We start from the raw sequence: 57,671 nt of genomic DNA on the forward strand, positions 1-57,671 counted from the left end.
TCAAGATTACGCTGCCCATGCTGTCGCCGACCACCTTTTTCTTACTGATCACCGGAATTGTAGGTACTTTCAAGGCGTTTGACCTGATTATGATTTTGACCTATGGCGGACCTGCGCGTGCTAGCTCTGTGATCGTTTTTTACTTGTATGAAACCGCATTCGTCAATTTAAAGTCCGGCTACGCTTCAGCTATAGGCATTGTACTTCTTTTCTTCGTTTTGTTGATTACCTTGATCCAATGGGTTGGACAGAAGAAATGGGTAAATTACTAAGGAGTGATTGTATGAATTCGATTCGCCTTGACCGCACATTAATAACCGTAGCCATGGCATTTGGCGGTATCGTGTTTATTTTGCCGTTCCTGTGGATGTTGTCCGCATCGTTCAAGCCTGAGCTTGAAGTAATGGCTTATCCCATTCATTGGATTCCAAAGACATGGAATGCATTGGAAAATTACCGAGAAGTATGGTTTGGGTCCTTCCCCTTTGCACTCTATTATATAAACAGCTTGAAGGTGACGATCCTGACTACACTGTACTCTCTGGTCATCTCTAGTATGGCCGCCTATGGTTTTTCCAAGGTGACGTTCAAGGGCCGCGATGTTCTCTTTCTTGTTGTTCTTACGACCTATATGATTCCGTCCCAGGCGATACTTGTACCTCAATTTATCATGTACCGCTGGTTTGGTTTATTTGATAGTCATCTGGGTTTGATTTTATTGGGCAGCTTTAGCGTGTTGGGAACGTTTCTCTTGCGCCAGTTTTTCCTGGGTATTCATAATGAGATTATTGAATCGGCGCGAATGGACGGAGCGAACCACTGGACCATCTTTTCCAGGATTACACTTCCGCTGGTAATGCCAGCTCTTGCCACATACATGATTCTGCGTTTTATATGGACTTGGAACGATTATCAGAATCCATTGATTTTCATCCGGTCCGATGCCTTGTTTACGCTGCAGCTCGGAATACGAAAGTTTGCCGACATGAACGGAGAATTTTATTCGCTCATGATGGCCGGTGCCGTATCCGCTATCTTACCACTGCTGATCATCTTTATCATCGGCCAAAAGTATGTTATAGAAGGCGTGGCAACGGGAAGTGTGAAAGGTTAGAACGGCAAAAGCGATACTACGATCCGGCCATCGCAGCTTAGGTCAGCAACTTAGATTTGCCGGTTTCGATAGATGTCCAGACAAGAACTACAGTCTTGTTTGGCGAGCTAATATAATGAATAAGGGGGATTGTGAATGATTAAAAAGGCATGGAAACAAACGGTTGTTGGAATCACAACTGCGGCATTGCTCTTGGCGGGATGCAGTAATTTGAAGGGGACGGAAGGCGTGCAACCGTCGGGTAACAGCGACAAACCTGTCACGATCACATTGCATAATTGGTATCTTATGAAGAAAGATAATTGGGACGTGGTAATTGCCGAGTTTGAGAAATCACATCCGAACATCAAGGTGAAATTTGTTTCCGCTGAAGATAACAATAGTCTCGAGTTTTTAAAAAGATTGGATTTGGCCGTCGCTGGAGGCGATGATTTGGATGTCATTATAAATAGTCTCCCCAGCAACTTTGTGCCCAGGGCTGCCCAGGGGATGTTCGAGCCACTTGATGAATATTTGAAAAAAGACGGAGTCAATGTCAGCGAAGAATATAATGCCGATCCCAAATACATGGGGAAATATTACGGGCTTCCTGGAAAATACGTCACTTATCTGGTCGCGATGAACGAGAATCATTTAAAGGAAGCTGGCCTTCCCATTCCTAAAGATTGGACTTGGGATGAATATATGGAATATGCGAAAAAAATGACGAAGACAGACGGTGCGAAGAAACGGTATGGTGCGTATTTTCATTCATGGATATATTTTTCATATGCCGCACAGGACAACCAGAAGCAAAACAGCGGTCTGATGAAGGATGATTTGAAGACGGCCAATGTCATGAACCCGTTAGTGCGTAAATCTCTGGAATTGCGGCTGCAAGGGGAAAAGGAAGGATCGGTGACGCCTTACTCCGAGGTTCTCAGCCAGAAGCTTGCATATCGTCCCCAATACTTTAATCAGGACGCAAGTATGATTCTGACTGGTTCCTTTCTGGCCCAGGAATCCGGTGGAACGGATCAAACGCCCGCGAATTTCAAAACCGTATTCGCACCTTACCCTAAGGTTAACAAAGATGATCCGATGTATACCAAGGCATTTAGCGATATATTATCCGTATATAGCAAGTCCAAGCACAAACAGGAGGCTTACACATTCATTCGCTGGTATACGACGGAAGGCATAGTCAAGCAAAAAACGTATATCCCCGCTTGGAAGAAGGCGAACATGGAACAAGTCGTTGATGCGCTGCGTGCAAGCTCGAAAAACCCGGAGATGATAGATAAGGAATCACTTTTGAACGTTCTGAAAAACTCCATCCCGCAGGATCTCAACATTCCGGTTACGTATCAAGCGGAAGTAGAGAAAATCTGGCAGGAGGAATTCGATAAGCTGATGCTGCAAGGCCAGAATATCGATACAACGATGAAGAACGGACAAGAGAAAATTCAAAAACTGATCGATTCGAAAAAGTAAGAAGTTCTTGCTTCAATCAGTGTCAGCTTGATGAGCCGCAAGCTTGATCAGGCTGATGCAAGGTTGGGGTGGGGAGTGCGACGTGAGTGGAATTGATTATCGTCTATCCCAAATTTTTGAAATTTACAACTCTTGATTGGAGGAGATACCTGGATGATTGGCTTAAATCTAAAGATAAACGTTCGAAAAAAAGCAATTGGCCAATTAGCTGCCGACAAAGCTCTAGAGCTTCCCATACTATCAAGTGGGTTCTGGTTTCACAGCGATGTGCGTGATAATTTTTATTATGCTATTCATTTGTTTGCTTATTGTGTGGATAAGGAATTAGGTTGCGATTGGAGCGAAGAAAAACGTAAGGATGCAAAGAATCTCGCCCTGGATATGATTGGAAAAGTATTGTCGCTCCAGATGAAGAATTCTTATGATCCTATGTATGGGCACTGGCCGTTAAATTTGGGCAATGATCCCTATACGGCAAAGCCCAATGAGCTTCCGGTCGAATTGATGGGTTGTCTGCTTATTTTATTTTGCGATAAATATCAGGAGATGCTTCCGCTTGAAGTGTATAACGATTGTCGCCTTGCTATTTCACATATTTATAAAAGTAATCTATATCGCCAACCAATAATCGAAATGTATCATCATGATGCCAAGCATACTTCTCTTAAACTGCTGCTTGGACAGCTATTCAACGATAGTGCATTGATGGAGCAGGGACTGGCATTCGCTAAACTGCAGCTTCGGCATATTAAGCAATTCGGATTTAAGGAGTATGGCATTCTCCCTTGGCATTGGCATTGGATCCAATCTTTCACGTGTGTGTGGGAGGTTGTGAAGGATACAGCAGTACACGAAACAATGAGCGACCTGCTTGATTATTTATGGCGGCTGCGGGTGGATTATTACTTAAAGGGTACGTGGGTAGGTGCCCATTCGCGCCAGTGGCCTCATGATGCGACCAAGGACAACAATACACTGCTAGATTATATCCAATTTGGCGATTTTCCTTTACCAAGCGAAATTACGAGATTGGAAGGCGCCGCCTTATATACGTACCAAGTTGCTGACGATCTTATACGGCTTGCGGTGGATAGAACCGGACCGATGGAAATCAAACGCAAAATCCAATTCGCAAAAGCTGACGGCATTGTGACCGAAGAAGTGCATACGTACGTATTTATAACGCCTGAATACGCGGTCGGTGGTATTTGGGAGCGGCGTAATGAGTTCGACAATGAACAGCAGAGGTGGGATATTACCCTGCCGTTAACGTCTACCCATGTACATGATAGTGTAAATCAAGCTTTTTTCTTCCATCCAGGTGCTAAATATGATCCTGGTGATGACCGTCATGCGAGTCCCTATGGTGAAGTGTTGTACCACAAGGATACTGTTATGCAAATGTGGAATGTTCCTTCGGAGGAAAAAGATGTTTACCCGAATCTTATAGGCTGTCTTCCGAAGGGAGAGTGGAATTTTGAGAACTCAAGTGGATATGGTAGGGTTGAGGACATTTATTTAACCTTTCAACTTATGAATGAATTCAAATATGAAGAAAAAACAGACCGGATGTCGATCACGAGCCCACTTGCTTCAGGTTGGAATGGAGTCATCATGGAGGCTGTTTCGTGCAAGGACGCAGCTGGTCAGGGTATTCATGATTTAGAGTCATTTACCGCAGCTCTGAAAGGAAAAAATAAATCATTGTTTACTATTGTCGGTATCAGTCCCGCATCTGTGGAGAAAGTGGCTATTTCCTATACAACCTGGCGAAACGATAAGTTGCAGTTCACCATGGACAGCTTGAACGAATGTGATCGGCTGCTTAATGACCGGCCGCTTTCTTATAGCAATTATCTGATGGAATAACGGAACGAATAACGGAACGAATAACGGAACGAATATTGAGGAGGATACGAAATTATGAAAATCACGGATATTATTACTCATGTATTATCAGCACCGCTCGATGAACCATTTGCATCATGGGGAGGAAAGACTACGAAAAGAAGTACGCTGCTTATTGAGGTTGTTACAGATGAAGGCATCACGGGTTGGGGGGAGTCGGTTTGCCATGGACCACAGCCTGCACAAATCGCAGCTTCTTTTGTGGAGTTCGCTTTTAAAACTCTGCTTGTGGGAAGAGATCCATTTGATGTCGAAGTGATTTGGGAAGAAATGTACAACTTGACACGTCCTTTCGGAGGCGGGGCAGCTGTTAATGCGATAAGTGGGGTAGATATTGCCCTGTGGGATGTGATCGGCCGTGCGCTGAAGCAGCCGATACACAAGCTGATCGGCGGAGCTTTCCGGACGGAGCTGGTTCCGTATGCTACGGGATTTTATCGAGTCGATGGTAAATCATATCCCGAGGAAGCAATTGCTGAGGCAAAACGTCATTTAGCCAAAGGTTTTAAAGCGTTTAAGCTGAAAACGGGCTTTGGTGTGAAGGCGGATCTTGAATATATATATGCAATACGCGAGGCGGTAGGGCCGGATGTGCGTATTGCGATGGATGCAAATTGTGCTTACGATGCAGCGACGGCTCGACGAATATTATTGGAAAGTCAAGATGCAAAGATTCATTTCTTTGAAGAGCCATTAATCGCGGAAGATATCGAGGGTTACAAGATGTTAAGGAACTTGACGAGTACATATATCGCTTCGGGTGAAAATACGTTCGGTAAAATAGGTTACCGCCACTGGATTGCAGGTGGTGCGCTAGATATTCTACAGCCGGACTTGTGTTCAGCCGGGGGATTTACGGAATGTAAAAAAATAGCTGCGATGGCACAAGCATATAATACTATGCTGATTCCACATGTATGGGGTACGGGGATCGGCATGGCAGCCGCTCTGCAGTTTATCGCGTCTATTCCTGCTGCACCACTTTCGTTCAATTCCGCAGAAGAGCCCATGCTGGAATATGATCAATCGGCACATCCGTTCCGTGATAATCTGATCAATCATGCGATTGTTATGTCTAACGGCAAGTTACGTGTTCCGACTGAACCTGGCCTTGGCGTCAATGTGAACCGCGATGTAATCGAGCAATATAAGCAACGGGTATTTGTTTAAGTATGTAAAATAAAGCAAATTAATAGGGAGGTACCATCTCATGAAATTTTCTGTATTTACTGTAAGCACACCGGACCTAACGCCTGTCGAATTGGTGGATACACTTAAGGAATGTGGTTATAATGGCGTCGAATGGAGGGTTGCCAAAGTCCCCCAAGATGCGAAGAATGAAGCACCCACCTCTTGGAAAAATAATTTGTGCACGATTGATCCGGATATTACGGATAAAGAACTAGACTCTCTACGTGAACTTACCCAGATCAAATCGCTAGAGGTAAGTGCTATTCTTCCTTATTTGATCGTAGGTGACCTTAAAGGCACAGAAAATATCATGCGAATTGCCAAAAAGCTAGGCGCGGGAAAGATCCGGTTAGGACAGGCTTGGTATGATCGTTCTGTTAATTATAATGATTTGTTTGATAAAGCTATTAAATACCTTCACGCTGTGCAAGAGATGTCACAATCATACGGAATCAAGGGACTGGTAGAGACTCATCATTTAACAATCAACCCAAGTGCTAGTATGGCGCACAGACTTGTAAGTGGTTTTAACCCTGATCATATAGGCATCATGTATGATCCTGGAAATTTAGTATACGAGGGTTATGAGAACTATCGGAAAGGATTGGAGTTAATCTCACCTTATTTATCTCATGTTCATGTAAAAAACGTAAATTGGATAAAGATGGAGCAGCCGGAGGATGGAACAGCTTGGGCAAGCCTTCCCGACGGGGCAGTTGATTGGAAACAGGTATTAATTGATTTGAAATCTGTAGGTTACGATGGATACCTGGGGTTCGAGGATTTTAGTCAATCCAAACCAACACGGGAGCTCTTACAATTCAACATTAATTATATTCGTTCCTTGTTAGCCAAGATTTAAGCTCAGCAAATGTATGATCCAGAAGGAAGGAGAAAGCATGTCGAATAATAACAGTATAAACTATTCGCCGCAGGAAAAGCCGCAACAGGTAGTCAGCAAAGGTGAATTTATTATTGCGGCCATGTCGCTGAATCACAATCATATTTACGAAATGTGCAGAGGGCTTCTGGAAGCAGGGGCAACCTTAAAATGGGTATACGATCCAGATCCTGCAAAAGTAAAGAAGTTTTGCGAAACGTATCCATCTGTAAATGTGGCAGCCTCGCGGGAAGTTATATTACAGGACCCTGAGGTTCAATTAGTAGCAGCTGCAGCCATTCCTTGTGATAGAGGAGCATTGGGTGTGGAAGTCATGAATCACGGAAAAGATTATTTTACTGATAAAACCCCGTTTACTACACTGGAGCAGCTATCTCAGGCTAAAGAGGCTGTAATGCGTACAGGGAAAAAGTATGCCATTTCATACAGCGAACGCGTGCATGTGGAAAGTGCAGTGTTTGCGGGACAGCTTGTGCAAGCCGGGGCCATAGGACGTGTTGTTCAGGTTCATGGTCTTGGTCCGCATAGGCTTAGTACCCATCCTCGACCTGATTGGTTTTTTAAGAAAAAACAATACGGCGGAATCCTGTGCGATATAGGAATCCACCAAATTGAATCGTTTCTCTATTATGCAGATTGTAAAGATGCTAAAGTTCTGCACAGTAAAATAGCGAATTATAACAATGAGCACCATCCCGAATTTGAGGATTTTGGTGACGCGACGTTGTGTGGAGACAACGGAGCAACCAATTATTTTCGAGTCGATTGGTTATCACCGAGCGGTCTTTCTACTTGGGGAGACGGTCGGATGTTTATTCTCGGGACGGAAGGTTACATCGAGATGCGTAAATACGTCGATATTGCCCGTGATTTAGACGGTGACCATCTATACATCGTGAATAACGATGGGGAACGCCGATTAGAACTAAAAGGCAAAGTGGGATTTCCTTATTTCGGAAATTTAATTATGGATTGCTTGAATCGAACGGAAATGGCCATGACGCAAGAGCATGCATTCAAAGCGGCTGAGCTTTGCTTGCTTGCACAGCTGCAGGCTATTCGTGTCGGGTAGAAATTTTTTTTACGATTTACTTACTCCAACTACGCAGCTTGAAATTGACAGATAAGCCGTGCAGGTAGCAATCACCGGATCATTCAACTACTCCATGCGACATGACTAAAACCCTCTTTCCTTAGATTGAGGGTTTTTCCTTTTACCCGTTTTCACTGCTTAAATAACTGTATTAAGGAGGTGCGAAAGACCAGAATACCGGCTTGTCAACCACCAGCCTTCGTTGAGGTCTTGATGCATATCCAAAAAATATAGGTATAAATAATTATGTCAGAGGTGTTTATAATTATAAATTTATGGGTAATATTACTCGAATTTGTTATATATCATCTTTTAATACATATTTAGGAATAAATAATAGAAAGAGTGATCTAATGGAAGAAATGTACGAAGTAGTCTTCAAGTGTGATAGAGTAGTAGTTCTAACTATGAATAACTTTTCAAATTGGACTTCTGCCATGGAGGTAATACAAAAACAAAAAGATGAGGGTATAATGTTTGATACTGCGGAAATATTTGAAGTTCGAGGTCGTTCGAGATATTTAGTCAATAAGGAAATAATTTTACCCAAATAAATGATATTGAGATGGTAAAATGCTAAAGCCCCTATCCTTTGGGATCGAGGGCTTTAGCTTATAGGATATAGTTGTATAAAGAAATTAATATTGGAGATACCAGTTAAAGGAGGTGATCCAATAAATGACAACCATCTTGGACACAATTAAAAGTATGTTTGGCTCGTTAATGGATGAAGAACCAGTTCCACCTTTGCATGTGGGAGAAGTAATGTCATTATGGATGCTACTTACGATTTACGAGGAAGGACAAATCGTTTATAAAGTCGCTTTAAATACAACTACGGATCCTGAGTTAAGACATGCAATTGAAGAGGCATTCAAGCAATCGATGGAAGATGTGAAAATGATCAAGGATTTCATGATCAAGGAAGGCGTTCCACTTCCTTCAGTTGCCCAGGGAAAGCCCGACTCCAAATCTGACGACATTCCGCAGGGAGTAAAGTTTACGGACGAGGAGCTGGCCAATCTCATAATTGGCAAAGTTGCAGCTTGTATCGCCTTATGTGGGCAAGCCGTTTCCCAATGTTTAAGAACCGATGTTGCTCTTATTCTGCTAAGCTCAATGGGGAATTTGCTGAAATACAGTGCTCCATACCGGTCTATGATGAGAAAACGGGGTTGGATTAAAACTCCTCCGTACTTCTACCCGCCCGGTGGCCGAAGTACATGAGTAATACCTTATACTTAGAACAAATCTGCTTTTATTGATTCTGCAACCATTATTATAGTGGTGAGCCGTACCATAAATGACGACTAAATTCTCGTTGGGAATGGCATCGTAGCGCGGAAAGTGATTGGAGCGAGGTAGGTTAGGGATGGAATAAACGAGGCCCGATTAGCTTGTTAGACGGCTAGTACGGGCCAATTACCGTGGGGGGCTGTTCCCTCAATTTTAGTGGACTTTTTATCGACAGGAAGCCAGCGGTCCTTCAAAATAAACGATTTGTGATATTCGTATATGCAGAGAACGATCTTCCAAATCCATTTGTATGTGATCTACAGCTACTCGGCTGGTCAATTGGTTTTTGGAATCCAAAAGCTTTACCTCTATCCCCGTCTGTATTCAATTACACATCCCCCCTTAAATGATTCCAACTCTCAAATCATTTTATGAGGCAAAATAGGAATGTATTCATGTACTAATCGGCGGCATGGCATATATCAATCCCTTTTTCCATAAAGGAAATGGCTAGGGCTTTAAGATAACCTTGATGCAATCATCTTCGTGTCCATTAAAGATCTGATAAGCATGACCAGCATCGTTCAGCGGCAAACGGTGAGTGATAATCTCTTTCGGATCGAACTCACCGTTCACGATTTTAGTGTAAAGCTCCGGCATATAGTGAATTACGGGAGCCTGTCCCATCTTAAGTGTAATATTTCTTGCGAAAAATGCCCCAAGCGGAAACAGATTATAATTACCTCCATAAACACCTGTTAGTTGGACGGTTCCACATTTACGCACTGCTTTGGTGGAAATCTGGATTGGTCCAAGAGTACCACCCTGTAGCTTCAATTTTTGTTCAATGAACTCAAGGGGGGATTTTTTTCCATCCATTCCTACACAGTCGATGACGATCTCTGCGCCACCGTGCGTGATTTCTTTCAAATGCTCGCCCATATCGTCCTGCTTCGTAAAGTCAAACGTTTCAACATTATTGATATTTTTTGCATGCTGCAGTCTGTATTGCAAATAGTCGACGGCTATAACGCGTTTAGCACCTTTCATCCAAGCAAATTTCTGAGCCATCAGCCCGACCGGTCCGCAGCCAAGCACAATAACAGTATCTCCTTCTTTTACACCTGAGTTTTCCACACTCCAATAGGCTGTAGGTAGCACGTCTGATAAGAATAGCAGCGATTCGTCTTCTAATTCGCAGGATGGAGGAATAACAAAAGGTGTAAAATTACCGAATGGTACTCTTAGATATTCCGCTTGTCCACCAGGGTAGTCTCCATATTTCTCCGAATAGCCAAAATATCCTCCCGAATCGTAATGCGGATTGCTGTTATCACATTGGCTTTCCAGGTCGTGTGTACAATAATGACATTGACCGCAAGAAACGTTAAAAGGAATAACGACTCGATCTCCCTTTTTGACATGTATCACCTCAGGTCCTACTTCTTCTACGATCCCCATCGGCTCGTGCCCGATGATATAACCTTCTGGTAGAGGGAAATTTCCCTTATATAAATGCAAATCAGAGCCACAGATGGCGGTACTGGTAATTCGAACAAGAATATCGTCTTTTTTTTCGATAGCTGCATCTTTTACTTCCTTTACTTCGACTGTGTTCGGTCCTTGATAAGTTACGGCTTTCAATGTTTCCACCTCTTTCGTTTTATTATTATGTAGAAAATAATCATTATATATTCTAGTTATTATCGCTTTCACCGTTTGTAGAATACGGATGCGATCCATTCCATCGGCAACCTGCCCTAACAGAAGGGACTCCCCCAATCAACGAAATAAAAATGAGAAAGTCTAGTGTTATATACTAAATTTAATATATAAATTAGAAAGTAACCTAAGTATAATAAACACAAATATATAAGCATGGTATAAAGAAAAGGAGGTATTGCTTCATGTTTACCCCACAAAAAGTGCGAAATCTTTCTGCGGTAACAGCTCCCTACGTATTTATCGGTCCATCCATGTTGTTTATCATTGTTTTATCTATATTCCCAATTTTTTACTCATTGTATTTAAGTTTTTTGAGCTACAACTTATCGATGCCGGCTACTACAATCAAATTCAATGGGCTTAACAACTACTTGTATATGTTGACCAATAAAACGTTCATAGGTTCAATTGCATGGACATTGAGTTTTTCGATCAGTGTTGTAGCTTTGAATGTCATCCTTGGAATGTCCTTGGCACTTCTATTGAACAGTTCATTGATGGAACGCGCTTCCGATTTTTTTAAAACCGCTTTCATTTTGCCTATGATGTTGGCACACGTCGTCTCTGCAACGATATGGAAGCTGATGTTCTCACCGGTTTATGGTATTCTAAATAACATATTAATGATGTTGGGTTATGACAAAGTAAATTGGACAGCCGATACATATAATGCGAGATTCGCGATTATTCTTGTGGAGCTATGGGGCTCTACTCCATTTTGTATGCTTATCTTTTTAGCCGCTTTGAAAACGGTACCAAAAGAATTATATGAATCTGCCCTCATTGACGGAGCAAATCGGATCAGGACTTTTTTCGGCATAACACTCCCATTGATTAGAAACTTTCTGGCTTTGGTTGTTTCGATTCGGATCATGGATTCCCTGAGAATGTTCGATATTGTCTACACCTTAACTAACGGTGGGCCAGGAGATGATACCGAAACCATAGGAACTACAATTTACAAAACGGCATTCCGATATTCCGATATTGGGGCAGGTTCAGCAGGGGCTTTCTTATTTTTCATTTTGATCGTGATCGTGACGTTAGTCTTTCTCAAACTCATTCGCAAGGATTCAAAAGACTAGCGGAACAAGCAGCAATCGGGCTGATACCCTGAGGAGACACAAAGTTAAGAATTTCACAATTTTCATTTATACAACAGGAGAAATAATATATGGCAGGATATCCGCTGTACAAACATATCCAAGATTTGATCGTTAATCAGATTCGCGAAGGAGCTTTGCGACCGGGTGATCGGGTCTCGTCTGAAAGTGAATTGATGAATCAGTATCATGTGAGCAGTATTACGGCCAAGAATGCCTTGATCAGCTTGGCAGACCAAGGGATTGTGGTCAGAGTCCAGGGCAAGGGAACCTTTGTATCGGATAATGACATTACGAATCAAATCGTAGATAAAAACAACAAGAGTGCTGTATCTAATGAAGATAATAAATTTGTCGGAATGATCATGCCGACCATGAAAACCAATGTAGAACAGAGATTGTTATATTATATTGAAAAATATTTATATGAAAATGGCTATCAACTGATTTTACGCATAACGGATGAATTTCTTACGGCAGAGACAGGAGCGATTGAAAAATTCAAGGGAATGGGTGTCTATGGCATGATCATTTTTCCCACTCTCGATGAAAAGTATAATGAAGCGATTCTAAGACTTAAGCTAGATAACTTTCCATTTGTATTGATTGACAGGTTTTTGAAAAGCATTGATACCTATAATGTTACTTCGGATAATGTACAAGGAACATATCAAGCAATTTTTACGCTCATGAATAAAGGTCATCGTCACATCGCATTTATTTCGCCAACAATAACGAACTCGGCAACAGAAGAGCGGGCATATGGTTTTGAAAAAGTTTTCTCTGATTCAAATTTACCGATTAATAAAAACCTGTGGTGTTTGCTTGATCTGGAAATAATTGCTTCTAATCGTGCTTATTCATATATTTTGAACTTTTTGAAGAAGCATCCAGAGATCACCGCAATCTTTACTGTGAATGTTGAAATGGCTTCATTAACCTACAACGCTTTGAAAGAGTTATCTTTATTGAGCAAAATAGAAATGATAACCTTTGACGAAATCGGTCTGCCGGATGTTCATTTTATTAAACAAAATTACAAGGAAATGGGTAGACATGCCGTACATTCTTTAATTTCCCAAATCAATGGAAAAAGCTTTGTCAAACATATTGTGGTTCCCACTCAATTTCATCTCAAGCCTTGATGAACAGGGCGGGAAGTATGGCTATACTTTTTTTGGGGGTGTTGATTTAGTGAAGCATATTTTCGAAAAATCCATGATGTATTTGTTGATGATCATATTTACAATTTTCTTTTTATTTCCTATATATTGGGCCATTACGATGTCTTTTAAAACACCGGGGCAAATTTTCGTTACCCCTCCAGAGTTTTTTCCCTCAAGCTTTCATTTGGACAATTATGTGGATATTTTTTCAAAAGGGGGGGCTGGCATTTATTTCTTGAATAGCTTGATTGTCTCCATCACAACCACAGTTGTGGCGGTATTGTTTGCAACGATGGCGGGTTACGGGTTTTCAAGGTATAAGTTCAAAGGAAAGTATACTGCATTATACACAGTCATCATCGTTCGAATGATTCCCGGTCTTGTATATACGATTCCTTTCTATATTATTTACCAGAATTTAGGCATGCTGAACTCTTTGACTGGTTTAGTAATCAGCTACATTACATTTTCGTTGCCGTTGGCAATTTGGTTGTTCATGGGATTTTATGACCAAATTCCAACTGAAGTATTTGAGTCTGCGATTATTGACGGGTGTAACGATTACGGTGTATTTAGGCATATTGCCATCAAACTCGTTTTACCAGGGATTGTGGTAGCCTCAATCTTGATTTTCCTTGGTGCCTGGAATGAATTCGGTCTTGCTCTGGTTTTATTGTTCACTGATGCTAAGAAAACATTGCCTATTGGGATCAATGGTCTCATTGTCTATCAAGAGGATACACCCTTTGGCTCACTTGCCGCAGCTGGAACGATTGCCATGCTTCCTGCTATCATTTTGTCCCTTACGACTCAGAAGTTTATCGTTCGCGGGTTAACGGACGGTGCGGTTAAAGGTTGATGACCATTTGTACTTTTCCACAACCAACGTTTGTCAAGTTTCTGGAGCTCTTTCACCAGAATTTACAAAATAAAGGGAGGAATTTAAATGTCAAAAGGTATCAAGTGCTCGTTAATTTTTATTTTGGCTATCGTTTTATTGATCTCCGGATGCAGTGGAAATACTGAACAGGTCATGGACAGCAAAGCGAAACAAGGGGCTGATCCTGCTGCTGCTTTGAAAGAGCTTCCCCAGCCGTACGGTATTCAGTTGAAGGATATGAATGGTGGCGGCACCTTGAAAGGACAGTATAAAGGAAAAAAAATTACTATAGCGGTTTCAAGCGGAAGTTTTGAAAACGCAATCAAGGCTGTTGCCCCATATTTTGAACAGGTTTCCGGTGCAAAAGTAGAAGTGCAAAGTATTCCGGGAGATAACTTGATGGATAAAGTTCAATTGGATCTAAACTCCAGTCATATTTACGACGTTGTCATTACGCCGATCGCCTTTATGCATGGCTTCGCCGAAGGGAATCAATTGAAAAACCTCCAGCCGTTCGTTGATAATCACAGTATCGCAAGTCCTAATTTGGATATTGATGATTTCATTCCAAGCCTATTGGATATCTATGGAAAGTATAAAGGGAAACTTGTCGCATTTCCGTACAAACCGGACGTTCAATTATTTTTCTATCGAAAGGATTTGTTTGAAGATCCCAAAATTAAGGCCGCCTACAAAGAAAAAACAGGGAATGAGCTGAAAGTTCCCGAAACTCCGGAAGAGTTTGTACAAACAGCAAAATTTTTTACCAAAAGCCTGAATCCCGATTCTCCAGTGACCTATGGATACAGCACTATGGCATCCAAAGGAAGAAGTCGTTGGATGTGGGTAAATCGTCTAGCCTATTACGGTGGCAATAATGTAGACGGGAACTTCAAGCCTGCCTTTAACAATAAAGCCGGTTTGGAAGCAATGAACATTATGTTGGAGCTTCAGAAAACTGCACCGAAAGAATTGCTGCAATTTGGATGGGATGAGGCCAATAACTTCTTTGCCACAGGTGAAGTTGCCATGATGGAACAGTGGCCTGGATTGTTTTCCGTTATCCAGGGCGATAAATCCAAAGTTAAGGATAAAGTTGGATTTGCCGTAACTCCAGGTCAAGCACCTACTCTTGGCGGTTGGGCGATATCGATGGCGGAAACATCAAAGGAGGCAGAATTAGCTTACAAATTTATCGAATATGTGACATCCAAAGATGCAGAACTGTTGAAAATGAAAGATACGATGGATCCGACACGCAAATCCAATTATGAAAGACAAGAAGTAAGGGACTCCCAACCATTCTACCCAGCATTATTGAATTCATTAAAAGCGGCAAAAATACTTGCCGATACGGACGTTCCCTTTATTTCTGCCAAGTTAAATGATATTCAGGAAGTGGCAACTCAGAGTGTTTTAAACGGTCAAACGACACGTGAAGAAGCATTACAATCCATGGCTAAAGGTTTCGAAACCGAAATCGGTAAATTGAAATTGGCAAAGTAACAGCGAATTTATGGATCGACAGGCAAAGACTTCTACAGCACGCAGTGATCTTTGCCTGTAGATTAAATGAACTTCAACTATTATAGAGGAGGGGTAGGATATGGGCAAAACTTTTATGAATCCATTACTCGAGAACGGCGCGGACCCTTGGATGTATAAACACGAAGACGGAACCTATTACTTGATGGTTACAAGACAAGGCCGTCTGGATCTATGGAAATCTGACAATATGACGAATATCGCCAGCGGTAACCCAAAGACAATCTGGACCCCGGAGGGAACAGGCAGCAATAGCAAGAATCTTTGGGCTCCTGAAATTCATTATATTAACAAAAAGTGGTATATTTACTATACAGCGAATGATGGAGGGGGGGACAGTACTCGAAAAATATTCGTCCTTGAAAATGAAGAAAAAGACCCTTTTGAAGGAACATGGATGGATAAAGGCTCAATTATTACAGAGTATGCAGGCTTGGACGGTACGGTATTTGAACATGGGGGAGAGCTTTATTTCCTGTATGCGGGCTACGGCCATTTCCCGGAATATGGGTCTGCGATTTATATTGCAAAAATGGCCAATCCTTGGACAATAGAAGGAGAAAACGTCCTGCTCAGCAAACCGACGGACCCATGGGAAATGCAGGGTGGTATGGCGATTAATGAAGGACCGGCAATTTTGAGAGGTTATGGGAAGATTTTTCTTGTATTCTCGGCAAGTACTTGTTGGTCTGATGACTATTCACTAGGTATGCTGACGTGCTCCGAGCAGGATGATGTGATGAATCCGAAATCCTGGATCAAGGCCCCGAATCCGGTATTCCACAAGAGCGCGGAAAACCAGGTGTTCGGCCCCGGGCATAATAGTTTTGTTAAATCACCTGATGATAAGGAATATTGGATAGTCTACCACGCAATTCCAGTTTCGGGCGCAGGAAGTGCACATCGCAGTACCAGAATACAAAAATTTGGCTGGGATGATCAAGGTAATCCTGATTTCGGAATTCCGGTCCCGCTCCATGTGCAAATTGATGTGCCTTCCGGCGAGTAAGTTAAATTGAGATGGGAGAGAGAGAAAATGATGCGTTTGGCGATAATTGGTGATTTGCATTTTTTTGATAATAGATTTGTACAAGGAAATGAAGAACTGTTATTGGCTAAAGAAAGATTCTATGAGAGATATTTGCAAAAGTTCTTCGAAATTGAAGCCGACCTGCACATCTCCCTTGGTGATTTGACCCACATGGGATGGGAGGAAGAATTTGAAAGCGTTTATCAACATATTCGTAACTCCGGTATATCTTTTCGCCATATATTAGGAAACCACGATGCCTATGAATTACCAAAAACTAAAATTCAATCATTGATTGCTAATCCATTGAATGATGTATTTGAAACCGAAGAGGCCCTATTCGTGTTTGTTGATTCGACTAGAGAAATGGACCCGAAAGATTACAGCGGTCATCTTAATGCGGACCAATTGGAATGGTTGGAGGCACAAATGCTCGTTTCTCCATCAAAGCCTATCTTGGTTTTTGCCCATCATCCCCTATATAACACGACAACCGGGTCAACGGATGAAAAGATGCATATTGATCCGACGATCGATATGCGTGCAATATTACGGAAAAGACAAGGAAATTGTTTTTATTTCAACGGCCACAATCACGTACACTCTATAGTAAGAGAAGAGCAATGGAACTTTATTCAAACTGCAGCAGGCATGTGTCACCCTTCCATACGCATCGTGGAAATCGATAAGTCTGAGGTTCGAACCCGCATAGTAGCCATTGAGGATAAAGAATTATTAGAAGCTGCGCAGATTCTATATGATAAGTTACCTCAATACCATCGGCCCTTACATGCGCATGGGCAAAATTCGGATTGGGATCAGATCATATTGTTGCAAAACCGCTAAATCATCTTGATTTACCGTAGAGAGTGCTGCCACTCTTATTTCCTTACAGGGAAAAGGGGTGGTTTTTTTCCTGCGGAAAGTTAACAGTTCTTTTCGTTAATAATTAACGATTAATGTTTTATTTTGTTGTTTGTTGATTTTTATCAATTGCCAATAAAGATTAAATATGCACTGAATGATCAAATTTTAATTGAATCATGCGAAAATTATGCCTTTTAAATATAATCACTATTATACATTTATTTAATAACAAAAATCGAAGGTAAAAGATTATAAACGACAAATAAACGTTGACAAATGAAAACTAAAATGGGAAAATAATAACTATAATCTTAGCTTTAACTAATGATTGCAGCATGAGAAGGCATCATTAGTATGCTTAGAGCCTTTATTGTATACGCATTCAATTATGCGGTTAACCGGTATCTTAGTATCGTGTATATCAGGAGGTGAGCTTGATCATTAGGTTGTTGAAGCTTTGCGATTGAAAAAAAAGAAAAATCAAATCACAGCTAGCTCCTAGCTGCTTTGAATTGTTGTAAAGAAAAGGAGGGGGATTTCTCTTGGCATCCATAGAGTTCGTAAAGGTAACCAAATCGTTTGATAAGCAGGATGTTATAAAAGATTTGGATTTAAAGATTGAAGACGGGAAGTTTACAGTTCTGGTTGGTCCGTCAGGCTGCGGGAAGACGACACTTCTTCGTATGATTGCCGGTATTGATCCTCAGACCTCTGGTTCGGTGCTTATAAACGGAAAGGATGTCACACGAATTGCGCCCGGTCAAAGAGGAGTGGCTATGGTATTCCAAAACTATGCCATTTACCCCACGATGTCTGTAAGGGAGAATATTGAGTTTGGACTAAAAAACAATAAGGTGGGTAAAGAGGAAAGAACCCAACTCGTAGAGAGTATCAGTACTACGGTTGGTTTGAATAACTACCTTGACCGTAAACCGTCCACCTTATCCGGCGGACAACGCCAACGCGTCGCATTGGCACGTGCCATGGTTAAGAAGCCTTCGGTGTTTCTGATGGATGAGCCGCTGTCCAATCTGGATGCCAAGCTCAGAGGGCAGATGCGTATCGAATTGATCGAGCTGCACAAGAAATTAGGTACCACCTTCGTATATGTAACGCACGATCAAGTGGAAGCGATGTCCATGGCTGACACGATTGTATTAATGAACCAGGGACTGATACAACAAGAGGCTCCACCGGATATTATTTATCGTCAGCCCAACAATTTGTTCGCAGCACAGTTTATCGGCGTCCCGCCAATGAATGTGGGTAACTTGAATGTGGACGGAGTGAAATTTGGTTTCCGCCCGGAGAGTACGGAAGTGTCCAATGAGCCTCTCGACCATCATTATTCCCTCCGTGGAGTAATTGCCACAAGGGAGATGCTTGGATCGGAAACGTTGTATCAAATAAAAACCAAAGAGCATTCCTTCATGGTCAAGTGCGTCGAAGACCGCTTTAGCGTCGAGCAAGAGGTATACTTGGGAGTTCAGGCATCCAAGCTGTTTTTTTTCGGAGCCGATGAAAACCGTATTCTTGAGAAGCATAGCCGTTTTCCTGACTACTTGGAGGCGCTGAAAGGGCAACGGCATGGATAATAGAACATTATGGGAAAAGCTTCGTCCGTATCTATTGGTTATTCCTGCTATGATCGGTATTTGTCTTTTTATTATGTATCCTGTTATTTATTTAGTTTATTTAAGCTTTTATAAATACAATCTGTTGAACAAAGCGAAAAGTAAATACATCGGATTTGATAACTTTAAACAAATTTTTACTCGGGAAGATTTTTACCAGGCGCTGATGAATACGGTATTTTACACAGTCGGTGTAGTGGTACTCACCTTGCTGCTATCCCTGCTCATTGCTTTATGGCTGAATAAAAAGAAACGATTCAATGCTATTGTTCAAGCAGGTATATTCACACCGCACATCATTTCTATTGTATCCATTGCGCTGGTGTGGCTGTGGATTATGGAACCAAGTCAAGGGTTACTGAATTTTGTGTTCAAAGCGATAGGGCTGCCGCCTTCCCAATGGCTGCAGAGCTCGAGTACAGCACTTATTTCGGTCATTATCGTATCTGTGTGGCATGGCATAGGCTATTACACGTTGATCATTATTGCTGCGCTGCAAAGCATACCTCCAACTATCTATGAAGCAGCAGCGTTAGATAATGCCAGCCGGTTCAAGGTGTTCTACAAGATAACGATACCACTTATATCACCACAGCTGTTTTTCATCCTGCTCATTATGACAATCGGCTCCTTTAAAGTGTTTGATACCGTTCAAGTTATGACGGGCGGAGGTCCAAATAACGCAACAAGTACTCTCGTTTACTACATTTATGAATATCGAACAACGAATATTGGTTACTCAGCTGCTACAGGTGTAGTTCTTATGGCGATCATCGGGGTTTTAACCGTTATTTACTTCCGGGTGCTTTCCAAAAAGGTCCATTACCAATAAGCCGCTTATACAACCAAGAAAAAGGGGAATTCGTACTTGAAGACATATGAATTCAAATATTGGACGATATTGGAAATTATATTGAAAGCGGCCGTGTTACTGGTGTTTATTGTCCCATTTCTATGGATGATTTCAACATCATTGCAAACGTTTGAGGAGACCATGACGTTCCCGCCTACGATTATTCCGGCGATGCCTCAATGGGTCAATTTTGTAGACGCTATGAAAGCAGGGCCATTTCTGACGTATGGAATCAATTCTGTCATCATTACGGTCTCCATTATTGTGATTCAATTAGCCGTAATGATCCCGGCAGCCTACTCATTTGCCAAATATAAATTTGCAGGGAAAAATATATTGTTCGGCATGGTTTTACTGGCGTTCATGGTTCCTGGACAGGTTACTTTTATTCCTATCTATTTAATGATGGCGGATTGGGGAATCGGCAAGACACTGCTGCCGCAAATTATTCCTTTTATGTCCAGCGCCTTCGGAATCTTTCTGATGCGTCAATATTTTATGCAAATCCCGCAAGAAATTATCGAAGCAGCGAAGCTTGATAATGCAAGTGAGTTTAAGATTGTATGGAACATTATGATTCCGATGTCAAAGTCGGCGTTGGCAACCATTGCGCTGTTTAGCTTTGTCAGTCATTGGAACGATTATTTCTGGCCGTTGATTATGACAGATTCGGCTTCAATCCGCCCTTTGACTATAGGTATTGCCATGCTCCGAATGACCGAAGGGATCAGCAACTGGAATATTATCATGGCTGGAAACGTTGTTTTGGTCGTTCCTATTCTTATTGTGTATCTGTTCTGCTACAAGCAAATTGTTAAAGCTTTTGTTTATTCTGGTATTAAGTAACGGTTGGTTTATTAAATCAAATATGAAATGAAATTGGAGGAATTTCCAAATGAGAAATAAGTTAAGTGTGATGGTGACAGTACCGGTAGTACTGAGCCTGTTAGCAGGCTGCTCCGGAGGTACACCGCAAGCGAATGAAACAAATCCGGCTTCCACGCCTGCAAGTACTCAAAAACCGGCTGAAACTGCAAAGGCAGCGGAGCCTGCCAAGACTGGAAAATCGACTATTCAGTTCTGGCATTCCTTAGGCGGGAAAAATTTGGAGTACATGGATGCCTTAATCAAACGCTTTAATGAGAGTCATAAAGATATTGAGGTTGTGGGTACTTACCAAGGTAGTTATGATGAAACCGTAACCAAGCTTCAGCAAGCGATTGCTGCTAAGAAAGGACCGGATATTACCATGCTGGAACGTGCATATGTAGAGTTTTTTGCAGATGCAGATGTGCTCGAAGACCTGAACCCTTATCTCAAGACCTCCAATTTGAGCGAAGATATTTTTGTGCCTGGATTTATGGGACATTCGACCTTTAATAAAAAGCTGGTTTCACTTCCGTTAAATCGTTCGACTCCGATCATGCATATTAATAAAACGTTGCTGGATGAGAAGGGACTCGCCATTCCGACTACTTGGGATGAATTGAAAAAAGTATCCGAAGCATTGGTAGTCAAAGAAAATGGGCAATACAAACGGTATGGTATGACGATGCCGTATGATACTTGGTATCAAATAGCCATGATTACTCAAGCCGAAGGAAAGTTCTTCAGTGATGATAAGAAAACGGTTGGTTTTGTAGATAACGGGGTTGGATTGAAAATGTTCAAATTCTTGAAGGATCTTCAAAGCACAGGCGCGTTATATTATCCTCCTGCCAAAGATTCCGGTAATATAACAAATCAAATGTTCATTGACGGTAAAGTGGGTGTTTTCTATCAATCAACAGGCAACATCGGCAGCTTCAGCGGTATCGTTAAGTTTGATTATGTAACCGCATTCTTGCCTAAGGACAAAGTATTCGCTAACCCGACCGGCGGAGCAAACGTAGCTATGCTGTCATCTGCTGCCGATAAAAAAGCGGCTTGGGAGTTTATGCGCTGGATGGAGACAGATCCGCAGGGTGGCTTGCAGTTCATTTTGCAATCCGGGTACTTACCGTTTACAAAAGCTATGGTCGAGTCTAAAGAAATTAAAGAATTGTGGGCGAAGGAGCCTAATCGTAAAGTTGCTTACGACCAGCTTCAATATGCGGTTGATACGAACAAGAGTGTTGCTTGGCCTGAGGTAAATAAGGAATTCTTATCAGCAACTGAAGCGATTATGTATGACAGTAAAGATATACAAACAACATTGTCGTCCTTTAAGAAAGAAGCCGATAGGATTCTGTCGAAATAAACGTGAGGAGCGAACTTTCATGATGGTTACAGATCGTAAAGGAGCAAATCAAAAGGTTCATTGGCAAGCCCATCAAAGCACGAATGCCGAGATGCCGGAGAACACATTGGCGGCTATGCGATATGCTTGGGAGCTTGGCGGCATTCCGGAACTCGATATTAGGCAAACTGCTGATGGGATTATTATTGGTATGCATGATACAACGCCGAAGCGAACAACAAACGCACCTGAATCGGATCAGGATCGACTGATTTCGGAATGCATGTTTGCCGAGGTTCAAGAATGGGATGCAGGGATCAAATTCAGTGAACAGTATAGGGGAGAGAAGGTCCCTGCACTTGCTCAAATATTGTCCGTGTTAGCACAATACCCTGAGCGTGAGCTCTATCTGGATTTCAAAGAGATCGACTTGGAAAAAATGGCATTGCTCATTAAGGAATATGGGGTTGGGCGACAAATTATTTTTTGCCACTCCAATCATGAGAACTGCAAGACGGTTAAACGGTTAGTCCCCGAGGTGCGTACTATGCAATGGATTCCCGATAAAGAGGTTGACTTCAGATTTCAAGAGACGCTTGAAACCGGATTCGACTCCCTTGACATCGTTCAAATTCATTTGGTAGATGCCAAGGCGAAAGAAGGATGGAGATACAGGCTGCAGCGTGAGTTTTTGCAGGAGGCACTTAAGCATTTGAACGAAGCCGGATTAGAACTGGAAGTATTGCCATTTCACTTCGACCAGGATTCCATGTTCGAGCTTATGGATATGGGGATCCGACGGTTTGCCGTCGACGAACCAAAAGTGTTTGTTGAAACGATTCACCGTTATTTCAATGATAAGCAGAATGGCTAGTCATTCTTACAAATGGATTGGGTATATACAAGGGGCAAGATAGCTGCCCCTGTTTTTTATTTCGGCAAAACAAACAGATTGTCCACATATGGCGGACAAAAATGCTCCAGAAAGCGGGAAAGGAAGATAGTGGTTTATAGGAAAGCAGGAGGGGCCTGAATAAGGGGGGTATCATTTAGACTAATCGGCAATGACGATCTCAATACCATCGAGGGAATTCAGGAAGTCCTTGTCGGCGCTTTGATCCGTAATAAGGGTGCTTATTTGATTAGCCTCCGCAAAGGTTGCGATGGATCTGCGGTTCAGCTTGGAATGATCCAGCAAGGCGACCACTTTATTTACATTGTTCACCATCAGTTTTTTTAGCTCGGCTTCATAGATGCTGAAATCGGCTAGACCGGCAGTGGTAGTGAAGCCATGTGCAGAGGTGAAGAACACGTCGGCATGAATTTGCGAGAGCAGCCCTTTGCCAAGCAAGCCTTCCAATGAGCTCGAGCCTGGTCTAAGCACCCCTCCGATAACGATGACGTTGATATGAGGATTGCGAGTTAATTCTTGCGCTGTGGCCAACCCGTTAGTCACAACGGTTAAATAATCGTAGTTAATCAAAAGCTTGGCAAGCTCAAGTGAGGTTGAACTGGCGTCGAGAATGATGCATTGGCCATTTTGAACAAAGGGAAGAGCAGCTTTGCCGATCATCTTCTTCTCCGCTTGATTTGCTAGGCTGCGTGAGTGAAAGGTATTCTCGGAGGTTGTTGGTTTTGGTAAAACAGCACCACCATGTGTTCTTTCCAGTAAACCGTCCTCTTCCAGAATTTTGAGATCATTGCGAAGTGTTCCTTCGGAAACGTTTAATTCTATGGAAATATCTTTAACTAGCAATTGTTTATTTTCGTTTAATATTTGCATAATCTGATTACGCCGTTCGGGTGCCAACATGTTCGCATCTCCTAGAGTACATTTTTTAATATTATAACAAAATAAAAATAATCATTCAATAATTGATGTGAAATACACATGAAAATAGAATTAAAAATTAGTAAATCAATCACAAACACATAGATATGAAGTATAAGCGTTAATCCCGGCTCACAGACATGAAATTTATTTGTGCCATTTTCACTATTATATCACAAAATTGAATTGATGAATTTATTTAAAATGAAAACAAATGACAACAAACAACAATATAAACCAAATTAAACGTTGACAAAGTTTGGTTTGAATGCGAAAATAAATATGTAAAATACAATTTTATCATATTTATCTAATATATAATACCAGGAGGTTATTTAGTGAGTATCAGTATGATTCCTGAAAAAATGAAAGCCATTGTAGCCTATGCCCCGGGCGATTATCGGCTGGAAACAGTTGATGTACCGACAGCGGGTTTTGGCGAGATGGTCATTAAAGTTGAAGCTTGTGGTATTTGTGCAGGCGATATAAAAGCGTTCCAAGGAGCGCCAAGCTTCTGGGGGGATGACAAACAAGCTCCTTACATTAAAGCCCCGATGATTCCCGGACATGAATTTATCGGCTTTGTGGTCCAAATCGGCGAAGGCGTCGAAGGGTATTCGATTGGTGATCGGGTCATATCCGAACAGATTGTGCCTTGCTGGAATTGCCGGTTCTGCAAGCGTGGACAGTATTGGATGTGCGAAAAGCACGACCTGTACGGTTTTCAGAACAATGTAAACGGTGCCATGGCGGAATATATGAAGTTCACGAAGGAAGCAATCAATTTCAAAGTCCCGCATGATCTCCCGATTGAGAAAGCTATTCTGATTGAGCCTTATGCTTGCTCTCTCCATGCCGTCCAGCGTGCACGAATCGAGCTTGGTGATGTAGTCGTCATTTCGGGAGCAGGAACATTAGGTTTAGGAATGGTAGGCGCCGCGAAAAGATCCGGAGCCGGAAAGCTAATCGTGCTGGATTTGTTCGAGGACAGATTGCAATTAGCCAGAGAATTTGGTGCGGACCTGGTATTGAACCCGAAAGAGGTTGATGTGGTTGCTGAGATTAAAAAGCTGACGGAAGGCTACGGCTGCGATATTTATATCGAGGCTACCGGACATCCCAAATCTGTTGAGCAGGGACTTTCCATGATCCGTAAACTGGGCAGGTTCGTTGAATTCAGTGTATTCAAGGATCCCGTCACGGTAGATTGGAGCATTATAAGCGATAGGAAGGAATTGGATGTGCTTGGCTCCCATCTTGGACCTTATTGTTACCCGCTTGTTATAGAGGGCATTGCTAATGGAGATTTCCCGACGGAGGGCGTAGTCACTCATATGCTTCCGCTGGAGCAATATTTGGAAGGCTTTGATTTGGTGAAACAAGGTATTAATTCATTGAAGGTCGTTCTTATTCCTTAACTTGTCTTATAGTACGAGTTCAAAAAGTGCGCTCTTCAGCACCGAGAAGTTTGCAAGATTCGATGTCGAATACGCTTCCTGTGTTACCTCGTGATCAAGTGGGGACTTTTTGAACAACCTCTCATACACGTATTTCTATAATAAAGGAGCTTTACACATGAGAATAGCCATTGGAGCCGATGAGGCGGGTTTCACCTTGAAGGAAATTATTAAAAGCTATCTCGCAGAACGAGGTGTTGAGCATGTTGATTTTGGTCCGGCAGACAGTACGCAGTCCATCGATTATCCTGATGTTGGCTTTGCTGTTGCAGAAGAAGTTGTTCGGGGCCATTATGACCGTGCCATCCTGATCTGTGGAACTGGAATAGGAATGACGATTACGGCGGATAAGGTTCCGGGAATCCGTGCAGCACTTTGCCATGACACTTATTCGGCAGAACGTGCTATGAAGAGTAATAATGCCCAGGTGCTGACGATGGGAGCGAGAGTGATCGGTTCGGAATTGGCTAAGCATATTGTCCGTGCATGGCTGGAATCGGAATTTGACGGGGGCAACTCGGAGCGCAAGGTTCAGAAGATTATGGAAGGCGAGCAAAGGCTCGCAGGTACGGGTGTATATGCAAAAGAAATCAGTTCATGTTCTACACATGAATAAAGCATAGAGATAGAAGGAAGGAGCGGTTAGGTCTTGAAAAAACTGATTAATGTGCCCAATGCGGTAGTCGATGAAATGATTGAAGGGTATGTGGCGGCGTATCCGAAATATGTGAAGGTGCTGCCTGAGAATAAACGGTCCGTAGTAAGTGTGGAAACGGCAAGAGCAGGTAAGGTGGGTGTAGTGATAGGCGGCGGCAGCGGTCATGAGCCAGCCTTCATGGGTTTGATAGGACGCGGATTTGCTGACGGCGTACCGGTAGGTAACGTGTTCGCTTCACCGCCGCCGGACCCGATCCTCGAAGTGACCCGAGCGGTTAACGGGGGTGCGGGGGTTGTATATATGTACGGTAATTATGCAGGAGATTGCATGAACTTCGATATGGCAGCCGAGCTAGCGGAGATGGAGGATATTCAGGTTCAGACGGTGCTGGTAACCGATGATGCAGCTTCAGCTCCGCTATCGCAAGCAGATCGCCGTCGCGGGATTGCCGGAGGTTTTCTTGTTTTTAAAACGGCGGGAGCGGCAGCCGATCAGGGCTATACGCTGGATGAGGTAGTCCGCGCTGCCCGTAAAGCCAATGCTAATCTCCGGACGATGGGCGTGGCCCTGAGCCCATGTGCCGTGCCTCAGACGGGTAAGCCAAGCTTTGTGCTGGGCGAGGATGAGATGGAGATTGGCTTGGGCATTCACGGAGAGCCGGGCATTGAGCGGGGAACACTCAAGACAGCGGACGAAGTGACGGATGCACTGCTGGAGCGAATCCTCGAGGATATGCCGATCACTGCAGGGGAACGGGTAGTGGTTATGGTCAACGGGCTCGGATCGACGCCGCATATGGAGTTATTCGTTGTGTATCGCCGCGTGGCGAAGCGACTGGAAGACCTGGGTGTGAGCATTCACCGTGCCTTTGTGGGGGAATATGTGACCTCGCTGGAAATGGGAGGCTGCTCCGTGTCGGTTATGAAGCTGGACGATGAGTTGATCCGGCTGATCGATCATCCGACAGATACACCGATGTATGTGCAGCAGTAAGGGCTCAGCTAATGCAAACGATGTCTTGCTAAAGCAAAGCATTGAGGAGGGAAAGTTAATGAAAGTGAACATGGAGCAATGGAAAAGTCTCTTCGGTCATATTGCCTTGCGAATCGAGGAGGAGAAAGAAGGGTTGTCCGAGCTGGACAGGGCAGTGGGCGATGGTGATCATGGGGTTACGATGTCGCTAGGCTGGGAAGCTATCGTTGAAGCAATAGCTGCATTCGAAGGGAAAGATTGCGGGGCCTTGTGCAAAAAAATCGGAATGACCTTCCTGAATGCGGTAGGATCGTCGGTAGGACCGCTGTATGCCACGGCCTTTCTGCGTGGAGCAGCGGTGCTTCAAGGAAAAGAGGAGCTGGAGGAGGAGGACATCGTTCAGTTTTGGTTGGCTGCGGTGAAGGGGATTCAAGAACGTGGCAAAGCCCAGATCGGTGATAAAACCATGATGGACGCCTGGCTTCCTGCGATGGACGCTCTCCAGCAAGCCAGAGCTGAAGGTCAAGGACTATTGGAGAGCTTGGAAGCGGCTGTGAAGGCTGCTGAGGAAGGCAAACGCTCAACCGCTTTATTAATTTCCCGAATAGGACGATCCAGCCGGTTGGGAGAGCGTTCTTCCGGTCATATCGACCCGGGAGCGGCTTCTGCTCATATCATTCTCTCGGCGTTTACCGAGGCACTGACCATTCGTAAATGAAAGCTGGGATGGCTATGAACCAATTGATGCTAGACATACTGCATGTAACCCAAGAGGCGGCTCTCGCAGCCAGTCCTTGGGTTGGGCGCGGCCGAAAGATGGAGGCGGATGATGCGGCTACAACTGCGATGCGCAGGGTGCTTCAGCTCATTCCGATGGCCGGTACGGTTGTCATTGGCGAGGGGGAGCTGGATGAGGCGCCGATGCTGTATATCGGGGAAAAGCTGGGCACTGGCTCGGGGCCGCAGCTGGATATAGCTGTGGATCCTCTTGAAGGAACCAACCTGGTGGCTGGCGGCATGGATAACTCTACGGCTGTTATCGCCTTGGCTCCAAGAGGTACTTTGCTTCATGCACCCGATATGTATATGGAAAAACTGGCTGTTGGCCGAGCGGCTGCCGGGTTCATCGATTTGGAAGCTCCGCTTGTGGATAATGTCATCCATACGGCCCGCGCCTTAGGAAAACGTATGGAGAATATGACCGTAATGATCCAATACCGCGATCGGCATGAGCAGGCGATAGAAGCGGTTCGCGCTACAGGAGCGAGAGTTCGGCTGTTTGACGATGGTGATGTAACCTGCTCGATTGCTGCGGCAATCGAAAGCAGCGGGATTGATTTGTTCTACGGAATCGGGGGAGCCCCGGAAGGCGTTATTTCCGCGGTTGCTATTCAATGCCTTGGCGGTGAAATGCAAGCGAGGCTGCTCCCGGCTACAACTTTTGAGTATGAGCGTTGTGTCGGCATGGGACTTAGCGATCCGAATCGAGTGCTGACACTAAGAGATATGGTGGCCACTGAGGAATGTATATTTGCCGCTACCGGAATTACACCGGGATTGCTATTAAATGGGATAACTACAGAGTCAGGATTAGGAGCGGTCACCCACTCTTTATTAACCAACGGTCAACCGAATGCAGTTCATTTTATCCGTACGATCCATTCGTCAAGAGAAGTAGGGTGAAAGAACAGAGGTATGGCTGGCAATGAAACTGGCTATGACAAATATAGGTTCAGGCTTAAAAGGAAGGATAGTTAATCTATGAGTGGAATTCGCATGATAGTCAGTGATTTGGATGGAACGCTGCTGTCTGAGGACAACAGAGTAACCGACACGGTGAAAGACGCCATCGATCGATTTCGATTAGCCGGGGGGCTGTTTACAATCGCTACGGGCCGTTTCGGTCCAAGTACCGAAAGTATAATCAAACAGCTGAATATTGATATTCCTTTTATTTTGTGCAATGGAGGCGTGCTGGCGAATCAGGATCGGGTATTAGAGATGGAGATGATAACTCTGGAAGAGACTTCATCTTTTTTATTGGAATGTGACCGGCTCGGGGTGACCGTCATGCTGTTTCGAGAGGATGGACTTCATGCGATCCGGCGTTCGCCGCAATTGGAGTTATTTGAACAAAAAGAGGGAATTCGCAGTTCTTTCATACATGCACTTGCTGACGATTGGCTTACCATCCCTGTCCAGAAGGTCGTTTTGGCTGGAGATGTGAAGCAGATAAGGGAAATCTGGCAAACGCAACAGAGCAGCTTTCGCAAACAGTACGCTATTACACAGTCTGAGGATGACTTGTTTGAAATTCTACCGCCCTTTCAAAGCAAGGGCACGGCTCTGAAAAAACTGATGACCTCGATGAATTTAGAGTCGCAGCAGGTCATGAGCATCGGCAACCAAATGAATGATCTCGATATGCTTGAAAACTCCGGAATTGGCGTAGCCGTAGCCAACAGTCACCCCGAGCTTAAAAAGAAAGCTTCCTATGTGTGCAGCAAAAGCTATGGTGAAGGCGTAGTGGAAGCAATGGCTCGATTTGTATTCAATTCAACGAATGTACGGAGGGATGCATGATGAAAGTAAAAGGTATCGCGCACAGAGGCTGCCCTAATCGTTATCCTGAAAATACGCTGATTTCATTTAAGGAGGCAGTGAAGCTCTCTTATTCATATCTGGAACTGGATGTTCAGCTTAGCAAGGATGGTGTCCCCGTTATTATCCACGATACATCAGTGGACCGCATGACGAACGGGCAAGGGCGGGTAAAGGATTTGACCTTGGCCGAGCTCAAGGAACTGCGGATAGGGGGAACCGAGCAAATTTCTACTCTGGAAGAGGCCTTGACTTTACTGAGGGATCAACTAATCATTGACATTGAACTCAAGCAGATGGGAAATCTGTATCCTGGATTAGAAGAAAAGGTATTGACTATGGTACAAGAGATGGGGATGCTGGATCAGGTGTTTTTTTCATCCTTCGATCATTATTCTATGGTAAAGCTAAGACAGTTGGAGCCTAAAGCTGAAATTGGGTTGATCAATCATAGTGCCAGCCCGGCTTTATTTCCATTCCTAAAAGAGCTGAATGCCCGATACTTGTCGATTAGTTTGAACTATGTAACTCCGGAGCTGATTCAACGTTGTGAACAGGAAAATATAATCTTTATCCCTTATCCGGTGGACCGTGAGGAGGATATGCGGGATATGCTCCGCTATCCGTCAGTACTCATTTGCACGAATGAGCTGGAAAGATGGGCTTCTATATCGTCAGCTGGATAATAATAGTTACATAGATTGACGTTAAACGCAATAGTATACCTGGCCATCGTTGCTTCAGATTTTTCTTCCATATCCTTACACTCACTTGCTAATTATGTTGAAAACTACTAGTTATGTTTAATACATGCTAGTTATGTTTAACCTATTAGTGTGAGACATTCCAAAGGAGGAAGAATATATGTTCAAACGAATGGATGAAATAGCAATCGAAATTCCTGAGGTCGAAAAGCCCGATCCTAATGCAGCGGCAGCTATACAAGAATTATTAGGCGGGAAGTTCGGGGAAATGTCAACGTTGAACAATTATTTGTACCAATCTTTTAATTTCCGTTCCAAAGAAAAGCTTAAGCCATTCTATGACTTAGTGATGAGCATAACAGCTGAAGAGCTGGGACACGTCGAACTGGTATCCCATGCCATCAATAAATGCCTACGTGGCTCCACTGAATATAAAGAGCCTGATGGGACACCACTTGGTTCCGTAAAAGATGCACGCTTATCGTATCACTTTCTGGCCGGAGCCCAAGGTGCTATGCCTTTCGACTCCATGGGTAATCCATGGACAGGGGCCAATGTGTTCAACAGCGGCAATCTGGTGGAGGATCTGCTGCACAATTTCTTCCTCGAGTGTGGAGCAAGAACACATAAAATGAAGGTATATGAAATGGCGGACCACCCGGCTGCCAGAGAAGTAATAGGGTTCCTGCTTGTACGGGGTGGCGTCCATGTTGTTGCCTATGCCAAGGCGTTGGAAATCGCAACTGGCGTGAATGTGACTAAATTAGTTCCGATTCCTTCGTTAAGCAATAAGGCCTTTAATGAAGCCAGAAAATATGAGGAAAAAGGCGTGCACACGAAGCTATACACGTGGAGCGATAAAGATTTTAATGCTATTGACCAGATTTGGAAGGGCACCCATCCTGAAGATGGCCTGCCGCTTGAAGTTATCCAAGGCGTTCCCAAAGGCGTACCGATTCCTGAAGCCCCTGCGGTCGAAGAGGAATTCGCACCTGGAATTACCGCTGAGGAATTTAAGGCAATCGCCAAACGTCTCAAAATGGCCGGTAATATTAGCCAATAGGACACCTTTCCATTTATAACCATGTTCGAGCATCCAGAGAAAGCTGATCCGAGTTGTTACGGGATCAGCTTTTTCTGCGCCCCAAAGCCAAATATGGCAGTTTAAGTGAACTTAAGATAAAATGTCTCAAGTGGTAAAAAATAGGCTGCCGCTAACTCATTTTTGTATTGTAACTATTCCCCAGATAAGGTATTGTTCATATTAGAGAAACGCGTATAGGCAGCTGGACTTCAATATTTTTTTGTTATAGTGGGACGTAAAATGTCTATATGGGACTATTTATGTCCCTAACTCGAATTACCTGTTAAGAATTTAAGCCAATTAGGGGGAGTCCAACATGTTGAAGGAAAAAAATTATGCGTGGATGCTGATTGCTTTACTGTGGTTGTTCAGTTTTTTTGGATCTATCGGTCGGTTTGTCCAGTCCTATTACCAGAATGATATTTCTGAATATTTAGGCGTAGGAAGAGCTTTTCTTGGCTTAACGTGGTCTGTAAACCTGTTGATTTCGGCATTATGCGCACCTATCGGCGGTTGGTTGGTAGATAAATACGGATACAAAAAAATCATGCTGCTCACAGGACTTATAGGCAATATCTCCATACTAACCGTGTTATACGCCAATACCCCGGCAGGTTATTTTATCGGCTTCGGCATTCTGTCAGGATTGGGAGGCATGAATGCATCTTCGATCTATGTTCTGGTAGCGGACTGGTTTAAAAATCATCGCGCCAAGGCCTTAATGATTGCAAGCAGTGCAAGCTCTCTGGGACTTGCCGTATTGACTCCGATTTTTGTTTACTATGAGGAATGGTTAAGCTGGACGAAATTGTACTGGATCTTATTTGTTATCGGTTGGGGATCGATCATGTTTATCCTCTTTTTTGTCCGTACGAATCGTGTTGAGCAGGGGGCCGTGGCCGAGCAGATTCAGGTTAAGCAAGCTCCCAAAGAGCTTAAGCTGTTGGGAAATGCCAAAAGATGGATTCCTAATTTCATTCAGTATTGCAAAAATCCTACCTTGGTCATCGTCATGATTGCTTTGTTTACGTGCGGCTTTAATATGGGAACGGTTGAGAGGCATTTTATCGCCATTCAGCAGGTTGCCCATGTACACGAGACCATATTTGCGTCTTCACTGAGCTTGCTGGGCTTGCTGGAAATCGCGGGAGGATTATTTTTCTCATTCCTGATTGATCGTATTAACAGATTGTTAGCCTTATCGATTTTATATTTCACTCGAATTATTGCTTTTGGATTTTTAATGATGCATTTGGAATTGTCACCGATCCTGTTTGCTCTGCTGTTTGGCGCAAGTTATTTGGGAGCTATTCCCGGAGGTATTCTTGTAGCAACGGAAGCAATGAAGAATTCCCATAAATCGATAGGGCTTCAGACGGGTGTGCTGATCCTTGTCCATCATCTGGGTGGTGTTTTCTCCGGATATTTGGGGGGCGTTAACTACGATTTGTTTAACAATTATGATTTGCTTATAGCTGTTGATATCGGTTTAACTGCTTTTTCGGCTGCAGCCTACTACACCATATATAAAGCGAATAGAATGAAGCAAAGCCATGGAGTGTCGCGGGAATTGTCGTGAGAGTTGAAATGTTGAAGGACTCGTGAAAATCCAACTATGGTTTGTATGAAATGTCAATGCTATTATTAGTACAAGGTAAAATTTGTCTAGAGGCATTTCGCAGGTGTGACTACATGTTGTCTATTCGATTTCAATCCCACTTTATTCTAAGGAGAGCCGACCGCATGCGCTTGTTACAGGGAAGTATTTCTGCAAGATTCAAGGTTATTTACGGACTGTTTTTTTTATTGATCATTTCATCGACCGTCTGGCTGTCCTATTTGAGCTCCAAGGGCAGTCTGGAGGAGCAGCTGCGCAACACGAATATTGCACTGCTGAACCTGACCCAACAAAAAATTGAAATGATGCTGAGGGAAATTGATACGAACACGATTAATTTTATTCAGGAGCCGGAGGTTGTTTTTTTTCTAAATGGTCGTTACTTGAATGATGAGCTGCGCTTTAATCATTTTCGGGTGTTGAATGACCGGTTCAAGACGCTGATGTTTGCCAACAGCAATATTTCCTCGTTCTACTTGTATTCGATGGAAAGCAAAAGCCTGCTGACCGGAACTATGTTCTCGGATGAAGCGGATTTCTATGACATGAAGTGGAAGGATGCTTTTATGTCGATGAAAGGGTACCAGCAATGGCTGGATACGAGAAAAATCGCGGAGATTAATACCGGACTGCTGCTTGAAAAAAATGTGATTACCTTGGTTCGTTCATTCCCGTTGATCGGTATGCCGCAATTTCGTAAAGGGGCGATTATCGTCAATATCGAGGAGAGCACGATCTCCAATCTGATACAGGATGTGGATAAGCAGCGGGTCGGGCAAACCTTGGTTATGAATGAGCAGGGAATTATTATTTCCTCACAAAACAAGGAGCAATTGTTCCAGCATGTGAGCAGCATCAAGTCGGCTCCTTCACTGAGTGAATTATCGGGCAGCGGCTACGTGACTCATAATACGGACAATGGAAGCTATACGACCTTTTATTTGACGTCTGCCTACAATGGCTGGAAATATGTAAGTATCATTCCGAATCCGGAGATGAACCGTCCGCTGGAAATCATTCGCAATTTGCTGTTGGCTGTCGCGGTAGGCATGTTTGTACTGGCGATTGTGATTGTATTTGCTGTAAGCAATTATACGTTCCGTCCCTTGGAGCGCTTTTTCCGCGCGTTTACGGAGAAGAAGCTGGGTCAAGCCGGTGATTTGACGTATATGGAGAAATTTTTCAAGCAGGTTATTTCTGACAATGAATCCTTGCAAAAACAGATGCATGAGAGCCTGCCAGCCCTGAAATGGCGCTTGATTATGAGCTTGCTGATGGGAGACAAGACGAATTACAACCGGATGAAGCCGTATTTTGACACACTTGGTATTGAGCTGAGTCCTGTCCATTTTGTCGTGATGGCAATTGAGCTGGACCGCATCCAGGATATTGCCTCGTCGCGTGATGTGTATTTGTTCACCTATGCCATCAGCAATGTGGCTGAGGAATTGGTAGACGGCGTGTGCAAGGGCGTATCGGTGGAATTAACGGACGGCAGGGTTGCTGTCATTATGAGCTTCGAAGAGGAGGATGCTCAGGGCAACCAGATTCAGGCGCTGCAGGTAGCCGATCTGGTGAAGGATTATGTGGCAGGCCATTTTAAGCAGACCGTTACGATTGGCATCGGCCGTCCTCATCTGCATCTGGATGGTATCCATGCTTCCTATCAGGAAGCGCTAAGTGCGCTAAAATATAAGCTCATTATGGGGGATAACACGGTTATATCGATCGACGATATTGCAGGAAACAATCTCAATGACAAATATTATCGGATTTCCGGTATGAGCGATGCCATCGTTAACTTTATTCAGGAGACGGATAAGGTGAAGGTGGGATTGCAGGTTGAGAAAATATTTGACGAAATTATCGCCAGCAACGTACCGCCAGAAATGATCAGGCAGATGTGCATCCAATTGATTATGAAATCGATCAAGGTGATCTCGGATAAAGGGATGGAGGTCAAGGAATTTCTCGATCCGAAGGAAAATATTTATAACCGGATTGAGTCCTGCGTAAGCGTTGACGATATCAAGAGCTATATCGCTGCGTTCCTGCAGCAGTTGATTGTCCACACCGAGGAGAAGCGCTCAAGCAGAGGCACCAACGATACGATCAAGCAGGTGCAGGCATATTTGGAGCAGCATTATATGGACAGCGATTTGTCGCTTAATTTGCTGGCTTCCCAATTTGGGCTAAGTGTTCCTTATTTAAGCAAGCTGTTCAAGGAAACGACCGAAACGAATTTTATGGACAGTTTAATTCAAATCCGGATGGAAAAATCAAAGGAGCTGCTGATGGATCCGAAGCGGAAAGTCAATACGATAGCAGAGAGTGTCGGATACAACAGCACCCACAGCTATATCCGGATTTTCAAGAAATATACCGGGCAAACACCGGGAGAATTCAGGGAAAACCATAAAAAACGTGCAGAGGATAAAAAGTGAACATTTTCAAATGGATCATCAACCGTTACGATGAGGGTGTAATCTTGGAGAACAGAAAGGAGGTGCAGCTTTGAAAACACAAATCGGCGGGGCGCCCGCAGAAGCGGGTCTACATCAATCGGCGCAGCCGACTCGAATGAAGCTGGCATGGAAATATCTCAAGCGGGATAAATATTTGTATCTGCTGCTGCTTCCGATATTGGCTTATTATTTTACTTTTAAGTATGCGCCAATGTTCGGAGAGATCATTGCCTTCAAAAACTATCGGTTTGCCGATGGAATCTGGGGCAGCCAGTGGGTAGGGCTCAAGCATTTTGAGCGGTTGTTTACGAGTCCGGATTTCTTTAATGTATTAAAGAATACGCTGCTGCTGAATGTGTACAGCATTGTGTTTGCTTTTCCGGTGCCCATCGTGCTGGCCATTATCTTGAATGAGGTCCGTGTTGAATGGTATAAGCGGACCATCCAGAACCTGCTGTACATTCCGCATTTTATTTCGTGGGTTGTGCTGGGAGGCATCGTAATTGCGCTGTTGTCCCCATCAACAGGTGTTGTCAATATCGTGCTGGTCAAGCTGCTCGGGATTGAGCCGATTTACTTTATGGCGAGCAATTTTTGGTGGCCGATCATGTTCATTTTGTCAGGAATTTGGCAAAATGCCGGATGGGGAACGATTCTGTATTTGGCAGCTATGGCAGGTATCGATCCTCAGCTGTATGAAGCGGCCAAAATTGATGGAGCAAACAAGCTGAGACGAATTTGGCACGTAACATTGCCTGGAATCCGTAGTACGATTGCTATTCTGCTGATTTTGCGCGTGGGACAAATGATGGATGTCGGCTTCGAGCACATTTATATTTTGCAAAATAAAGCCGTATATGAGGTATCCAATGTTATCAGTACGTATGTGTACCATGCAGGACTTGAAGGCATGCAGTACAGCTATACGACGGCTCTTGGACTGTTTCAATCGATTATCGGGTTGATCCTGATTGTAAGCGTGAACAAATTTATTAAAGCCATGGGTGAAAACGGGCTGTGGTAAAGGGGGGAATAAGGTGATAGGCAGACAGTCAATTAAGTTAAGAATCCTCTACGGCACGTTGTATACGCTAATGGGCCTGCTGGCTATGATGACTTTGTTTCCATTCATCCACGTGCTGGCTACCTCGATGAGCGGTTCGCGCGCTGTGATGTCCGGTGAAGTGTTTTTATGGCCTAAGGAAATCAATTTTTCCTCTTTTTCTAATTTGATTGATGATGGCCAACTGTTCAAGGCGATGCAAAATACGGTAGTCATTACAGTGCTCGGAACACTATTTAATATTATTGCAACGATTATTGCCGCTTATCCGCTCAGCAGGAAACGGTTGAAGGGGCGTAATTTGATTCTGATGCTGATTACCTTCACGATGCTGTTTGGTGGCGGGCTGATTCCGAACTATATTTTGATCAAAACATTGGGGATCATGAATACGTATTGGGCATTATGGCTTCCAGGACTGTTGAGTACGTACAATTTTTTCGTAATGAAAACGTTTTTTGAAAATTTGCCTGCGGAATTGGAAGAGTCGGCAGCGATCGATGGTGCTAATGATCTGTTCATTATTTGGAAAATCATTCTTCCGCTATCGATGCCTATCATTGCAGCACTTACATTATTTTATGCGGTGAGCTGGTGGAATTCGTATATGAACGTACTGATGTTTATTACGAGCTCGGGCAAGCTGTCCCTGATGGTCAAGCTGCTGCAAATGATTGATACAACCAGCCAGAATCTGCTCAATGCGAACGCTACAAGCGGTGGCGAGGGAGCAACGATGCAAAATCTCGTTACACCTGAGGGCATACGTGCGGCAGCCATCGTTATATCCGTCACTCCGATTTTGTGTATTTATCCGTTTTTACAAAAGTATTTTGTCAAAGGGGTATTGATCGGATCGATTAAAGGCTGATCCAGATCGCATTAGGGTAGTCATATGCAAGGCTCAAACAACCAACAATCGGAGGCGAAATCATGATGTTACACAAGAAACACATGGCTCTTATGCTGGCAGGCGCTTTGGCAATCGTGCCGATTGCTGCATGCAGTACAGATGGAGGAGACAACAAGAAGACGGATACGGCAGCGAACGGGACTGATAAAAAGAAAAAGCAGGAGGTCAGCATTACGATTCTGGATCGTGGACAGGTGGCCAGCGATGAAGGAACCTATGAAAGCAACCGTGTCACCAAGTACATTAATGAAAAATCGGGTATCAATGTCAAATGGGTGCCTGTCGTACGAACGCAATCCACGCAAAAGATGAATACGTTAATCGCCGCAGGCGAAGCGCCGGACCTGATGTGGGAATTTGGCCGTGACTATATGTCAACGCTGAAGGATCAGGGAGCGATTCAGCCGATCGACGATTATATTGAAAAATACAGTACCTCCTACAAAAATTATTTGAACGCGCACCCGGAACTGAAGCCTTATACGATGTTTGACGGTAAAACCTACATTGCTACCAGTGCGCGCGGTGTCGATGCGATAGCGAACCATGCGATGTGGATTCGTCAGGATTGGCTTGACAAGCTGGGCTTGAAAACCCCGACAACGATGGATGAGCTGATGACGGTGATGCGGGCGTTTAAGGATAAGGACCCCGACGGCAACGGGAAAAATGATACGCTTGGCGCTGCCTTTAATTTTAATTACACCGGTATTATTCAGGCGATGTTTGCTGCGCACAGCGGACTGTGGTACCTGGAAAATGACAAGATGGTTAAAGGAAACTTTACCGACCGGTATACAGATGTATTGTCACTGCTGAAAACGATGTTTGATGAAGGCTTGGTCGATAAGGAATATATTACCGATAAGAACTACCAGAAGGAAAGACAGCTGTTAGTGACAGGGAAAGCCGGTGTCTACTTCTCCAGCTGGAATATTGCCGCCGAATATCGTGAGCTCAAGCAAAATGTGCCGGATGCCAAGCTGGTTCCTCTGGAGCCCGTGTCCACGAAATACGGTAAATTCGGACTGTTTCAGGAGCCGCCTGCGAACAAGCTGATCGTATTTAACAAAAATATGAAGGACCCGGAAGCAGCCGTTAAGCTGTTGGATTGGATGATTGATAAAAATTGGTTCGATGTCAGATTCGGTCAAGAGGGTGTTCACTACAAGCTGGTTAATGGTGTGCCGCAAGCAATTGATGCCGAGAAAAACAAAAAAGAGCTGCTGTACGCACCTGAATACGCGGTATTGGACCAATACAGTCCGAAGCCGGAGGACTTTGCCGTGATGGCCGCACAGGATGCCATATCACAGGAATACGCCAAGATTCAGGGTGAATCATTGAAGGTTGCCATGAAAAATAAGTTTAGAAGGGATATCCCGTTTAATCCTACGTTCCCTGAGCTCAGTGAGACGGCGACAGCGTTCACACCACTGGCTGAGGAAATCGAAACCAAGGTCATCACAGGCGGTAATCAATATAATGCCAATTGGGGGATTGAACAGCTGCGCAAGGAATGGAAACGTCTTGGCGGTGACAATGTCGATAAGCTAGCCCAGCAATGGTACGAGAAAAATTTAAAAGGCAAGTAAGCTTGATTATTTGAATAAGGGAGTGTGCAAAGGGATCATGGTAATGGATCATAAACAAATGCTGCTTAAACAATTGGATGTATGGCACGGACAATATAACCCAGAGGTACAGATGGTGCGCAAGCCGTTCCATACCCCTGGCTACCACAGCACCCTGAAAAATATCGAGTATACCCATCCTACCCTTGCCGCTCTGGTATACGCGTTGGGACTGCTTGACAGCAGGCAGGCAGAATATACAGAGCGTGCATCCGGGATCATCAGCAAGGTGATCGGTCTACAGGATCAGAACCCGGAGAACTCCACTTATGGCATATGGTCGTGGTTTATGGAGGAGCCGCTTGAGATGATGGCTCCACCGGATTGGAACTGGGCTGACTTTTGCGGAAAACGACTTGTATTAGCTGAGCAGCGTCATGCCGACCTGCTCAGCCCTTCACTGAGGGAGCAGATTAAGCAGGCTGTATGCTGCGCCTGCGATGCGATTATTAAGCGCAATGTAGGTCCCGGTTATACGAATATCGCGATTATGGGAGCATTTGTAACTCTAATTGCCGGAGAGCTGTACGAACATAAGCCGTATGCAGATTATGGACTTGAGCGGCTGCGCAAATTCAGTGATTACACGAAGGCATTGGGCACCTTTCAGGAGTTCAACAGTCCGACCTATACGATTGTCGCGATACAGGAGCTGGCGAGCATACACACGGCAACGGTTAATGAGGAAGCCAGACAGCTAAGTGCTGATATGCTGGATGTGGCATGGCGTATGACTGCCGAGCATTTTCATGCTCCAAGCCGCCAATGGTCGGGACCGCACAGTCGCAGCTACAGTACGGTCATGACACCAGAGGTGCTGTCATTTTTGCAAATGGCAAGCGGTGGCACGCTCTCATTGAGACCGAATGAGGACATCATTTACAATCTGGATTGGTATGGGAATGAAATTCATTGTCCCAAGGCGTATTTATCTGCATTCGAGCATACCGAAACGACAACGAATCGGCAGGTTATTCAAAAGGATGAGGCAGGCCATGCCTTGAATATGGCCACCACTTATATGAGTGGAGCTGTCAGTGTGGGCACATTCAGCAAGGATGTGATGTGGAACCAGCGCCGCAACCTGCTTGGCTATGTGAGAAACGGCGATAGCTTCAGCTATATGCATCTGCGATTGCTGCATAATGGCTACGACTATTCATCTGCGGTGTACACCAGTGTGCAGGAGCAGGGCGATGTGCTGTTTGGTATCGGCTTCTGCACGAATGGCGGGGATACCCACATTGGTCTGGATCCGATTGACGGAACGATAGAAGCGGCCGACCTGCGACTTCGATTTGAAATTGGCGGAAGCCTGGAGGGTATTCAAGTCGAAGATTTTGCTGCCGATGCAGAGGCTGTGTCCGTTCAGCTTGAGGATCAGACAATGCGTGTGAAGTTATTGTTTGCAGCGTTTGATGGAGAGCAGCCAGCGTGGGAACTGGTTAGTGAACCAAATAAGCTGTGTCTGGATTACGTTATCTATGCGGGGGAAAGCAAGCGATTCTCGTTTATCCAAATCCAGCAAGCGCTGCTAATGTTCGCATTTCGCTTAACCGAAGGAAACACTGGCGAGCTGGATGCATCAGCTGATTATACGGATCGTAAGGATAATGGCTCTGAAGAGGGCACTAGTCGGGAGGTTCACGCCAAGTATCGTTCGATTGCTGGTGCTGTGCTGCAGCTGCAACTGCCGGTTAAGCCGACTGAGAAGCAGCAGATGCTGCGACCCTAGTAAATCTTGCAAGCTCATATTATCGGCAGGGAGGTATTGGCATGGCCAAAGGCACCATCATTCACAATGAATTTCACAGCATCACCGATTCATACACGGGTCAAACATTGACCCGGCTAACCGCACCTGAGCAAGTGAATCATCATCCCTACTTCTATTACAAGATGATAACGAATGACAATCGTTATCTCATATATGCCAGCGAAAGGAATGGACAGCGCAACCTGTATCGGATGGATTTGCAGGATGGCTCTGCACTTCAGTTAACAGAAGGGGCAGGTGTTCACGACTTCGGCTGCAGTCTTACCAGCGATGATCGTTATCTCATTTATTGCCGTCAGCATCAAATAATCCGCATGGATATGGCTACATTGGAAGAAGAGGTTGTTTACGAAACCGAAGCGGGCTGGACACCGAATGCGAATCCGGGCTTAAGCTCGGATGATCGTTATCTGGTGCTTGTTGAAATCAATGATCGCGACGTGATTGCCAGCAAGGGAGATTGGTCCACCTTTGAATTGCAGTGGGCGAAGCAGCCGCACTGCCGAATCATGTATATTGATATCGAGCAAAAGACGAGTCGAATCGTCCATGAGGAGCTGAACTGCTGGCTGGGACACCCACAAATTCGTCCCCATGATCCAACAACGATATTATTTTGCCATGAGGGGCCAGGTCACCGGATTGATGCGAGGCTGTGGCTGATTCAGGCGGATGGTACGAATCTGCGCTGTGCCAAGGAGCAAACTCATGAGGAATTGATAACACATGAATACTGGCTCGCAGATGGCTCCAAATTCGCATTTGTATATCGGCATGAAGATTATGAATGGCACGAAAGTATTCGTTTTATGGACCCGGATACGTTAGAAGAGGAAATATGGATGGACTCTTCCAAATATTGTCATTTTATATCCAATCATGATCATTCTCGAATTGTCGGGGATGGACAGCTTCCGGAACAACACTTTATTTATCTTGTTGATGTTCAGGAGCGCAAGGAATACAAGCTGTGCTCTCATGGAACCAACTGGAAAAGCTATGGCAATACGCAGGATGCGCATCCACACCCCGCCTTTTCACCGGATGGCACATTTATTATATTCACATCCGATATGGAAGGGATTCCATGCATATATAAAGTAGACCTGGATTAGAAGTCAGGTGAATAATGGTCAGAGCGACCAAATGAATAGACTGTTCCTGCAGCTGCATGCAGCCAAGGAATAGTCTATTTGTACTTTCTATGATCACGTTTCTTTGGCTTACATTTACACTTGGAGGATCTGTTTAAGATTCGTCTGGTGCGGTTAATTTTTAACTTGAATAATGCACTATTAATTTATATTTTAGATGAGGGGGAAACGTGTATCGCTATCTATTTTAATATTTCAATGCCTGTTATGGATTTTCTTACTGAAAGCCATAATGCAATGTTGAGTCATGGAGTTAAACTATATGCCGAAATATTTGTTAACGCACAGGGTGAACGTCAATATTCATCTTTTGAAAGTAAAGAAATCGATTTGTTCGCCAGTTATTTTAATGATACTGCCTATAACTCTTTTTTCTTTTCCTGCTATTCCGTACAAGATATAACACAAATCAAACAATTTGGATATTTTTATGATACACCAAGCTCCTATTCTATTGAGGTTAAAGGCGGCAGAGAAACTGATAAAAGTCGAGAACTTATACAAATGCGTATGATATCAAAGAATCCTAACAAACAGATACAATCTTTTTATCGAACATTTCAAAAGAACCTAAAGAAAATTTCGGGATTGCAAAAGCATACCCAAAAGAATTATTTTTACTTGCCAACAGAAAAAATTATAATTCCTGCTAATCCACATTCACAGAACACAAGAGATAATTGGGAAGACTTTAATCTTTCGATCAAGTGAACCCGGGTATTGTTCATCTCATTGATGGCAGCCTTGACGGGTTATCGAAGTAAACTTCACATATAAGGTGCTTCTTTCTTCGGGGGTGGTGTTACGGACTTACGGACAAACACCATTCCACTAAGCGATGAGCGCCTTTTTTGTTTTTAATCGAAGCTGCTTTCCTTATCCTACTTTCATCCTGGTATTATTCAACGGAGGATCATAATAAAAGTGGTAAATAGGGCCTAATAAATGGTAATCATTGTCGATTAATAGTGGATTTTGGTAGCACTTTCATGTATATTTAATACATATTTATGAAAGTTCCCCCAAGTCAAAATAGTTTAAGGATGTTATTGATGAGAAATAAGTCTTCTTATTCCCGAAAAGCTAATTTGTCCATGGTTATCAGTGAATTCGAACTACCCCCCATGCAGGATTTATTAATCATCGGCAAGCAGGCTCCAGTGGGACCCGAAGCTGTTATGCGCATGGCGGAAGCGCTCTCCCCCGAACAATTTACAGTATTCAAAATTGATCACCCCAAGGTGGAGGGAATATTAATTCGTCGCTCCTTATTGGAAATGATGGATCAGCAGCTACTGCTGGAAATTATTATGGAGGAAGCCGATTGTATGGTGAATGAATGCATGGTATTGCGAGCCGAGTTGAAATTTACGATGTTCGTTGAGCGGGAGGTAGAACTAAATTGAAGGTGGAGGACTTGATATCGGAAGAGCTGCAATATATCACTTCTGGCAAAAGTGTTCAATACGCAGCCAGGCTGATGGATGAACTCGGTGTCAATTCACTTGTGGTGAATGATCAAGGTAAAATTGCCGGTATTCTGACTTCCAAGGATATACGTTCGGTTCATCCCAACCGGATCGTCGCAGATGCGATGACGGGGAATCCGATCTGTATTCCCAAGTCAACCTTTATTGGAGATGCTATTTCCATCATGGAGCAGCATCAAGTTAAACGCTTAATTGTCAAAGATGGCAATCATGCAGAGGGCATTGTAACCAGAGAGGTGCTGAAGACAACACTTGGCAAATATGAGGATCTGTTAACAGGCTTATATCGATCCGCGTATATGGAATATGTGTTTAATCATTTTGTTGCTCTGAATCGGATGTTTCATATTTTGTTTATAGATCTGAATGATTTTGGCCTTATTAATAAAAAGCACGGACATCCAGTCGGTGATGATGTACTTATTCATTTTTCAACCCTGCTTAAAAACATAACGAATGAACAGGATTACATATGCAGATATGGCGGCGACGAGTTCGTCATTATTTCAACAAGGAAATTACAGGAAGTAGAGAAGCTGATTCAGCAGCTGACGGAGCCGATGCATGTGATGAATATTACATTATCTGCAGCAGTAGGTTATATTAACGGTTTCGATCACAATTACGCTGCTTCGAGCTTTAGAGAGATGATCAGCAAGGCCAGTATGATATCAACAAGCTTGAAGCCTGCATACGATGAACATTTATTGCATGGAAAACATTGAAAAGAACGGCTCCGAGTTATAAACTAGCTTAGGGGCTTTTATTTATTCCAATGTCCTACTATCATCACGAGGAGAGCTAACTGAAGTATGGCACAATGGAAGGTTTGGATTACGGGTCTCGTCCTGGTTGTATTAACGGGTTGTTCACCACTGACTGTACATAATGAATCTGTGGGATCTACGACTATTTTGCGAGCGGATGGAAAGCTCCAGGTGTTATTTTTGGATGTCGGGCAAGGGGCAAGTCAGCTGCTGATCAGTCCATCCGGCAAAACGATGCTTATTGATGCAGGCAATAACGACAAAGAACAAGTCATGCTGGATTATCTCAAGCAATATCAAATCACAAAGCTCGATACCGTAATCGGGACACACCCGGATGCAGATCATATCGGAGGCTTGGATAAGGTCATTGATCAAACGACTGTGGACAACATATATATGCCCAAAATATCTTCGAATACCCGTACCTTTGAATCGTTATTGGAATCGATCAGCAATAAAAAGCTCAAGGTCCAAACGGCCAAAGCCGGTTTAACGTTGGACTGGGACAAAGAGGTTCAAGTGGAGATGATCGCACCTGCGGCTGTATATGACAATGCGAACAACATGAGTGCTGTCGTGAAAATTACTTATGGTACGACTTCGCTGCTGTTAACCGGTGATGCTGAGGCGGCAAGTGAGAAGGATATGATTAAATCAGGTGTCGATCTGTCGTCGACCGTGTTGGGGGTTGGGCATCATGGATCGAAGTCTTCAACCTCCTTAACCTTCCTGAACAAGGTGAAGCCCCAATATGCGATTATTCAATCGGGCAAAGACAACAATTATGGTCACCCGGACAAGACGATATTATCCCGCCTGAAAAAAGCAGGAGTTAGCGTGTATCGCAATGATTTGCAGGGGACGGTGTCAGTCATATCGGATGGAAAGAACGTCACGATTGCTACGGAAAGGAAGGAGAAGTAGCTTGAAAGGAATTGTAGATCGCATTGAAGGCAAATACTACGTCATTGAAATTGCGGGCGTGATGACCGATGTTCCACGGAGTCAGGTTGCAGCTGGTGTGAAGCCGGGACATGCGGTCGAGCAGCAGAAGGGAATTTGGGTAACTGACGCTGCAGCTACCAAAGAAAGAGAGGCCCGCATCAAAAAGCTCATGAAGGATGTATGGGCAGACGATTAAATATTAGTAGCTGCTGAAAATAATAATCCGATCCAGAGATACCCCCATCGTGCCGCGATGGGGGTTTTGTTATGGGCTGGAGATGAGTCCCCCGCCATTCAAATTAAGTTGCTTTGTCCTATGGTGCCAGTTGAATTACCGCTCCCGCCCTCTGGCTCGCATGTAATATGCTATAAAAAAACGAACGGGAGGAGCTGATAGACGATGCGTAAACGTGTATCTCTGTTCAACTCATATATTTTCATTTTTCCAAGTCTGTTCCTGACACTGGCGCTTGGCATCTATCCCATCGTCTGGGCGCTACGCTATATGTTTTACGATTATCAAGGCTTTGGGATACCCCGATTTGTAGGTCTTGATAATTTTTCCAGACTGCTGCGGGATCAGGAGTTTTGGCATTCCGTGTACAATACATTTGTCTATGCGGGCGGAAAAATCATTCTGGTACTGCCGATTTCGCTATTACTTGCGGTCATATTAAACCGCGGCTTGAAAGGTAAAGGATTGTTCAGAGCGATTTATTTTATGCCTACTATTATTAGTGCATCGGTCATGTCGATCGTATTTTTTACTATTTTCAATTCCTATAACGGTGTGCTTAATCAATTCCTGATTAAGTATGGGATTATTTCCCAATCAATAGATTGGCTCGGTCCGCAATATGCGATGCTTACGGTCATCATTACAGCGGTATGGGGCGGGATCGGTAATTACATGCTGCTGTTTATTGCCGGCTTGCAGGGCATACCAGAGGACGTATATGAGAGTGCATCACTCGATGGAGCGAATGCAGCACAAAAGTTCTGGTATATCACGCTACCAATGCTCGGTACCGTACTGCAAATGATTATTATGCTGGCCATCATCACGGCCTTGAAAGGCTACGAGAGCATCATGGTATTGACCGAGGGAGGACCGTTCGGCAAAACAGAGGTCATGTACCTGTATGTATACAAGCAGTTTTTCCCGGTGTCGGCGTCAACGGCAACCGTACAGCAAATCGGCTACGGCAGCGCGGTTGGATTTACAACAGCTTTGATTGTCGGCTTCATTACGATCATTTATTTTTACATGTCCAAACGGCTGAATCAGGATTAAGGAAAGCGGGGTGTAAGTGAGATGGATACAAACTTGAATCGCAATGGAATTAGGGCAAGCTATTGGTTGGGGCATATCGTAAAATGGGCATTTTTAATCAGTATAGCTTTTGTCACGCTGTACCCGCTTATTATGGCTGCTCTGGGTTCACTCAAAACGAATGCGGAGTTAACCACGGGAGCTACTTTTCTGCCCACCGTATGGCAATTCTCAAATTATGCTACTGCCTGGAAGCAGGCCAATTTTGCGCTATTTACCTGGAACAGCTTCTTTATTAGCACCATGGTCACAATTGCAACGCTGCTGATCGCTTCGATGGCCGCCTATGCGATAGACCGTACGAAGTTTCCAGGCAAAAAACTGTATGTCGCGCTGCAGGCAAGTACGATGTTTATTTCCATTGGTGCTGTCGTACTCAGACCGCAATTTGATTTGATGGTCATGCTCGGCTTAAACAAATCGCTGTGGGGTGTCATTATCATCCTGATCAGCTCCCATGCTACGGTTTATTTTATGCTGATCGGTTTTTTCAAGGCGATTCCCCGCGATTTGGACGAGGCTGCTTACATTGACGGCTGCAACTTTTATAGCGTTTTCTGGAAAATCATTCTTCCGCTGCTGCGTCCGGCGCTTGCAGTTACGGCCTTGTTCACGTTTCGCGGCACCTGGAATGAATATATTTTGCCGCTCGTATTCACGATGACCTCGCCGAAGCTGCAAACACTGACAGTAGGTCTCGCAAATCTTCGTTATGGTATTGGTGCAGCTGCAGAGACTCAACTGATGATGGCGGGTGCTTGTCTATCGTTCCTGCCGATTCTCGTGGTCTATATGATCGCGAACAAGTCGTTCATGCAGGTTACCGCAGGTGCTGTCAAAGGTTAATAAGCTGGTCGGAGGTAGAGGTGGGAGACGGAAAGTAGTTTTCCCCTCCATAAAAGTCGGATTGTCCTTCACGGTTCAACAAGCTCAGCCGTTATGCTGAAAGCAGTTACATGATTTCCAATTAGGAACCTATTCACGAATGGTTTATAATTAACAAGGAGGATTTTATCAAAATGATGAAAAAAACGATAGGTACCGTGCTGGGCGTAGCTTTGGTCGCTTCCTCTCTGGCAGCATGTGGAGCTGGACAGGACAGCGGGACGCAAGCTGGAGGGACCTCGGGTACAGGTACAGCGACAGGCGGAAAAACCAAGATCTCTTATTGGACGATTGATCGCCATGATGCGGATTACATGAAAGAGGTTATCAAGAAATTTAATGATGCGAACCCCGACATTGAAGTCGAAATGACGGTAATGGCCGATAACTTTAACCAGGCTGTGGATATTGCATACGCCAGCAAGCAGGCTCCTGACGTGCTGCGTACGAACGATTTTCTCGGTTTTGTGAAAAAAGGCTATTTGCTGCCAATCAATGATTTGATGAACGATGATTTGAAAAAGCGATATGCCAATCTGATGGTCGAGGAATCGAACATGGTTGAAGGCAAAATCTATTCGCTGCCGAATACCGGACAGTTTTGGAGATTAATATATAATGTAGATTTGTTTGAAAAAGCAGGAATTAAGGAACCGCCAAAAACAGTAGCAGAACTGGTTGATGCTGCCAAAAAAATTACAAAAGCGAACAAGGATGTGGGCGCATACGGCTTCGCTGAAAACTTCAAGAGCGCAAGCTCTGCATTCAGTCGAATCGCCAATCCAATCGGCTCCTTTAGTGGCACTTCTGTTGTAGATGGCTACAACTATAAAACCGGACAGTTCGATTTCTCCGTGTACAAGCCCATTGCTGAAGCGCTTTATCAAATGAAAAAGGATGGAAGCCTGCTGCCGGGCGTGGAATCGTTGGATATTGATCCACTGCGTGCGCAATTTGCAGCCGGGAAAATTGGTATGTACTTTAATCACTCTGGCGAGCCGGGTGTATTCCAGAACCAATTCCCGACCCAAATACGCTGGGCTGCTGCTCTGCCTCCAACTCTGGACGGCAAGCAATCAGGAACCGTCTCGGTTATTGCCGGCAACTACGTTGGTATAAGTAAAGACACGCCGAACAAGGAAAAAGCGTGGAAGTTCATGGAGTACCTGGCTAATATCAATTTCCAAAAGGAATATCATGAAAAGGGCTTTGGTATCTCTGTCGTTCCTGATGTCAATGCCACTGCTAACAAACCGACGATTCCGGGCATCGATGGATTCCTGCCGAGCAAATATGATGCGCTGTATTCACCAACTCCGCTTTCTGTAACGGAAGCTAAGGTTGAGGGTGTCAAGACAGGCAATGCGATTACGAAGTATATGCTTGAAGGCGGAGATGTCGATAAAATGTTGACGGACCTGACAACTCGTTATAACGCTGCTCTGGAAAAAGCACGTGCTTCCGGCGATACGAAGAGCAAAGCGAATCCAAGCTTTGATCCAGGCAAGCTGCAAGGCACTTTGGCCAAGTAAGGCTGGATAGGAATCCAGTGAATCCGTAGTTGATTATCATAATGATGGACGCGCAGCAGTAAGCGGCGCGTTTTTTCATATTGGGGTATGGAGGAGGAACAGACGTGAAACACTGGTTTTATAGGCTTTCGCTCAGACGTCGGCTATGGATAGCCTTTTTACTGCTGACTTTAATATCTATCGCCTTGACCGGACTGATGTCGTATTGGATTGCTTACAGCTCGACGGAAAAGGAAGCCTTCCTCTCCAGCCAGAACACATTGAATAAATCGGCGCGTGTGCTCGATGAAAAGCTGCGTCATACGATTGTAGCGACCTCCTCCATGATGCTTAGCGATGAATTCAAGCAGGCGATGAATGATGTGTACGATCACCGAACATCGGCCTACTATAGACAGTTGTCATCGCTGCAGATACCGCTTGCGCAAATGAAGCTGAGTGAGCCATCGATTCAATCGATTTTAATCTATACGACGATTGGTGATTTGTTCGCGACGAATGACCTTCGCAATAGCCAGGTCCCTTTTAAGAGCACAATATTTTCGAAGTATTTGGAAAGCACGGATCGCGCCTTGTGGATCGAAGGTCATGAAGATCCTTTGTTTCTCGGTAATAAAAGAGTGATCTCCTTATTGATGAAATCGATCTCCGAAGTTAATGTACAGGACGTTTTTATTGTCGTTAATTTAAAGGAAGATGCCATCCGCAAAGCGATTACCGATGATTTGCTCGACCATGCAGACAATTACTTTCTCGTTTCGCGCAGCGGCGGCAAGGTGCTGCCGATGGCATCCGCCATGGAATCGTTTCAGAATGATCCTGATTTTATGAAGCCTATGCAGGAGCAGGAACGGGGATTTTTCAAATATTCCAAGGGAAACGAGCCTTATTTGGTCAATTATGCGCGTCTGACGCTTACGCAGGATTGGCTGCTGGTCAGTGTGCAAAAGCAATCGGATTTGCTGTATCAAGTGAATCGCATCAAAACAACCACACTGTTCATCATGGCCTGCTGCGCGGTGCTGGCTCTGCTGCTTTCCAATCTGATGTCAGGCTTCTTGCTGAAGCCGCTGCATAAGCTTCAAGGTCTTATGAAGAAGGTCGAGCATAACCAGCTTGATGTTCGCTTTGAGAGCAGGTATGAGGATGAGGTTACACAGGTCGGGTTGAAATTCAACCGCATGCTGGAGCAAATATCGAAGCTGATTGACGATGTCAAGGATGCTGAGAACGAGAAAAGAAAGATGGAGATTAAAGCGCTGCAGGCGCAGATTGATCCGCATTTCTTGTACAATACGCTTAATACGATCGTCTGGAAATCGGAAACAGCGCAGAATAAGGATGTTACCGATATGATTGTTTCCCTCTCCCTGCTGTTCCAGCTTGGTCTTAATGGGGGCAACGAGATGACGACCTTAGCCAAGGAGATCGACCATGTACGGCAATATTTAAGTCTGCAGCAAAAGTGCTATGAAGGCTTGTTCGATTATAACATCGTGCTTGAGGATGATTCGCTGCTCGATATACCGATATTGAAAATCATTTTGCAGCCGCTGGTGGAGAATTCGATCCTGCATGGCTTTCAGGAAATGGACGTTGATGGACAAATTACGATTACAATCCGCCGTCTGGATGCAAATTGGCTTGAGCTGCGTGTGGAGGACAATGGTTCCGGCATGGATGCCCGGCAAGTTGACGAGGATATGCGGCAGGAGCAGACGGTGAAAAGGGGCTATGCGCTGCGCAATGTATTTGGACGTCTGCGACTGCAATACGATAGCAGAGCCGATATTGAATTATCGAGCATCCCGTACCGTTCAACGGTAATTACCTTAACGATTCCATTGGAAAGTGAGTGACGATCAAAAGTGAACAGTGAGCTTAGAATGTGTGTGATAGATGACATCAAGACGGTTGTTGATGGTATCGCCAATCAGATTCCCTGGAGTCTGCATGGGATTCGTGTGGTGGGCTCGGCCAGCAACGGCGAGAAGGGTATTGAGCTCATACGTGAAACAAAGCCTCATATCGTGCTGACGGATATCCGCATGCCGCGAATGAATGGGCTGGATATGACACGTTGGGTATTAAGCGAATTTCCCCGTACCAAAATTGTTTTCCTGAGTGGATATACCGATTTTGATTATGCGCAGCAGGCTATTCAGCTTGGCGCTTTTGATTATATATTGAAGCCCTTTACACCGCAAAAAATTATTGATGCCGTTCTCAAAGCCAAAGCGTCGATCGAAGAGGAACTTGGCAGCCAGCAGCGGTTTCATGAGATGGAGCGCAAGCTGCGGGAGAGCCTGCCGTATTTGCGGCAGGAATATTTTCAGCTTCTGCTGCAGTTTCCCACAACACCGGAGCAGGCGGCCAAGCGCTGGGATTTTCTCAATATTGCACTCGAACGTGAGCAATTTGTCGTCATGCTTACGGAAATTGACCAGTTTGCCGAGCTGACCCATAAGCTTCCTGTGCAGGAGGTCGAGCTGATCCGGTTCACCCTGCACAATATTCTGGAGGAGACAATTGGCAATGTAACGAAAGGATTTGTGTTTCGGGATCATTCGCACCGATTCGTTGCTGTATTCAATTCGCCTGATTCCGGGAGTGCCGAGAGGCTGGCCGAGCAGTGCCGTGAAAATATCGAAAGCTATTCCAGATATACGGTATCTCTCGGACTGGGTGAAAACGTTCAGCATATTCATGAAATTTCTTATTCATATACTCAGGCAATGACCGCACTATCCTATAATTTTTATACCGGTGGCAATAGTGTATATGGCTACCAGCATGTGGATCATCAAACGGCCCCGCGCTTTTCAACGGAAAAGGAAAAGGAGCTGTTCTACTGCCTGCGTTCGGGCAATCTGCACAAAGCGCAGGAGCTTGTAGACGAATTATTTGATGAAACTGTTTCTGTGCCTGTGCCTTATGCTCCAGAGGCTGTAAAGGTCATGTACGACGAGCTTGCCTTTATGATGAATCGGTTATTTGCAGAAAAGCTGACGGCTGAAGAAATGAAGCCGCTGGAGGCGCATCTGCTGCATATTAAGAATTTGCATTCCTACAAGCTGACAGAGCTTAAGACAGGCATCAACGAGCTGTGCAGAATCGGCTGTGAGGTCATCCAGCAAAGGCAGAAAGAAGAAGCCAATCAGGTCGTCGAGCAAGTAATCGCGCATATCAGACAGCATCTGGATGTGAACCTGACAGTGAATGATTACGCCAAGCTGGTTTACTTAAGCGGCAGCTACTTTGCCAATCTATTCAAGAAGGTCAGAGGGATGACGGTTGGGCAATTTGTTACGACAGAGCGAATGGAGCGGGCCAAGGCTTTATTGCTGGAAGGCAGGCAGGTACAGGAAATTGCCCAGGCGCTCGGTTATGAGGATCGACCCTATTTCAGTGAGCTATTCAAAAAGCATACCGGGATGACGCCTTCTGAATTCAAGCAGCAATATGCGAATTAAAATCGGAGTTATGCAGATATCGACCACATAATTTTTATCAGGCTATGAAAAGAGGCAGTCCCTCAGGTCATTCATTCTGACCAAGGGACTGCCTCTGCGAATTCCTATTGCTGCTTCTCGGGTATCTCCGGGATGACTTGGGGACTGATTTCTGGAGCTGGCTGTGGTGTTGCTGGTATTTCCGGGATCAAATCCGGTTTAATTTCGGGTGGAGTTTTTGGTGTTATATCCGGAATGGGTTTCGGATTAATCTCTGGTGGTTGGTTCGGATTGATTTCTGCATTCATGCTGAACACCTCCCTCATAGTTATTATTAAACAAAAAGGCTGTTTTTAAATAATTGAAAATATGATTTGCATTTTATAAATCAATATGCTATTATAAGTGAGCGTTGCAGGTCCGTAGCTCAGTTGGTAGAGCAGTTGACTCTTAATCATCTGGTCGTGGGTTCGAGTCCCACCGGGCCTATACTTTTATAATACATATAAAACTGTTGATCCAGCAGTTTCATAGTGTGAGAAAATAACCCTTCGTCATCACTTTAATGTGAGATGAAGGGTTATTTTTTATAACATAAGAATGTATAAGTTTTCAGCGGAGCTGAAGGATTCTTATGTTTCAAGAAAAGCTACATATAAAACACGGATGTATCTTCGTCGAATAGGCTTCGATCAGAAGCTTTTTTTATCGTCATATCATGTTGCTTTTTAGATGTATAGGGTTCTGCTAGGGGGCCTGGTCTCAAGGTAAAATCTGAGATTGGCCCCAGCAGAACGTTGTTAAATGGATAAAGGACTTGCCTGTAATTCTGCCGTATATTCCCGCAGCACTTTGCCAAGCCGTGCTATTCCCTCGATGATCCGTTCCTCGGTCATGTTGGAATAATTGAGGCGCAGCGTATTCTCATGGCCGCCATTCGGGTAGAAGCTGCCTCCAGGTACGAACGCGACATTGTGATCCAGGCAGCGTACGAGCAGGTCACGAGCATTAAGCTCAGGTGCCAGCTCCAGCCAGGTGAATAAGCCGCCGGAAGGAATATTGAACCGGACATCGGCAGGCATTTCACGGCGAAGTGCTTCCATCATCGTGTCACGACGCTTGCGGTACACCTCTACGATTTTGACGATTTGTTCACTTAGATCGTACGTTTCCAGATAGGCATCGAGCTGCCGTTGGCTAATCGTTGACGCTTGCAGGTCGGCTCCCTGCTTCAGCAGCACTAATTTGGGTATAATAGCGGAATCAGCTGCTGTCCAGCCCATGCGCAGGCCCGGGCAGAAGGTTTTGGAGAAGGTTCCCAAGTGAAGAACACGACCTTCGGTATCCAATGATTGCAGGGAAGGGATAGGTTCGCCCTCAAAACGCAGCTCCCCATATGGATTATCCTCGATAATAACGAGATCGAACTCATTGGCAAGCTTGATGAGCTCTTGTCTTCTAGCTAGTGTCCAGGACCGTCCGGTCGGATTTTGAAAATCAGGAATAACGTAAATAAGCTTGGCCCGCTGTGTAGTCTGCAGAAGCTCCCTTAATTGATCGATATCCATGCCTTCGTGATCGGTGGGAACCTCGACGAATTCTGGACCATAAGCACGAAATGCCTGAATAGCTCCAAGGTAAGAGGGGCTTTCACAGAAGATGACGTCGCCTTCGTCGAGGAAAGCTTTTCCTGCCAGATCGATTCCTTGCTGGGAGCCGCTCGTAATGAGAATATTGTCAGCTGTCCAGGCCGTACCCAGTGTACGGTTCATTCGCAGTGCGATTTTGTCCCGTAAAGGTCGGTAGCCTTCGGTAGTCGCATATTGCAGCGCTTCTTTACCGTTCTCCTCCAATACTTTTACAGCGATCTGCTGCAGCTCTCTAATAGGAAACAGCTCAGGATCGGGAAGGCCTCCAGCAAACGAAATGACCTCAGGTCTTTCAGTCAGCTTTAATATCTCTCTGATTTCTGATGCTTTTAATTGGTCCATACGTTTGGCGAATCTTGAAAAGGCCATGGGGTTCATCCTCCTTGGAATAGGTGTTAAATAATAGGATCTAATCCTTCTGTTCGGTTGCCTGTTTGATGATATCGACGAGCATTGATCGTGTCGTGCACGGCTGAGACAAATCGGCGAATGCCTTCATCGATCGAGTCATCCTCGGCACATGAAAAGTTAAGGCGTACATAGGTCGTTTGCGGAACTTGGGCAAAGAACGGGTTGCCAGGCAAATAATCGACACCACGATCGGCAGCACGAAGCATCAACTCATTGGCATTCAGTCCGGCTGGCATCCGGCACCAGATGAATACGCCGCCTTCAGGCTCCTGCCAAGTCATACCTGGCACCTCATATTTATGAAGTGCTGCGACCATGAGCTGCTTACGCTGATGGTAGCGATTTCGCATATCGTTCAGATGCTCCTCCAGCAGTCCGCTGCGAATCATTCTCTCCATCAGAAACTGCGAGAGAGTGCTCGTATGCAGATCAGCCATTTGCTTGGCAATAGCCAGTTGACGAATGACTGACTCGGGAGCACTGAGCCACCCCATACGTAAACCAGAGCCGATAAGCTTGGAAAAGGTACTGAGATAGATGACATGATCATGGCGGTCCATGGCATGAATAGGTGGAACATGATGGCCGGAATAACGCAGATCACAATAAGGGTCATCCTCGACGATGATCGTCTTGTAGCGATAAGCCAGCTCAAGCAGGCGTTCCCTGACTTCCTGATTCATCACCAGACCCGATGGATTCTGGAAGGTAGGCAGGACATAGATCAGCTTCGGATGATACTTGGCTAACATGGACTCCAGAATATCAAGTCTCATCTGTCCGTCGGTATCTGCAGGAATTCCCATTAATCTCGCTCCAGCTGATCGAAACGATTGCATAGCGCTGAAATAACTGGGTTCTTCAACAAATATGATATCACCCGGATCAATGAATACCCGGGTAAGCAAATCAATACCTTGCTGAGAGCCGGACAGTATGAGCACTTCCTCGGCAGCGGCATGAATCCCACGCTTCTCCATCCACATACATATCGCCTCACGCAGTGTATGAATACCTTCCGTGGCGGTATGCTTCCATAGCGAATCGCTTTTCTCCTGCATGAGCAATTGCAGCTGCTCTTGGAGCTTGACCGTTAGTTTGGGCCCAGGGTCTGGCAGCGCAACACTGAAGGAAATGGAGTCTTTGCGCTTGGAAAGAGACAGCAGATCACGAATTAACGGGTCACCTGCTGAGAACGATCGTTCACTGAATAACTGCCGCCATGGAGGCGTACTATAGCCGGGAAGCTGGGTAGAAGCAGCAGGTGCATCCGCAGAGTTCAAGGGCAGTACGACGGTTCCTTTGCCAACAAAGGATTCGATCAAACCTTCGGACTTCAATTCAACGTATGCGTTCAATACGGTACTGCGATTCACACCTAATTGCTCGGCCAGCTTTCGCTCGGGTAGGAGACGGTAGCCGGCTGGCAGCTCACCATTGAATATAGCTTCACGTATTTGCTGCGTAATTTGCATATAGATCGGTATGTAAAGCTCTCGTGAAATGATAATATTCATAGATAGCACTCCAATGGTGATCAATTGGTTGGTGATAGGATCAATAATCACGTGTATTTTCTTATTTTACCACGAAATGAACAGATGAAAACAACCAATTGGCACGTATATCGACCAGCCAATTTTTACTATTGACCCTAACGTAACATGATAGCTTATGATCATCTCAGGAGGTGAAGCGAGGGCATGGCTTACAGGGTAAAGGAAGTCGCAGAGCTTGTGAATATCAGTGTACGGACTCTGCATCATTATGATGAAATTGGTTTGCTTGCACCCGGGTCCATCAATCAGGCAGGTTATCGGTTGTACACGGACAGAGAGCTGGAAAGGCTTCAACAGATCTTGTTTTTCCGGGAAATCGGTTTTTCGCTGCAGGAAATCAAGGTCATACTGGATGATCCTGGATTTGACCGTACCCAGGCATTGTTAGCTCACAAGGAGCTGCTGCTGGAAAAAAAGAAGCGGCTGGAGCGCATCATCGATACGGTGAATCAAAGTATACAATCGGCACAAGGAGGCATGGAGATGAGTAACAAAGACAAGTTTGAGGGCTTTGACCAAAGTGCTATCGAGCAGCACAAAAAGAAGTATGCGGCTGAGGCGAGACAAAGATATGGTCATGCAGCAGTTGAAGCGGTCGAGAAGCGGACAGACCGCTACACGAAAGAGGATTGGGCGAACATCACAGAGGAGAACGACAAGATCCATACGCGGATCGTCGCTGCTATGCATCGCGGTCCGGATGATCCCGAGGTGCAGGTGGCCGTGGGTGATTTAAGACGACATATTACGGATTACTATTATGACTGTACACCGGAAATTTTCCGTGGACTCGGTGATTTGTACGTAATGGATGAGCGTTTCACCGCCAATATTGATAAGCACGGACCCGGCTTGGCTGCATTTCTCAGAGAGGCGATGCATATTTATTGCGACAGACTTGGCGCCGGGAATTGAGTAGCTAATGGGCCTTAAAAGTGAGGTGAATAAGTCCCGCTGCACGGCCAAATATCCTTCCGATCGCTGACGCTTCTACAGGACCATTTGGCCGCTCCGCTCGTTATTCACCGCACTTTTAAATAAGACTAAGTATTAATAGCTAGTCTCAAATATGAACGAGGAAGCCTCCAGATCGACTTTACTCGTCGATCTGGAGGCTTACATTTCTTCAACTATTCAGCTTTTTTTACATACAGTCTGCTGGTTTCTTCCCAGATCTCGCCTGGCTCCAGACCGAACAATCCGATCAGCTCCTTGTCGAGCTCCTGCTTGATATTCGGTGCGTTCACCAGATTGATTTGCGGCTCTGGACAAAAGAAACCTTCCGTCGCTCCGTTGTTCCAGATCATCCACTGCTTGTAGCTGGTGCCGACATCATAGACGAGAGTCAGCTTATTGCGCGCATCGGTAAGCTCCATTCGGTTTCTTCCATTTTGCGGAACAGCCGTATAATGATTATCCATCGATTCAAAGAATGGGGACAGCCCACCAGCCTTCATGTTTTCCTCATCTGCTGTAAGCGCTTGAAACTGACCCGTCGGCAGCATTCGTTGATCCAGCTCCCAGCGTTCGCCAATCGTCATATTGAAGCGATAATCGGATGCCGAGCTGTCCGAAGCGAATGGTGCATTGATTGAGGTATGGAAGGCAAGCAGACGAGGCATCGGCGTGTCGCCGTCATTGCGAATCAGCACGTGCTGCGATAATCCATTGCTGCTTAAGGAATAACGAAGCTGAATCGTAAACGCATGCGGGATATATGTATATACAGAATGTCCCTCTGTTACTGTCAAGCTTAAGGTTACCCAGCTCTGTGCTT

51 protein-coding genes and 1 tRNA gene (2 of these 52 running past the window's edge) are annotated in these 57,671 nt (G+C 44.6%); 46 read left to right on the forward strand and 6 right to left on the reverse strand.

Annotated features, from left to right (window positions below; all coding sequences use genetic code 11):
* The 8 genes from NST47_RS08830 to NST47_RS08865 all read left to right on the forward strand — a co-directional run.
* Positions 1-272, forward strand: partial view of a carbohydrate ABC transporter permease gene (locus NST47_RS08830; RefSeq protein WP_341154797.1) — the end only. Its footprint begins 661 nt before the window's first position; only the last 272 of its 933 coding nucleotides appear in the window; its start codon lies beyond the left edge, outside the window; it ends in the stop codon at positions 270-272.
* An 11-nt stretch (positions 273-283) separates the two neighbouring features.
* Positions 284-1,114: a carbohydrate ABC transporter permease gene (locus tag NST47_RS08835; RefSeq protein WP_341154798.1), complete on the forward strand. Its 831-nt coding sequence runs from the start codon at positions 284-286 to the stop codon at positions 1,112-1,114.
* A 135-nt stretch (positions 1,115-1,249) separates the two neighbouring features.
* Positions 1,250-2,587, forward strand: a complete 1,338-nt coding sequence (locus NST47_RS08840) for an ABC transporter substrate-binding protein (RefSeq protein ID WP_341154799.1) — start codon at positions 1,250-1,252, stop codon at positions 2,585-2,587.
* A 153-nt stretch (positions 2,588-2,740) separates the two neighbouring features.
* Positions 2,741-4,456, forward strand: coding sequence for a hypothetical protein (locus NST47_RS08845; protein WP_341154800.1), 1,716 nt, complete (start codon positions 2,741-2,743; stop codon positions 4,454-4,456).
* Between the two features lie 54 nt (positions 4,457-4,510).
* Positions 4,511-5,665: a mandelate racemase/muconate lactonizing enzyme family protein gene (locus tag NST47_RS08850; RefSeq protein ID WP_341154801.1), complete on the forward strand. Its 1,155-nt coding sequence runs from the start codon at positions 4,511-4,513 to the stop codon at positions 5,663-5,665.
* 40 nt (positions 5,666-5,705) lie between these two features.
* Positions 5,706-6,548: a sugar phosphate isomerase/epimerase family protein gene (locus tag NST47_RS08855; RefSeq protein ID WP_341154802.1), complete on the forward strand. Its 843-nt coding sequence runs from the start codon at positions 5,706-5,708 to the stop codon at positions 6,546-6,548.
* A gap of 37 nt (positions 6,549-6,585) precedes the next feature.
* Positions 6,586-7,659 carry a Gfo/Idh/MocA family protein gene (locus NST47_RS08860; protein ID WP_341154803.1) on the forward strand — a complete coding sequence of 358 codons (1,074 nt, stop codon included), beginning with the start codon at positions 6,586-6,588 and terminating at the stop codon, positions 7,657-7,659.
* A gap of 711 nt (positions 7,660-8,370) precedes the next feature.
* Positions 8,371-8,907 carry a DUF3231 family protein gene (locus tag NST47_RS08865; protein ID WP_341154804.1) on the forward strand — a complete coding sequence of 179 codons (537 nt, stop codon included), beginning with the start codon at positions 8,371-8,373 and terminating at the stop codon, positions 8,905-8,907.
* A gap of 519 nt (positions 8,908-9,426) precedes the next feature.
* Here NST47_RS08865 and NST47_RS08875 read toward each other — a convergent pair.
* Complete coding sequence (locus tag NST47_RS08875; protein ID WP_341159633.1) at positions 9,427-10,560, reverse strand: zinc-dependent alcohol dehydrogenase; 1,134 nt, start codon at positions 10,558-10,560, stop codon at positions 9,427-9,429.
* Positions 10,561-10,823: 263 nt separating this feature from the next.
* On the opposite strand from NST47_RS08875, the gene NST47_RS08880 reads away from it, so the two are divergent.
* The 11 genes from NST47_RS08880 to NST47_RS08930 all read left to right on the forward strand — a co-directional run bounded on the left by NST47_RS08880 (position 10,824) and on the right by NST47_RS08930 (position 22,811).
* Entirely contained in the window at positions 10,824-11,726 is a 903-nt protein-coding gene (locus NST47_RS08880; protein WP_341154806.1) for a carbohydrate ABC transporter permease, read from the forward strand.
* 89 nt (positions 11,727-11,815) lie between these two features.
* Positions 11,816-12,889: a GntR family transcriptional regulator gene (locus NST47_RS08885; protein WP_341154807.1), complete on the forward strand. Its 1,074-nt coding sequence runs from the start codon at positions 11,816-11,818 to the stop codon at positions 12,887-12,889.
* The gene (locus NST47_RS08890; RefSeq protein WP_341154808.1) at positions 12,831-13,769 is read left to right on the forward strand and encodes a carbohydrate ABC transporter permease; all 939 of its coding nucleotides are present in this window, start codon (positions 12,831-12,833) and stop codon (positions 13,767-13,769) included. The genes NST47_RS08885 and NST47_RS08890 overlap by 59 nt, the downstream gene beginning before the upstream one ends.
* An 87-nt stretch (positions 13,770-13,856) precedes the next feature.
* Positions 13,857-15,296, forward strand: a complete 1,440-nt coding sequence (locus NST47_RS08895) for an ABC transporter substrate-binding protein (protein WP_341154809.1) — start codon at positions 13,857-13,859, stop codon at positions 15,294-15,296.
* Between the two features lie 100 nt (positions 15,297-15,396).
* Positions 15,397-16,344, forward strand: coding sequence for a glycoside hydrolase family 43 protein (locus tag NST47_RS08900; RefSeq protein WP_341154810.1), 948 nt, complete (start codon positions 15,397-15,399; stop codon positions 16,342-16,344).
* A gap of 27 nt (positions 16,345-16,371) precedes the next feature.
* A complete protein-coding gene (locus tag NST47_RS08905) occupies positions 16,372-17,211 on the forward strand; it encodes a metallophosphoesterase family protein (protein ID WP_341154811.1) in 840 nt (279 codons plus the stop codon).
* A gap of 563 nt (positions 17,212-17,774) precedes the next feature.
* Positions 17,775-18,827 carry an ABC transporter ATP-binding protein gene (locus NST47_RS08910; RefSeq protein ID WP_341154812.1) on the forward strand — a complete coding sequence of 351 codons (1,053 nt, stop codon included), beginning with the start codon at positions 17,775-17,777 and terminating at the stop codon, positions 18,825-18,827.
* Complete coding sequence (locus tag NST47_RS08915) at positions 18,820-19,698, forward strand: carbohydrate ABC transporter permease (RefSeq protein ID WP_341154813.1); 879 nt, start codon at positions 18,820-18,822, stop codon at positions 19,696-19,698. Before NST47_RS08910 ends, NST47_RS08915 begins: the two co-directional genes overlap by 8 nt.
* Positions 19,699-19,734: 36 nt before the next feature.
* Positions 19,735-20,565 carry a carbohydrate ABC transporter permease gene (locus NST47_RS08920; protein WP_341154814.1) on the forward strand — a complete coding sequence of 277 codons (831 nt, stop codon included), beginning with the start codon at positions 19,735-19,737 and terminating at the stop codon, positions 20,563-20,565.
* Positions 20,566-20,614: 49 nt separating this feature from the next.
* Entirely contained in the window at positions 20,615-21,958 is a 1,344-nt protein-coding gene (locus NST47_RS08925; RefSeq protein WP_341154815.1) for an ABC transporter substrate-binding protein, read from the forward strand.
* 19 nt (positions 21,959-21,977) lie between these two features.
* On the forward strand, positions 21,978-22,811 hold the full coding sequence (locus NST47_RS08930; RefSeq protein WP_341154816.1) for a glycerophosphodiester phosphodiesterase: 834 nt from the start codon (positions 21,978-21,980) through the stop codon (positions 22,809-22,811).
* 180 nt (positions 22,812-22,991) lie between these two features.
* Here NST47_RS08930 and NST47_RS08935 read toward each other — a convergent pair whose 3' ends face one another.
* Positions 22,992-23,750, reverse strand: a complete 759-nt coding sequence (locus NST47_RS08935) for a DeoR/GlpR family DNA-binding transcription regulator (RefSeq protein WP_341154817.1) — start codon at positions 23,748-23,750, stop codon at positions 22,992-22,994.
* Between the two features lie 368 nt (positions 23,751-24,118).
* On the opposite strand from NST47_RS08935, the gene NST47_RS08940 reads away from it, so the two are divergent.
* The 25 genes from NST47_RS08940 (at position 24,119) to NST47_RS09060 (ending at position 52,296) form a co-directional block, all read left to right on the forward strand.
* Positions 24,119-25,186 carry an MDR/zinc-dependent alcohol dehydrogenase-like family protein gene (locus tag NST47_RS08940; protein WP_341159634.1) on the forward strand — a complete coding sequence of 356 codons (1,068 nt, stop codon included), beginning with the start codon at positions 24,119-24,121 and terminating at the stop codon, positions 25,184-25,186.
* Positions 25,187-25,343: 157 nt separating this feature from the next.
* Positions 25,344-25,841 (forward strand): ribose 5-phosphate isomerase B, encoded by a 498-nt coding sequence (rpiB, locus tag NST47_RS08945; protein ID WP_341154818.1) that lies wholly within the window; start codon positions 25,344-25,346, stop codon positions 25,839-25,841.
* Between the two features lie 33 nt (positions 25,842-25,874).
* Entirely contained in the window at positions 25,875-26,876 is a 1,002-nt protein-coding gene (locus NST47_RS08950) for a dihydroxyacetone kinase subunit DhaK (RefSeq protein ID WP_341154819.1), read from the forward strand.
* Between the two features lie 58 nt (positions 26,877-26,934).
* Positions 26,935-27,573 carry a dihydroxyacetone kinase subunit DhaL gene (dhaL, locus tag NST47_RS08955; protein WP_341154820.1) on the forward strand — a complete coding sequence of 213 codons (639 nt, stop codon included), beginning with the start codon at positions 26,935-26,937 and terminating at the stop codon, positions 27,571-27,573.
* A 14-nt stretch (positions 27,574-27,587) separates the two neighbouring features.
* Entirely contained in the window at positions 27,588-28,538 is a 951-nt protein-coding gene (gene glpX, locus NST47_RS08960; protein ID WP_341154821.1) for a class II fructose-bisphosphatase, read from the forward strand.
* A gap of 78 nt (positions 28,539-28,616) precedes the next feature.
* Positions 28,617-29,438, forward strand: coding sequence for an HAD family hydrolase (locus NST47_RS08965; RefSeq protein ID WP_341154822.1), 822 nt, complete (start codon positions 28,617-28,619; stop codon positions 29,436-29,438).
* Positions 29,435-30,142 carry a glycerophosphodiester phosphodiesterase gene (locus NST47_RS08970; RefSeq protein ID WP_341154823.1) on the forward strand — a complete coding sequence of 236 codons (708 nt, stop codon included), beginning with the start codon at positions 29,435-29,437 and terminating at the stop codon, positions 30,140-30,142. The genes NST47_RS08965 and NST47_RS08970 overlap by 4 nt, the downstream gene beginning before the upstream one ends.
* Before the next feature lie 178 nt (positions 30,143-30,320).
* Complete coding sequence (locus tag NST47_RS08975; RefSeq protein ID WP_341154824.1) at positions 30,321-31,223, forward strand: manganese catalase family protein; 903 nt, start codon at positions 30,321-30,323, stop codon at positions 31,221-31,223.
* Between the two features lie 337 nt (positions 31,224-31,560).
* A complete protein-coding gene (locus NST47_RS08980; RefSeq protein ID WP_341154825.1) occupies positions 31,561-32,823 on the forward strand; it encodes an MFS transporter in 1,263 nt (420 codons plus the stop codon).
* Between the two features lie 164 nt (positions 32,824-32,987).
* Positions 32,988-35,306 carry a helix-turn-helix domain-containing protein gene (locus NST47_RS08985; protein ID WP_341154826.1) on the forward strand — a complete coding sequence of 773 codons (2,319 nt, stop codon included), beginning with the start codon at positions 32,988-32,990 and terminating at the stop codon, positions 35,304-35,306.
* Between the two features lie 70 nt (positions 35,307-35,376).
* Positions 35,377-36,351, forward strand: a complete 975-nt coding sequence (locus tag NST47_RS08990; RefSeq protein WP_341154827.1) for an ABC transporter permease — start codon at positions 35,377-35,379, stop codon at positions 36,349-36,351.
* 13 nt (positions 36,352-36,364) lie between these two features.
* On the forward strand, positions 36,365-37,261 hold the full coding sequence (locus NST47_RS08995) for a carbohydrate ABC transporter permease (RefSeq protein WP_341154828.1): 897 nt from the start codon (positions 36,365-36,367) through the stop codon (positions 37,259-37,261).
* Between the two features lie 62 nt (positions 37,262-37,323).
* Entirely contained in the window at positions 37,324-38,898 is a 1,575-nt protein-coding gene (locus tag NST47_RS09000; protein ID WP_341154829.1) for an extracellular solute-binding protein, read from the forward strand.
* Between the two features lie 43 nt (positions 38,899-38,941).
* On the forward strand, positions 38,942-40,672 hold the full coding sequence (locus NST47_RS09005; RefSeq protein ID WP_341154830.1) for a hypothetical protein: 1,731 nt from the start codon (positions 38,942-38,944) through the stop codon (positions 40,670-40,672).
* Between the two features lie 41 nt (positions 40,673-40,713).
* Positions 40,714-41,829: an oligogalacturonate lyase family protein gene (locus NST47_RS09010; protein ID WP_341154831.1), complete on the forward strand. Its 1,116-nt coding sequence runs from the start codon at positions 40,714-40,716 to the stop codon at positions 41,827-41,829.
* A gap of 165 nt (positions 41,830-41,994) precedes the next feature.
* Entirely contained in the window at positions 41,995-42,579 is a 585-nt protein-coding gene (locus tag NST47_RS09015) for a hypothetical protein (RefSeq protein ID WP_341154832.1), read from the forward strand.
* A 341-nt stretch (positions 42,580-42,920) separates the two neighbouring features.
* Positions 42,921-43,274 (forward strand): hypothetical protein, encoded by a 354-nt coding sequence (locus NST47_RS09020; RefSeq protein ID WP_341154833.1) that lies wholly within the window; start codon positions 42,921-42,923, stop codon positions 43,272-43,274.
* A gap of 2 nt (positions 43,275-43,276) precedes the next feature.
* The gene (locus tag NST47_RS09025) at positions 43,277-44,083 is read left to right on the forward strand and encodes a GGDEF domain-containing protein (protein ID WP_341159635.1); all 807 of its coding nucleotides are present in this window, start codon (positions 43,277-43,279) and stop codon (positions 44,081-44,083) included.
* Positions 44,084-44,170: 87 nt separating this feature from the next.
* Positions 44,171-45,052: a ComEC/Rec2 family competence protein gene (locus NST47_RS09030; protein ID WP_341154834.1), complete on the forward strand. Its 882-nt coding sequence runs from the start codon at positions 44,171-44,173 to the stop codon at positions 45,050-45,052.
* Between the two features lies 1 nt (position 45,053).
* Entirely contained in the window at positions 45,054-45,269 is a 216-nt protein-coding gene (locus NST47_RS09035) for a DUF3006 domain-containing protein (RefSeq protein ID WP_341154835.1), read from the forward strand.
* Between the two features lie 204 nt (positions 45,270-45,473).
* A complete protein-coding gene (locus tag NST47_RS09040) occupies positions 45,474-46,367 on the forward strand; it encodes a carbohydrate ABC transporter permease (RefSeq protein WP_341154836.1) in 894 nt (297 codons plus the stop codon).
* Positions 46,368-46,388: 21 nt separating this feature from the next.
* A complete protein-coding gene (locus NST47_RS09045; protein WP_341154837.1) occupies positions 46,389-47,252 on the forward strand; it encodes a carbohydrate ABC transporter permease in 864 nt (287 codons plus the stop codon).
* A gap of 173 nt (positions 47,253-47,425) precedes the next feature.
* The gene (locus NST47_RS09050; protein ID WP_341154838.1) at positions 47,426-48,823 is read left to right on the forward strand and encodes an ABC transporter substrate-binding protein; all 1,398 of its coding nucleotides are present in this window, start codon (positions 47,426-47,428) and stop codon (positions 48,821-48,823) included.
* Between the two features lie 104 nt (positions 48,824-48,927).
* Positions 48,928-50,682: a sensor histidine kinase gene (locus NST47_RS09055; RefSeq protein WP_341154839.1), complete on the forward strand. Its 1,755-nt coding sequence runs from the start codon at positions 48,928-48,930 to the stop codon at positions 50,680-50,682.
* A 27-nt stretch (positions 50,683-50,709) separates the two neighbouring features.
* The gene (locus NST47_RS09060) at positions 50,710-52,296 is read left to right on the forward strand and encodes a response regulator (protein WP_341154840.1); all 1,587 of its coding nucleotides are present in this window, start codon (positions 50,710-50,712) and stop codon (positions 52,294-52,296) included.
* 104 nt (positions 52,297-52,400) lie between these two features.
* Here the strand turns inward: NST47_RS09060 and NST47_RS09065 are convergent, their stop codons facing one another.
* Complete coding sequence (locus NST47_RS09065; RefSeq protein WP_341154841.1) at positions 52,401-52,583, reverse strand: hypothetical protein; 183 nt, start codon at positions 52,581-52,583, stop codon at positions 52,401-52,403.
* Positions 52,584-52,691: 108 nt separating this feature from the next.
* On the opposite strand from NST47_RS09065, the gene NST47_RS09070 reads away from it, so the two are divergent.
* Positions 52,692-52,764, forward strand: a tRNA-Lys gene (locus NST47_RS09070).
* A 311-nt stretch (positions 52,765-53,075) separates the two neighbouring features.
* On the opposite strand, the gene NST47_RS09075 is transcribed toward NST47_RS09070, so the two are convergent.
* Both NST47_RS09075 and pdxR read right to left on the reverse strand, forming a co-directional pair.
* Positions 53,076-54,293, reverse strand: coding sequence for an aminotransferase-like domain-containing protein (locus tag NST47_RS09075; protein WP_341154842.1), 1,218 nt, complete (start codon positions 54,291-54,293; stop codon positions 53,076-53,078).
* Between the two features lie 26 nt (positions 54,294-54,319).
* Positions 54,320-55,852, reverse strand: coding sequence for a MocR-like pyridoxine biosynthesis transcription factor PdxR (pdxR, locus tag NST47_RS09080; protein ID WP_341154843.1), 1,533 nt, complete (start codon positions 55,850-55,852; stop codon positions 54,320-54,322).
* Positions 55,853-56,038: 186 nt separating this feature from the next.
* Here pdxR and NST47_RS09085 point away from each other — a divergent pair, with 186 nt between their 5' ends.
* Positions 56,039-56,809 carry a MerR family transcriptional regulator gene (locus NST47_RS09085; RefSeq protein ID WP_341154844.1) on the forward strand — a complete coding sequence of 257 codons (771 nt, stop codon included), beginning with the start codon at positions 56,039-56,041 and terminating at the stop codon, positions 56,807-56,809.
* A gap of 215 nt (positions 56,810-57,024) precedes the next feature.
* Here NST47_RS09085 and NST47_RS09090 read toward each other — a convergent pair whose 3' ends face one another.
* A protein-coding gene (locus NST47_RS09090; protein WP_341154845.1) for an aldose 1-epimerase crosses the window boundary here: on the reverse strand, positions 57,025-57,671 show its 3' portion. The gene runs 364 nt beyond the window's last position; the window shows 647 of its 1,011 coding nt (coding positions 365-1,011); its start codon lies off the right edge, out of view — the gene reads right to left on this strand; the stop codon is at positions 57,025-57,027.

Source organism: Paenibacillus sp. FSL H8-0034 (assembly GCF_038000305.1).
In the GTDB taxonomy this organism is placed as follows: domain Bacteria; phylum Bacillota; class Bacilli; order Paenibacillales; family NBRC-103111; genus Paenibacillus_S.

Bases quoted from the DNA above. Each gene is read 5' to 3' on its own strand.
- NST47_RS09050 (WP_341154838.1), top strand. From the start codon at position 47,426: ATGATGAAAAAAACGATAGGTACCGTGCTGGGCGTAGCTTTGGTCGCT.
- NST47_RS08975 (WP_341154824.1), top strand. From the start codon at position 30,321: ATGTTCAAACGAATGGATGAAATAGCAATCGAAATTCCTGAGGTCGAA.
- NST47_RS08900 (WP_341154810.1), top strand. From the start codon at position 15,397: ATGGGCAAAACTTTTATGAATCCATTACTCGAGAACGGCGCGGACCCT.
- NST47_RS08855 (WP_341154802.1), top strand. From the start codon at position 5,706: ATGAAATTTTCTGTATTTACTGTAAGCACACCGGACCTAACGCCTGTC.
- rpiB (WP_341154818.1), top strand. From the start codon at position 25,344: ATGAGAATAGCCATTGGAGCCGATGAGGCGGGTTTCACCTTGAAGGAA.
- NST47_RS08930 (WP_341154816.1), top strand. From the start codon at position 21,978: ATGATGGTTACAGATCGTAAAGGAGCAAATCAAAAGGTTCATTGGCAA.
- NST47_RS08850 (WP_341154801.1), top strand. From the start codon at position 4,511: ATGAAAATCACGGATATTATTACTCATGTATTATCAGCACCGCTCGAT.
- NST47_RS08980 (WP_341154825.1), top strand. From the start codon at position 31,561: ATGTTGAAGGAAAAAAATTATGCGTGGATGCTGATTGCTTTACTGTGG.
- NST47_RS08915 (WP_341154813.1), top strand. From the start codon at position 18,820: ATGGATAATAGAACATTATGGGAAAAGCTTCGTCCGTATCTATTGGTT.
- NST47_RS09085 (WP_341154844.1), top strand. From the start codon at position 56,039: ATGGCTTACAGGGTAAAGGAAGTCGCAGAGCTTGTGAATATCAGTGTA.
- NST47_RS09005 (WP_341154830.1), top strand. From the start codon at position 38,942: ATGGATCATAAACAAATGCTGCTTAAACAATTGGATGTATGGCACGGA.
- NST47_RS08835 (WP_341154798.1), top strand. From the start codon at position 284: ATGAATTCGATTCGCCTTGACCGCACATTAATAACCGTAGCCATGGCA.
- NST47_RS08935 (WP_341154817.1), bottom strand. From the start codon at position 23,750: ATGTTGGCACCCGAACGGCGTAATCAGATTATGCAAATATTAAACGAA.
- NST47_RS09040 (WP_341154836.1), top strand. From the start codon at position 45,474: ATGCGTAAACGTGTATCTCTGTTCAACTCATATATTTTCATTTTTCCA.
- NST47_RS08840 (WP_341154799.1), top strand. From the start codon at position 1,250: ATGATTAAAAAGGCATGGAAACAAACGGTTGTTGGAATCACAACTGCG.
- NST47_RS08970 (WP_341154823.1), top strand. From the start codon at position 29,435: ATGATGAAAGTAAAAGGTATCGCGCACAGAGGCTGCCCTAATCGTTAT.
- NST47_RS08925 (WP_341154815.1), top strand. From the start codon at position 20,615: ATGAGAAATAAGTTAAGTGTGATGGTGACAGTACCGGTAGTACTGAGC.
- NST47_RS08905 (WP_341154811.1), top strand. From the start codon at position 16,372: ATGATGCGTTTGGCGATAATTGGTGATTTGCATTTTTTTGATAATAGA.
- NST47_RS08895 (WP_341154809.1), top strand. From the start codon at position 13,857: ATGTCAAAAGGTATCAAGTGCTCGTTAATTTTTATTTTGGCTATCGTT.
- NST47_RS09030 (WP_341154834.1), top strand. From the start codon at position 44,171: ATGGCACAATGGAAGGTTTGGATTACGGGTCTCGTCCTGGTTGTATTA.
- NST47_RS09075 (WP_341154842.1), bottom strand. From the start codon at position 54,293: ATGGCCTTTTCAAGATTCGCCAAACGTATGGACCAATTAAAAGCATCA.
- NST47_RS09020 (WP_341154833.1), top strand. From the start codon at position 42,921: ATGAGAAATAAGTCTTCTTATTCCCGAAAAGCTAATTTGTCCATGGTT.
- dhaL (WP_341154820.1), top strand. From the start codon at position 26,935: ATGAAAGTGAACATGGAGCAATGGAAAAGTCTCTTCGGTCATATTGCC.
- NST47_RS09045 (WP_341154837.1), top strand. From the start codon at position 46,389: ATGGATACAAACTTGAATCGCAATGGAATTAGGGCAAGCTATTGGTTG.
- NST47_RS08845 (WP_341154800.1), top strand. From the start codon at position 2,741: ATGATTGGCTTAAATCTAAAGATAAACGTTCGAAAAAAAGCAATTGGC.
- NST47_RS08940 (WP_341159634.1), top strand. From the start codon at position 24,119: ATGATTCCTGAAAAAATGAAAGCCATTGTAGCCTATGCCCCGGGCGAT.
- NST47_RS09010 (WP_341154831.1), top strand. From the start codon at position 40,714: ATGGCCAAAGGCACCATCATTCACAATGAATTTCACAGCATCACCGAT.
- NST47_RS08985 (WP_341154826.1), top strand. From the start codon at position 32,988: ATGCGCTTGTTACAGGGAAGTATTTCTGCAAGATTCAAGGTTATTTAC.
- NST47_RS08880 (WP_341154806.1), top strand. From the start codon at position 10,824: ATGTTTACCCCACAAAAAGTGCGAAATCTTTCTGCGGTAACAGCTCCC.
- glpX (WP_341154821.1), top strand. From the start codon at position 27,588: ATGAACCAATTGATGCTAGACATACTGCATGTAACCCAAGAGGCGGCT.
- NST47_RS08890 (WP_341154808.1), top strand. From the start codon at position 12,831: ATGGAAAAAGCTTTGTCAAACATATTGTGGTTCCCACTCAATTTCATC.
- NST47_RS08885 (WP_341154807.1), top strand. From the start codon at position 11,816: ATGGCAGGATATCCGCTGTACAAACATATCCAAGATTTGATCGTTAAT.
- NST47_RS09000 (WP_341154829.1), top strand. From the start codon at position 37,324: ATGATGTTACACAAGAAACACATGGCTCTTATGCTGGCAGGCGCTTTG.
- NST47_RS09065 (WP_341154841.1), bottom strand. From the start codon at position 52,583: ATGAATGCAGAAATCAATCCGAACCAACCACCAGAGATTAATCCGAAA.
- NST47_RS09060 (WP_341154840.1), top strand. From the start codon at position 50,710: ATGTGTGTGATAGATGACATCAAGACGGTTGTTGATGGTATCGCCAAT.
- NST47_RS08860 (WP_341154803.1), top strand. From the start codon at position 6,586: ATGTCGAATAATAACAGTATAAACTATTCGCCGCAGGAAAAGCCGCAA.
- pdxR (WP_341154843.1), bottom strand. From the start codon at position 55,852: ATGAATATTATCATTTCACGAGAGCTTTACATACCGATCTATATGCAA.
- NST47_RS08965 (WP_341154822.1), top strand. From the start codon at position 28,617: ATGAGTGGAATTCGCATGATAGTCAGTGATTTGGATGGAACGCTGCTG.